Source organism: Microvirga arsenatis (assembly GCF_009910705.1).
Taxonomy (GTDB): Bacteria; Pseudomonadota; Alphaproteobacteria; order Rhizobiales; family Beijerinckiaceae; genus Microvirga; species Microvirga arsenatis.
Window position 1 is genome coordinate 1 of sequence record NZ_JAAAXJ010000016.1, and the last position, 53,571, is coordinate 53,571.

Below are 53,571 nucleotides of genomic sequence, written 5' to 3' on the forward strand. Positions count from 1 at the left end.
GACGGCTGGAAGACGCTGACACAAGCGTCAGCCCCGAAGGAGACGATTGACCTCGCCGCCTGACCCAATACGATGTTCATGCCGGAGATCGCGCCACCCGAATTTCAACACAGCTCGCGACGGCACCTCGAGCAGAACCTCGTCACTGTGGACGCTTTGATTCCTCCACTGTGACACAACAGACACCATTTATGGTCAGCCGTCGCAATGGGAGACTGCCATCTTGTAGTGTCCATGGCACACACGCTGTAGTCGAATGCGCAGAGATCAAGCGGGCATGTAACCGGTCCCCCCGCAAGTCCGAACTCATGGTCAGACGATCCCTGAACTCTCTGGTTAGTCAGGAGTAGACCAATGAGAGCTTGTCGTCATCGCTGCCGCACTCGTTTGCCATCCGCAGCTCGCCGAATCTCTTCGGCGGGATCGCTTCAGATCGGAGCTCGTGTACGAGGCACCGTGCACATTCCCTTGGCCTTCCGCCTCTCGTGCAAAAGTTCCCAAGGTAGACAATTTTATGGAGATTGATCATGTCTGACGAGACCCCGGAAGAGCATAAGGAGGCTGCTCGCTTGGCTTGGAAAAGCCGCCACATCCCGTTCGGCACTCTTGTCATCAGCGTGTTTCTACTGGCCAGTGTGCTATCCGCAATCTTTATGGTTTTCGCCCAAGGACCTTCGAACCCTATTCCTTGACCCAATCCTGCTACCAGCCCGGTACCTTGACCGCGCCCAAGATCCCCCGGCTCTTCTTGTGATGAACGCGCCTGCCCGAGAGTTCAGCGGACCGTGTTTGGCCTGCGACCGTTTGGATTGCACGGCGAACTTGTGAGCCACACATGGATTGCCTTTTATACGCCCCTTGTTCCACGGCACGACGTTAGCACGATTGTGAACTGCCCTCATGGGGTCGTCCGAACCGAAGCGGGCCTACGCTGATCGACAGGGAGGATCCGAATCGGTAGCCATGGTGGGCTTGCACTCAGCAAGTAGCTGACCGATCCACCACAGAGACGAGAATAGAACGCTCTTACAGCAAGGATCTCCGTTCATGCCCTTCAATTCCTCCGCCGTCCACCGCGTTGCGCTCTTGACCGCGCTCGTTCTGCCTTCGGCGGTATGGGCCCAGCCTACTCCGTTCACGCCCGAGCAGCGCGATGCCATCGGCGGGATCATTCGAGAGTATCTCGTCAAGAACCCGGAGGTGCTGCAGGAGGCTTTCACCGAACTCCAGCGGCGCATGCAGGAGGCTGAGCAGGCAGGCCGGGCGGAGGTGCTGACCTCCGAGCGCGCCAAGCTCGAGAACTCGCCCCATGACTTCGTGCTCGGCAACCCGCAGGGCGACGTCACCATGGTCGAGTTCCTCGACTACAACTGTGGCTACTGCAAACGCGCCATGGCCGATGTGAAGGCGCTCATCAAGTCTGACCCCAAGCTGCGGGTGGTGATCAAGGACTTTCCGGTGCTCGGCCCGGGGTCGGTCGAGGCCAGCCGGGTTGCACTAGCGGCCAAGGCCCAGCTCTCCGGCGACAAGCTCTACGAGTTCCACACCAATCTCATGGAGAGACGCGGCCAGGCCAATGGGGAATCCGCTAAGGCTGTCGCCAAGGAGATGGGGCTCGACATGGCGCGCCTGGAAAAGGATCTGCAAAGCAGCGATATCAATGCCACCCTCCAGGAGAACATGGAACTTGGGCAAAAGCTGGGGATCAACGGCACGCCGGGCTTCGTGATCGGGAATGAGGTTATCGCTGGCGCTGTCGGGGCCGAGCCACTGAAGCAGGTCATCGCGAACACGCGGAACTGAAGCAGAACCAGGATGTGAACAGCAGCTCCCGCGCCCGCTGACATCCGCTGCAGTGACTTGCCGCTCTAACCCGTATAGTTGGACTTAGGCCACTGCAACCATCCGACTCCCGGCGCCCTGATTGATGCTATTAAACCTGCGCTCAAGACCGCATGACAATCATTGTACGGGCAGCCAAGTTAGGCATCTGGTCGGCACAGGTTTTGTGTTCTGAGTGTCTGCAAGCATGGTAGAGCGGCATGGTGAGAATTAGGTCTAGTGACCTCCGTTCTTGAACCCAACGTGCCGCTTCCCTGCTGACAGTCGGCGGCACATGTTCAGTCAGTCCGGGGGGCGGGCGCACCCGGTCCAGGTCCGCCCGGACCGCCAAGTGCTAGTTGTTGCGCTTGATCCAGCTGTTGTACTGCTGGGCGTCAACTGCCGCGGCTCCGTTCCGTGCCAACATCTCTTGCAGCGGCGTCGGCCTGTGCCCCGGGGGGAAGCTCCCCTCCGGGAACTGCCCAGTCAGATTGCGGCTGGGTCTTTGCGCACCCGAGTAGGCTTGTCCGGGATCGTTGTAGCCAGAGACGGCAGGGTATCCGGACATGACGGGCTGGGCCTGGACGGCGCCTGAAATGCTCGCCGCAATGGCGAAGGCGAGGGGAAATTGTTTCATGACAATGAGCCTCCTATCTTGTTGGGAGCGCAACCTTGGTGCTCCTGTACTTAAGTTCGGTGGGAACGGCGCTTTGGTTACAGCGTCCCGCGCACGGCCCGCCAGACCTTCTAGCCCGTCCAATGATCGTGACACTGACACCCGTAAGGGCAGCCCGCGATCTCAGCCTCCGGGCACGGCAGCAGGCGCATATGGCGTGTAACCTTCGGCCCACCGACCCCGAATAATAAGAAGAATGCGCCGCCTACCGCGGCACGGAGACAAGGCAATGTATCTCGTATCAGCACTGGGAGCCCTCCTGCTCCTCCTCGCGACCACCGCGTGGTTCCGCGCGCCGACCGTCGCGCTGGCTCCCGTCCGGGCCTGGCGTCCGGGATCCCGGCGGGGGCCCCGCTTGAACACCTGACGCGGTGTCCAGGTCCGGAGGATCCTCCGCAGGAAAAACCCTTCCATAAGCCCCGACATCCTGGACAAGGAACAGCCCATGAATTCGAGCTCCGACGGCGAGCAGACCCGGCCCCGCTCCCCGTCATCACTCGATGGCCGGCAGCTCCCCCTGGTCAATGGCTCTCTGCCTGGGGGCTGGCCTGCTGATCGTGCTGTTCGCCGTTGCCCGGCTTTTCACGTGAGGCTGACCCACCCCCACCACCGCTCGACTGTGCGCCTCCGCGGTACAGGGCCCGCGCCATTAGGGGATCGAAGCCCCACACCGGGCGTTTGTCCGCCGGGCGCAACGGTTCACGCACCTGACCAGCAAGGAAACTTCAGATGACCCACGACCGAGCCAAAGCGAACCCGCGTTGCCACCATGATGCTTCCACCCATGGCCATGTGGATGGCTCGGCCGACGCGCATATGCATCCGGCCGCTTCCGACGCGGAGCTCCACGTGAAGGACCCAGTCTGCGGCATGATGGTCGACCCGCACACCACGCCCCATCGGGCACAGCACGGCGGACGCCCGTTTTATTTCTGCTCGGCCGGATGCCAGGACAAGTTCGAAAAGGATCCGGCCCGCTACCTGTCCCCGCAGGCCGTCAAGCAGACCGACGAGCCCGTCCCGGAGGGCACGATCTACACCTGCCCGATGCATCCCGAGGTCAGGCAGGTCGGGCCAGGGTCCTGCCCCATCTGCGGCATGGCGCTCGAACCCGACATCATCACCGCGGATGCTGGTCCGAACCCGGAACTCGTCGACATGACGCGCCGGTTCTGGATCGGCACGGCCCTGACCGTTCCCGTCGTGCTCCTGTCCATGGGCGGCGATCTGACGGGGCTCACCCACGTGATCGGCCAGCAGGCCTCCAACTGGGTGCAACTCGCCCTCGCCACCCCGGTGGTGCTCTGGACCGGCTGGCCGTTCTTCGTGCGCGGCTGGCAATCCGTGGTGGCGCGCAGCCTCAACATGTTCACCCTGATCGCACTCGGGGTCGGCGCGGCCTGGGGCTACAGCACCGTCGCGACCCTCGCGCCCGGCCTGTTCCCGGCGGCCCTGCGGGGGCCCGACGGCGCCATCCCGGCTTACTTTGAGGCAGCGGCCGTGATCACCGTCCTGGTTCTCCTCGGGCAGGTGCTGGAACTCAAGGCCCGCGACCAGACCTCCGGCGCCATCCGGGCCCTGCTTGACCTCACGCCCAAGACAGCACGGCGCCTCAGTGCGGATGGCGTCGACGAGGAGATCGCCCTTGACGCGGTCGGTGTCGGCGACCGGCTGCGGGTTCGTCCGGGCGAAAAGGTGCCGGTCGACGGCGAGGTCCTGGAAGGACGCTGCTCGGTCGACGAATCCATGGTCACGGGCGAGTCGATGCCCGTCACCAAGGAGCCCGGGTCCAAGGTGACGGCGGGCACCCTCAACCAGACCGGCAGCTTCGTCATGCGCGCCGAGAGGGTCGGGCGCGACACCATGCTCGCGCGCATCGTGCAGATGGTCGCCGACGCCCAGCGCTCCCGCGCCCCGATCCAACGGCTCGTCGATCAGGTCGCCGGATGGTTCGTGCCCGCGGTGATCGTGATCGCGGCGCTCGCCTTCCTCGCGTGGTTCTTCTTCGGCCCCGAGCCGCGGCTCTCCTTCGCCCTCATCGCGGCGGTCGCGGTGCTCATCATCGCGTGCCCGTGCGCGCTCGGCCTTGCAACGCCCATGTCGATCATGGTCGGCGTCGGGCGGGGCGCCCAAGGCGGGGTTCTCATCAGGAACGCCGAGGCGCTGGAGCGGATGGAAAAGGTCGACACCCTCGTGGTCGACAAGACCGGCACCCTCACCGAGGGCAAGCCCGCCGTGACCGCGGTGGTGCCGGCGCCAGGGTTCGGCGAGGACGAGATCCTGCGCCTCGCCGCCAGCGTCGAGCGGGCCAGCGAGCACCCGCTCGCCACGGCCATCGTCGCCGCGGCGACGCAGCGGCGCCTCGCCCTGGCCGACCCGGAGGGGTTCGATTCGCCCACCGGCAAAGGCGCCCTCGGGACGGTGGACGGCAGGGCCGTGGTGCTGGGCAACGCCCGCTTCCTCGCGGAGCGGGGCATCGATGTCGCTCCCCTGTCGCAAGCCGCGGACGAGCTCCGGCGCGAGGGCGCCACGGCGATCTTCGTCGGCATCGACGGACGCGCCGCGGGCACCATCGCCATCGCCGACCCGGTGAAGGCCACGACCCCCGAGGCGCTAGCCGGGCTCAAGGCCGAAGGCATCCGCGTCGTGATGCTCACCGGCGACAACCGGACCACCGCGCAGGCCGTCGCCCGCCGGCTCGGCATCACCGAGGTCGAGGCGGAGGTGCTGCCGGAGGAGAAGAGTGCCGTGGTCAACCGCCACAAGGCCGCGGGCCGGGTGGTTGCCATGGCCGGCGACGGGGTCAACGACGCCCCGGCGCTTGCCGCCGCCGACGTCGGCATTGCCATGGGCACCGGCACCGACGTGGCCATTGAAAGCGCCGGCGTCACGCTGCTCAAGGGCGACCTCAATGGCATCGTGCGGGCACGGCGGCTGTCGCAGGCCACCATGCGCAACATCCGTCAGAACCTGTTCTGGGCCTTCATCTACAACGCCCTCGGGGTGCCCGTGGCGGCCGGCGTGCTCTTCCCGATCCTTGGCGTCCTGCTGTCGCCGATCATCGCCGCCGCGGCCATGGCGCTGTCGTCCGTCAGCGTGATCGCCAACGCGCTGCGGCTCCGCGTCGCCCGGATCTGATGGCCCGGGCGCGGGCATCGGCAGGCGGGAGCCGGCCAGGTTTCACCCTGCTGCCGATGCCGCGGGTAGCGCAATGCGTCTGCCCTGACCTCGGCGCCACCTCAAGCGCGCCGGCCCAGAAAACTTCAAAGTGGAGATCCTAATCGTGAACATGCCTTCGCTCCTCGCTGTCGCCGCCGCTGTCGCGCTCGCCAGCCTGACAGCGGACCCTGGGTCGGCGCACTCGCTCGACAGCCTCCAGGGCGAGATGCACAAAAAGGAGAAGTACTTCGAGGTGAAGGACCGGCCCGCTCCGGAATTCACGCTGCGGGACGCCAAGGGAAACGATCATCGCCTCTCCGCGCTTCGCGGCAAGGTCGTCATCGTCAATTTCATTTACTTGGGCTGCACGGACGTGTGCCCGCTCCACACTGAAAAGATCGCCGAGATCCAGGGCATGGTGAACAGCACGCCGATGCGCGATCAGGTGCAGTTCCTGACCGTCACCACCGACCCGGACCGTGACAAGCCGGAGGTCTTGAGCGCCTTCGGTGCGGAGCGCGGGCTCGATTTGCGGAATTGGGTGTTCCTGACGACCACGCCCGGGATGCCCGAGGATGCGACCCGCAAGCTGGCGGAACAGTTCGGGCACAAATTCACCAAGACTGCCGACGGCCTGCAGATGCATGGTATCGTCACCCACGTCATCGACCGCGAGGGACGCTGGCGCGCGAACTTCCACGGCCTCCAGTTCGAACCCACGAACCTGGTCGTCTACATCAACGCCCTGGTGAACGACCGCGACCGCCACGACGTGGAGCGAAGCCCTTCGTTGTGGGAGCGCCTCCGGTCCTTTTTCTGATCGCGGCTGCCGTGCCACGCCGCACGTGCGGCTAGTGCTGCCGCACGTGGAGGCGCGACAATGCAGCCATCCCCCTCACGCCGAGTGGGCGGTTGCCGTCCCGCCGCACGAATCCTCAACCGGGTCCAAGTGCCGCTTTGCGCAGTCCTCGCAGGCGGGAAAGTCCAAGCCGCGGCACCGCCAGGTCGCCGACGGCCACGCCCGGCGAATAGGAAGCCTCGCTGCCTGGCGCGCGGGCTTACGCCTCCTCGCCTTCGTAGACCGGGACGGTGAAGCGCGAGATCCCTGGCGCTCACGGCACCTCGAAACATGCTGACCTGCTGCTCTAGGGGTTGAGAGGGGCGGCAACTCGGAGAACGCAAATGTCGGTCATGCGCCGCCCATGAGGATCGCCTGCGCAGCATGGCGCTGGTTTCCTGCGCAGTGAGCCCATGGGTCCGATCATACGAACGCTGTTCACGCACTCGTGCCGTTCGCGTTCCGCATTCAGCTGTGGGTTCGCCGCATTAGCATACGCGTGGGATCCGGCCAGCGGGAGCCTTGCACCGCAGCAGGGAGAAGGTCTCCCCCGGGGAGAACAAGGCGCGGCCCTTGGCCGTCGCCGGTCAGGCCAGCGGAAGGGCCGGAGACGTTACTGCGCCTCCGGCGGGACGGCTTATTGTGCCGGGCTGAGCGACTGAACGGTGTAGCTGCCGTCCGTGCCCTTGTTCAGGGTGAACTTCACCTTGGCCCCGGGCTTTACTTGGGTGAGGTCGACGGACGGGGCTGCCGCGAACTCCATCGACATGGCCGGCCAGCCGATGGCCGGGATCGGTTCATGGTTGAGCTTGACCTTGCGCTGCTCGGTGTTGACTGACGCGACAGTGCCGGTTGCCATGGCGCTCGTCGCCGCCGTGGTGTTGCCACTGCCCATGCCAGGCATGTTCTGCATGTTGCCCATGCTGCCGCCGGAACTGCTCTGAGCGTGGGCCGGCAGGGCCAGGGCCGCGGCGGTGAGGCCGCCCAGGACCAAGGCCTTCAGGGCCGGGCCGCGCGTGCGCGGTAAGAGGATGAGGCTCGACATCGGGATCTCCTGTTGTGGTCGAATGCAGCTCTTCACATTGCATGAAGGCTGTGTCGCGGGCGCGAAAAGGCTCGATGGCAAATGCAGCCGGCGCCCGCCCGCGGGTGCGCCAGCCCCGACCGTCGGATCGGGTCGAAACGGATTGAAAGGGCCACACTGCTCACGACGCCACCACGGTCGCATCCGGCTGGGCCCGGTGCGGTTCGGCGGGGGGCTTTTGCCGCAGCAGGCGAAGGGGCTGGCGCCGGCCGCGCAAGGACTGGTCCGGGACAGGGTCCCACAAGGCGCTGTCCACGACCGGCCTGGCTGCCTGCAGGGCGGGTTCGGACACGAGGAGGCGTACGCCGAGCTCACCGGCGAGCTCCTCGATCCGGTTGGCAACATTGACGGTGTCGCCGATGACCGTGAACTCCAGGCGCTCCTCGTCGCCGAGCGTCCCCGCGGTGACCTCGCCGTAGTGGATGCCGATCCCCACCTCGATGGGGGCGAGCCCCGCCGCGGCACGCTCTTCGTTCCAGCGGTCTGTCGCCTCGTGGATCTCCAGGCCACATTGGACGGCGTTGCCGGCGTCCGCCTCGGTCGGATGCGGCACGCCGAACACGGCCATGATCCCATCACCAATGAACTTGTCGATGACCCCGCCCCGCCGCGCCACCGGTGCGGCCATCCGGCGCCGGTACTCAGTGAGGAACAGGGCGAGCTCGCCCGCCGCCATGCGCTCGGCCATCGGGGTGAAGCCACGCACGTCGATGAACATCACGGCGGCCCGCTGCGGCCGGAAGGACGAAGGTCCCGGCTCCGACCTCGCGAGCTGGTCAGCGATGCTCGCGCTGAAGAAGCGCGACAGGTTGGAGCGCAGCCGCGCCTCGCGGATGGCGTCCGCAAGCGCCCGGCGCGTCCGGCTTACCGCCACGAACAGCACGACGGCCGTGAGCGCCACGACAGAGAGGCGGGTGATCTCCCCCGGCAGGACGAAGGCGGCGTCGGGCGCCCACGCCCCGGCCGTGACCCACAGCACCGCCCAGCCCGCCGCGAACAGGCCGGCGGTGTAGAGGACCAGGTAGGGTCGGTGCCGGACTGCGGCAATCGCCAGGAGGAGGAAGATCAGAGAGGCCACTGGAGCGGCCGAGATGCCAGACGCCAGCGTTCCGAACGTGAGGGCCAGAGGACCGATGCAGTGTAGGAGGAGACCGACGTCGAGGGTCGCGAATACCCAGGGCAGCCAAGGCCGAAAAAAGCCGATCCAGGCCAGCACCAAGCTCACAGTCGCGAACACGCCCAGGGCAATGACGGAGAACATGGCCATGTGCGCATGCTCCAGCGCACCTCCCGCCCAGAATACGGCTGTGATGGCGGAGAACACCAGGAGGCGCAGGACGGCGAGGAGGGCCTCGGTCTCCCGCTCGACGCGCGCCAGGCCCCGGTCGATGTGCGACCTCATCGCAGAACTCGCCCGGCCGCGAGGGCGCCGCGGATGGCGCACCGGCACCCGCGGGGCAGGAAACCCTGGCGACTTTGATCCATGACAGCCACTTGCAAGACAGGCACATTCATGGCGCTTACTCGGCCGCCCGCGGCAGCGCATTCCCCAGGCGTGCGGACAGGGGCTCGTGGCTGCCGTCGCGGCTTGGGGCCACGTCCCCCCGCCGCGGCAGCCCGCGCCCCTTCACGAGGGCGTAAATGGCTGGGATGACCACCAGCGTCAGCACGGTCGACGAGACCATGCCGCCGATCATCGGCACGGCAATGCGCTGCATGATCTCGGAGCCGGCACCCGTGCTCCACAGGATCGGGATCAGGCCCGCCATGATCGCCACCACCGTCATCATCTTCGGCCGCACCCGCTCCACCGCGCCGACCATGATCGACTCGTAGAGGTCCTCGCGGCTGAAGGCGCGGCCCTGGCCCGCACGCGCGGCCTGCACCTCCTTCATGGCATGATCCAGGTAGATCAGCATGATGACGCCGGTTTCCGCCGCAACACCAGCAAGCGCGATGAAGCCCACCGCCACGGCCACCGACATGTTGAAGCCGAGCCACCACATCAGCCACAGCCCGCCGACCAGCGCGAAGGGCAGTGACAGCATCACGATCAACGTCTCCGTGAGCCGCTTGAAGTTGAGGTAGAGCAGCAGAAAGATGATCAGCAGCGTGACCGGCACCACGATCTTGAGGCGGGCCTCGGCGCGTTCCAGGTACTCGAACTGCCCGCTCCATTGGACGTAGTAGCCCGGCGGGAACTTGACCTCGTTCGCAACCGCCTGGCGCGCCTCGGCGACATAGCCGCCGAGATCGCGCCCGGTGATGTCGACGAAGATGTAGACCGCAAGCTGGCCGTTCTCCGTGCGGATCGAGGTCGCGCCCCGATTGAGCTTCACCTCCGCGACCTCGCCCAGTGGCACGGCGCCCCCGTTGGGCATCGGCACCTGCACCTCGGTGGCGATGGCCTGCGGGTTCGAGCGCAGCTCGCGCGGATAGCGGATGTTGACGCTGTAGCGCTCGCGGCCCTCGACGGTGTTGGTGATCATCTCGCCGCCGAGCGCCATGGCGATCACATCCTGCACGTCACCCACGGTCAGGCCATAGCGCCCAAGCGCCTCCCGGTTCGGTGTGATGTCAAGGTAGTAGCCGCCAATCACCCGCTCAGCAAATGCACTCGATGTGCCGGGAACCGCCTTGACCACGGCCTCGACCTGGCGCGAGATCTTCTCCATCTCGGCAAGGTCGGTGCCGAACACCTTGATGCCGACAGGGGTGCGGATGCCGGTCGAGAGCATGTCGATGCGCGCCCGGATCGGCATGGTCCAGGCGTTCGACACGCCGGGGAACTGCAGCGCCTTGTCCATCTCGGCCTTGAGGCTGTCGATGGTGACCCCCGGCCGCCACTCGCTCTTTGGCTTCAGGTTGATGATCGTCTCGAACATCTCCGTTGGCGCAGGGTCGGTGGCTGTCGAGGCGCGGCCCGCCTTGCCATAGACCGAGGCAACCTCAGGGAACGACTTGATGATCCGATCCTGGGTTGCCAGAAGCTCGGCCGCCTTGGTGATCGACAGTCCCGGCAAGGTGGTGGGCATGTACATCAGCGTGCCCTCGTTCAGGGTCGGCATGAACTCGGAGCCGATCTGGCGCGCAGGCCAGACGCTGGCGCCGAGCGCCACGAGGGCGACGAGGATCGTGAGCACCTTGGCCTTGAGCACGCCCCGGATGACCGGCCGGTAGATCCAGATCAGAAAGCGGTTCAGCGGGTTCTTGTGCTCCGGAATGATCCGCCCGCGCACAAAGATCACCATCAGGGCCGGGACGAGCGTCACGGACAGGAAGGCGGCGGACGCCATGGCGAAGGTCTTGGTGAAGGCGAGCGGCCCGAAGAGGCGGCCTTCCTGGTTCTCCAGCGTGAAGATCGGCAGGAACGACACCGTGATGATCAGCAGGCTGAAGAACAGGGCCGGGCCAACCTCGCTTGCGGCCTCGATCAGGATCTCGACGCGTGGCTTGTCCTTTGGGGCCCGTTCCAGGTGCTTGTGGGCGTTCTCGATCATGACGATCGCCGCATCGATCATCGCCCCGACCGCAATCGCAATGCCGCCCAGGCTCATGATGTTGGACCCGAGCCCGATCATCTTCATGGCGACGAAGCTGATCAGGATACCAACCGGCAGCATCAGGATGGCAACAAGCGCGCTGCGCAGGTGGAGCAGGAACACAATGCAGACCAGCGCGACGATGACGCTCTCCTCGATCAGCGTGTACTTGAGGGTCTCGATGGCGGCCTCGATCAGCTGCGAGCGGTCATAGACGGGAACAATCTCGGTGCCCGCAGGCAGGCTCGGCAGGACCTCCGCAAGGCGCTGCTTCACGCTCTCGATCACGTTGAGTGCGTTGGCCCCGAAGCGCTGCAGGATGATGCCGCTTGCGACCTCGCCTTCGCCGTTGAGCTCGGTGATGCCGCGCCGCTCGTCAGGCCCCAATTCGACACGGGCGATGTCGCCGAGACGCAGGGGCGTGCCGGCATCGGTCTTGAGCACGATGCTCTCGATGTCCTGAATGTTCTTCAAATAGCCGCGGCCGCGGACCATGAACTCGAACTCGGAGAGCTCGACCGTGCGCCCACCGACGTCCATGTTGCTCCCGCGGATGGCATCGCGGATCATGGTCATCGAGACGCCCTGCGCGCGCAGGCGGCGCGGATCGACCACGACGTTGTACTGCTTGACGAAGCCGCCGACCGCGGCCACCTCGGCGACGCCCTCGGCCTTGGCGGCGGCAAAGCGCACCTTCCAGTCCTGCACCGAGCGCAGCTCCGCCAGGGTGAGGTCCTTAGCCAAGAGGGCATACTGGTAAACCCAACCCACGCCAGTGGCATCGGGGCCGAGGGTCGGCGTCACACCCGCGGGGAGGCGACTTCCTGCGGCATTGAGGAATTCGAGCACCCGCGACCGTGCCCAGTACGGGTCCGTGCCGTCCTCGAAGATGATGTAGACGAACGAGACGCCGAAGAACGAGAAGCCCCGCACCACCTTCGATTGCGGCACCGTCAGCATCGCGGTGGTGAGCGGATAGGTCACCTGGTCCTCGACGACCTGCGGCGCCTGACCCGGGTAATCCGTGTAGACGATGACCTGCACGTCCGAGAGGTCGGGAATGGCATCGAGCGGCAGGCTGCGCAGGGCGTACAGACCCGCCGCGACGGCGAACACAGTCGCGATCAGGACGAGCATCAGGTTGCGGGACGACCAGGCGATGGTACCGGCGATCATTGGGGCTTCTCTTCGGCAGGTGCCGTCATGCCCTGCAGGGCGGCTTTCAGGTTGCTTTCGGCATCAATGAGGAAGTTGGCGGACGTCACCACCTGATCCCCCGCGGCGACGCCCTCGCGGATCTCGACGAAGCCGTTCCCGCGAGCGCCGACCTTGACCTGGCGCGGCTCGAAGCGGCCTTCGCCCTTGTCGACGATCACGATCTGACGGGTACCGGTGTCGATGAGCGCGCTGTCGGGCACGGCCACGACGGGCTTGCCGGAGCCGGTGGCGAACTCCACGTCCGCGTACATGTCCGGCAGCAGGAGCCCGTCCCGGTTGGGGATCTCGATCCGCACCCGGGCCGTGCGGGTCTCTGGGTTCACCTGCGGGTAGATCAGGTCAACGCGGCCCGAGAACGTCTGTCCCGGCAGGCTGCGCACCCGGAGGGTCACAGCCTGGCCCGGCTGGACGGCGCCCAGGTCGTGTTCCGGCACGTCCGCGAGGATCCAGACGGTCGAGATGTCGGCCAGCCGGAACAGCACGTCACCGGGCATGGCCCGCATGCCCTCGATGGCATTGCGCTCCAGGATGATCCCGTCCCGCGGGGCTGACCACGTGATCGCGGTCGGCACCTTGCGGGTGCGTTCGATCTCGGCGATCACCTCCGGGGGCACGTTGAGGTTCTCAAGCCGGCGGCGGGCGCCCTCCAGCACCAGCGGCCGTCCGGCGCCACTGCCTTCGTTCACGACACTGAGGTACTGCGCGCTCGCCGCCGCGATGTCCGGGGAATACAGGCGCAACAGCGGATCGCCCTTGCGCACGCGCTCGCCGGTGGTCACGTCCTCGACCTTGTCGATGAAGCTCTCAGAGCGCAGGGAGATCACGGCGATGCGGCGCTCATCAAGCTTCACGGTGCCGGGGGCGCGGACCGGACGGGTCACAACCCGGCGCTCGACAGCCTCCGAGCGCACGCCGGTGCGCTGCAGCTTGCCTGGCGAGACCGTAACGGTCGAGCCGTCCTCCGCCTCGCCCTCGTAGACCGGGATGTAGTCCATGCCCATCGAGTCTTTCTTCGGCACCGGCGAGGTGTCGGGCAGGCCCATGGGGTTGCGGTAGTACAGGATCTTCTTGCCGCTGGCCTGGTCAGCTGCGCTCTGTCCGGCTGACGCGTCCTTCGGCTTGTCGTCGAAGCTCACGTCCTCACCGACCCGAACAGCGACGTAATCCCGACCGTCCTCCGTCTTCTTCGGCGAGATCGAGTAGGCTGGCTGGCCGTCGGGATGGCGGTAATAGGCGACTGGACCCGCTGCGGCCGGCGCGGGGCCGTTCAGGAACGCCACGGCCGGTGCCGGGAGCCAGCCCGGCAACGGCCAGTTCGTCCGGCCGCCGTGGTACCCCGCCGCGAACCCGCCCGCCAGCGCCGTGGCCGCCAGCGTGGTGAGCGCGAGCCGCTTCAGGGTTCGCCCGTGGCGCGGCGGCGGGGCCCTCTCAGGGGCCGTGTCCGGCTCGAAGTGGTCGCGGCTCGCGAAGGGATCCTGGCGTTCCAGAGAGTTAAGGGGGGAGATCTGGTCCATTACTGCACCGCCTTGAGAATAAGCTTGCCTTGCACGGTGCCGGCCTCGCCGGGCACCTTCGCGGCGAGCGACACTTGCCAGCCGCCCTCCATCGCGAGATTGGTCTTGAACAGGTAGGTGCCGGGCTTGTCGGCCGGCTGCGGCTCCAGAGGCGCCGTCATCATCGCCATGTCCTCGGGGGCCATGTCGATGCGGCGGGCGAAGATCACCGCATCAGGCACGGGCTTGCCGGTCGGCTTATGGACGAGCTCGACAGCGACCAGGGCCTCACCCGAGCGGGCCTGCGGACTAACCAGCCGAAATTCGTAGTCGTTCAGAGCCTCGGTCGAGACCGGGGTGACGGCACGGGCGGGGAGCAGGCCGGCGAGCGCTGCCGTGACCTGTGGCGGCACCCAGGCCGGCAGGGCGAGCTCGCCCCTGCCGACACGGTAGCCGGCCGCGGTGGCCGCGCCGAGCACGACGAGGAACAGGAGCGTGATGACAGCTTTCTTCATGGTTGCAGCCTCGTAGGTTCTCGTGTGGGAAGTCCGGCGCGAAGCATCATGGCACCGCCGTCACGATGAGCTTGCCGCGAACGTAGCCGTCAGCATCCGGCAACTTCGCCATGAGGACGAGCGACCAGTCGCCTTCCATGACGAGGTCGGTCTCGAAGCGGAAGTAGCCCGGCAGCACGTCGGGCACGGGCTCCAGCGGCGCCGTCATCTCACCCATGCTGTCCGGCGACATGTCCAACCGACTGATGAAAACCACCGCGCCGGGGACCACTTTGCCGGTCGCCCGGTGCACCAGCCGCACGGTCAGCACGGCGCCGTAGCCCTGCTTGAGCTCCCGCTCGACGAGATCGAATTGGTAATCGGATGAACCGGCGCCCTGCGCCAGGCTCGGGCCGGCGAGAATAGAAACCGCCATCATGGCCGCGGCGGTGCCCTGGGCAACCGCACGAGCGGCCCGGCCCCAAACGGTACAGGCGGCGCGGCTATGCGGCAGATTTGGCCATGCGACCCTCAAAACTCTCATGGAAAAGCCCCCATTTGCAGGTGAGTTCGCTGCCGCCGCCGAAACGGTTACAGCCTCGAGGCAAAATGGCGGGAGCAGACCGAACAACCTCAGGCCTCACGCATTGGTCAGCGCCGCTCGCCCTCGGGACAGCTGAGCGACGCAAAGCTTTCGGTGGCCGGGCAGAGCCGACCGGATCATCAGAGGCATCGCACCATCTTCTAGGGCAGGGTTGTCGGACGGGGCGCGGGTCACAGCGGGTCGTGCCGGCGGGCAAGTGCGCGGTGTTGATGGTCAAGGCCTGCGCAGAGTTCTCGCGCGGCAGCCGCCGCATAAAATCGAGGCGGGATGTAACCAAGTCGGCAGTTCCGGCGAACTACCTGGGAGAATGGCGGTTGGTTTCCTATAAGCCCGCCGCGCTCGCGACAGGGCGAGTGGCCAACCAACGACGGAGAGTTCGATGCAACCGTATGAGCAAAACCAACACGCCTATGGCACCGGCTTTGCCCGGACGGCGGCTCAGGTCGACCAGGGCCTGCGCGCCTTCATGCTCGGCGTCTACAACAACATGGTCCTGGGCCTTGCTATCTCGGCCCTGGTCGCACTTGGCATCAACATGCTGGCCACCACGAGCGATCCGTCTCTGGCGGTCGCCCGGATCGGCAGCATCGGCCTGACCCAGTTCGGCGCGACCCTGTACGGCTCGCCCCTGATGTGGGTGATTGCCCTGGCGCCTCTGGCCTTTATCTTCTTCTTCACGTTCCGAATGGACCGGATGTCGGCGGCGTCTGCCCGCGGCACCTTCTTCGCTTTTGCTGCGGTGATGGGTGCTTCGCTCTCGACGCTTCTCATCCGCTACACCGGCGCGAGCGTCGTGCAGGTGTTCTTCATCACGGCCGCGGCCTTCGGCTCGCTGTCGCTCTGGGGCTACACCACGAACCGCAGCCTGTCCGGCATGGGCTCGTTCCTGATCATGGGCCTCGTCGGCCTGATGATCGCCTCGATCGTGAACATCTTCGTCGCGTCGAGCGCCCTGCAGTTCGGCATCTCGGTAATCGGCGTGCTGATCTTCGCAGGCCTCACCGCCTACGATACGCAGAAGCTGAAGGAGATGTACCTGTACGGCAACTTCGACTCTGAGGCTGCGGGCAAGGCCTCTGTGTTTGGCGCCCTGACGCTGTACCTGGACTTCATCAACATGTTCCAGTTCCTCCTGGCTCTCGTGGGCAACCGCAACGAGTAAGGGACAGCATCATCGGAGACAGGATCGTGGCCGGTGCGGCAGATTTCGCCAACGCACGAATGCGGCACGGCGCGATGACGAGCGCCTCGGAAGGCAACTGGCGCCGCAGCAGAGTAAAGTTGGTGACGCGGCGTTTACTATGGACGCGGCAAGGATTTTGGCAGCGGCGGACATTCGGACACACCCGCTTTGCGTTGCGACGTGCGGTTGCTATCTTGGACTCGATGGCCTGGGCTTCACTCCACCGCCTGTGCGCGCTCGTGCTGGCCCTCACCCTAGCGGTGGGGCTGGCGACGCATGGGGTCAAGGCGGCGCAGATGAGCGCCCAGATGGCCGCCGCGGCAATGAGCGCGCCGATGCCCGACGGCTGTGACGGATGCGATCAGGGCGGCGACACAATGCCGGCCTGCGCCGCCCTGTGCGCGGCCATGATCGCCGTCCTCCCGCTCCCGCCCGACCTCGTGTCGGTTGCGCAAGCGCCCGCGCATCCTGTTCTGGTCCTTCGGGCGACGGGGCTAAGCGGGCCGCCCGATCCCTTTCCGCCGAAACCCAGCATCCTGAGCTGAGGCGCGCCGCTCGCGGCCGCGCCTGAACCCGCGCGCCGGCGGTCGACGCCGTGCGCCGGGCGCCCGGCGCACGGGCCGCCCCCACACGTTTCAGGATGAAGACCATGTCAGATCGCTCCGGGCCGGCGCTCAGCCGCCGCGCCCTTCTCGCCGGCGGTGCAGGCCTCGCGCTTGCCGCCAGCCTTCCGCCCAGCGCCCGGGCCCATGAGGGCTCCCGTGGCGCAGAGTTCCGGCTGCTCGCCGCACCCGGCGAGGCGGCGCTCGCCGGCGCCTCCCGTCCCGCAACCCCGGTTTGGGCCTATAACGGCGCGGTGCCCGGCCCCGGGATCCGGGTCCGCCAGGGCGAGCGCGTGCGCGTCCTCGTAGAAAATCGGCTGCCCGAGGAGACCACGGTGCACTGGCACGGGCTGCGGGTGCCGAACCCGATGGACGGCGTGCCCCATCTCACCCAGGCGCCCATCCGCCCCGGCGAGAGCTTTACCTATGAGTTTGCCTGCGAGGACGCGGGCACGTTCTGGTACCACCCGCACCAGAGGAGCCATGCCCAGGTCGGGCAGGGGCTCTCCGGCCCGTTCATCGTGGAGGAGCGCGAGCCCTATCCGGTCGACCGCGATGTCACCTGGATGCTGGGCGACTGGCGCCTTCTCAAGGACGGGTCGATCAGCGACGACTTCGGCAACCTGCACGATGTCAGCCACGCCGGCCGCATCGGCAACACGGTAACGGTCAACGGGGCCGTGGCCCAAGCCTTCGAGGTCCGCCGCGGCGAACGCATCCGGCTCCGTCTCGTCAACGCCGCCAACGCCCGCATCTTCGGCCTGGAGTTCGAAGGGCACGCCCCCTGGATCGTGGCTCTCGACGGCCATCCGGTCGAGCCGCACGCGCCCGAAGGTGGGCGGGTGGTGATCGGGCCAGCCATGCGCGTCGACCTGGTGATCGACATGACGGGCCTGCCCGGGGGCCGGTTCAAGATCACGGACGCCTTCTACAAGGGTCTCGAATACCGGCTGCTCGATCTTGCCTATGCCAGCGAGCGCCTGCGCGAGCCTCGGGAGACCGCTGTCCTGCCACTGCGCGCAAACCCGGTGCGGGAGCCGGACCTGTCCTCCGCCCAGCGCCATGACGTGGTTCTCGCTGGCGGCATGATGGGGACGATGGCCGGGGCGATGGTGCACGGCGAGATGACCGACGTCCGCGCCATGCTGCGCCAGGGCCTGGTGTGGGCGATGAACGGCGTCGCCGCCACGGGGCACGTCCACGAGCCGATGGCCACGCTCGCCCACGGCAGCTCCCACATCCTCGCGATCAAAAACGAGACGGAGTGGTGGCACCCGATGCATCTGCATGGCCACACCTTCCGGGTGCTCGGCCGCGACAGCGTGCCCACCCGCCGTCGCGAATGGCAGGACACGGTGCTGGTCGCGCCTCGCGAGCGGGTCGAGATTGCCTTCCTGGCCGACAACCCCGGCGACTGGATGTTCCACTGCCACGTCCTGGAGCACCAGGCGGGTGGAATGATGGGCTCCATCCGCGTCGCCTGACACCACGATCTTCAAGGAGTAATCACATGCGCATCCTCAACACCGCCGCTCTCGCCCTTGCCCTGACCCTCGCTGGTCCCGTCCTTGCGCAGAGCGCAAAGCAGGCCACCCTCTACAAGAACCCGCAATGCAGCTGCTGCGAGGAGTACGTGAAGTACCTTCGCGAGAGCGGCTTCGAGGTGAAGGTCGTAACCACCCACGACCTGCCGCTGGTCAAGAAGGAGCACGGCGTCCCCACCGACCTTGAAGGCTGCCACACCACCCTCGTCGACGACTACGTCGTCGAGGGGCACGTGCCGCTGAAATCCCTCAACAAGCTCCTCACGGAGCGCCCGGCGATCAAGGGCATCTCGCTCCCGGGCATGCCGATGGGCTCCCCCGGGATGGCCGGGCGGAAGATGGAGCCGTTCACGATGTACGAGATCTCGGGTGATCCTACGCCCAAGATCTTCGCGGTCGAGTGAAGGAGCGAACCATGATGCATGACATGATGAGCGGCCCGATGGGCTGGATGATGGAGGGCATGGGCCTCGTCGGGCTCCTGCTTGGCGTCGCACTGGTCCTCGCGATCATCGCACTGGTCAAGGTCATCGTCGGGAGCGGGCGATGATATCGTTTTTCCTCGCCCTCCTCGTCCTCGCGGCGGCGCCTGCCGCCGCGACGGAGCGGCCCGCCTCCTTCGTTCTCCATCGCGAGCCGCGCCCCGTGCCCGATTTGCGCTTCGTCGACGGCGAGGGGGGCACGCGGACCCTTGCGGACTTCCGCGGCAAGGTCGTGCTTCTGAACGTGTGGGCGACCTGGTGCCCGCCGTGCCGCCAGGAGATGCCGGCGCTGGACCGCCTGCAGGCGATGCTTGGCGGCCCGGGTTTCGAGGTGGTCGCCCTGTCCGTCGACCGTGCCGGGGCGGGGCCGGTGCGCCGGTTCTACGGCGAGACCGGGGTCGGCCGCATCGCGGTCTATCTCGACGCGTCGGGGCGGGCCCTGCGCGACCTCAACGCGGTCGGCCTGCCGACCACGCTCCTGCTCGACCGGGAGGGGCGGGAGATCGGCCGGCTGATCGGACCGACGATCTGGGATGCGCCCGAGATGGTCCAGATCCTGCGTGAACGCATAGGTCCCGCTTCGGATGGAGGGGCGCCACGAGAACGCCACCGATCCCGCGCGGGCGCCGTGCATTGATGGATGCGCGGCGGTGTAACCGAACACCCATGTGGCACGAACTAAGGGGTGAACGCTCATGATTGCGAACGAAGCCGAGCTGCGGGCGCTCATGACGGCTGGTCTGAACGGCGATGCGGCGGCCCACCGCGTGCTCCTGGACAGGCTCAGTCGCCACCTGCGGGCTTACTATAAGAACAAGCTCGCGCGGATCGGGCGGAGCGCCGACGAGGCGGAGGATCTGGTGCAGGATGCGCTGATGGCGATCCATACCCGGCGGCACACCTACGACCCGGGCGAGCTCTTCACCCCGTGGGTGCATGCCATCGCGCGCTACAAGCTCATCGACCACCTGCGCCACACGAAGGCCTCCATGGCGGATGGGCCCATCGAGGATGCCGCCGACTTCGAGGCGCAGGACGACCATGCTGGGGCGGAGAGCGCCCTCGACCTCGACCGCCTGCTCGCGCGGCTGCCCGAGAAGATGCGGCGCGCGATCCGGCACGTTAAGATCGATGGCCTGAGCGTCGCCGAGACCGCCGCTCGTTGCGGCATGTCGGAATCGGCGGTCAAGGTGAGCGTGCATCGGGGCCTCAAGGCCATGGCGGCGGCAATCGCCCAGGGAAGGACCACATGAAGACCGACGACCTGATCAACATGCTCAGCACGAACGTCGAGCCGGTGGACCGCGGCCAGCTCAGGCGCAGCCTCGGCCTCGCGGTGGCGCTCGGGACCGGTGGGGCGCTCGTTGCGGCCCTGCTGACGCTCGGGGTCCGTCCGGACCTGCACGAGCCCGGCGCCCTGGCCTTTCTCGGCCTGAAGCTCGCCTTCTCGGCAGGCGTCGTCCTGGTGGCGTCGCTGCTGCTGACGCGCCTCGCCCGCCCGGGCGGAGAGCGCAGGACCCGTCCCGTCCTGGCGCTGCTGCCGTTCGCCGCCATCGTGCTGCTCGCGGGCCTGAGCCTCGCCTATGCACCGAGCACCCATTGGGAGGCGATGATCGTGGGCGACATGTGGCTAGAGTGCCTTGTGTCGATCCCAATCATCGCCATCGTGCCCTTTGCGGTGATTGTCTGGACCGTGCGCCGGCTCGCGGCGCCCACGGACCTGGCGCGGACCGGTGCCTTCGCCGGCCTGGCCGCCGGCGGTGTGAGCGCGATGGGCTATGCGCTGCACTGCATGGACGACTCCCTGCCGTTCATCGCGCTCTGGTATGGCGGCACCATCATCCTGTGCACAGTGGCCGGGGCGCTGCTCGGTCCGCGTCTGCTGCGCTGGTGACCGGAGACACCCGCGGCCAACTGCGCCGTCGGGGTGGTCAGTAGACCTGTAACCCGCCGGCCCAATTGTGTGAAGTCCTGATGACGAATACGCAACGTCCGGCTGGGCACGGGAGCCCTGATGCAAAGCGTTGGGCCGGAGGGCTCCATGGCACGACAATCTGCGGTTCGGTCGCGACGGTCCGACACCATCTGGCACAAGGGCCGGCGTCCGAGGCGGCGCATCCGGTCGAGCTAAGCCAAGGCCGGCGTGCGTGCCTTGCGCAGGCTCGTCTGGCTGATGCTGGGGGGAATGGCCGTGTTCATGGTGCTGTCATTTCAAGGCATCGGCCCCGGCACGCGTCCGGACCCATCCTCGCGGGCTTTCCTGGACCGTGCGCACTCCGTTTTCACGCCCTCAAGATCGCCTGCAGCCGCAGGAGCATCACAGGACCAAAGCTTAGCCGACATATCCGGGGCGCAGATGCCTTGACGATGCCGGGACCGGCCCTTCACGACCGCGTGAGCATGTAACCGATCCGCGGCTGCCTCCGAACTTATGGTCAGAAGTGCATGGAGCACAGCAGCGGAGGTCTCCACATGAACGCAAGCAACGGTTCCGTCGTGACGAAGTCGAGCCGCCTGCCGCAGCCATTCAGCCGTCTTGGACGGGGCGGGCGGCGTACCTGGCTTGCCCTGGCGGCGATCCTGCTGGTCGGCGGCGCCGCATTGAACTGGGGCTGGCTCGTGGCCGCGGGTATTGCGCCGTTGCTGTTGGCCCTGGCGCCGTGCGCGGCCATGTGCGCGCTCGGCCTGTGCATGAAGGGCGGCAACGCCTGCAAGAGCGAGAGCAATGGCGCAGTCCCGGTGCGGGCGGCCAACGCTGGCCAAGGGGGCGCGGAACCGGCCTGACCGCAACTGAACCTACTCACGACATACACTACGACATCCAAGGAGATGCAGACATGAACACCTTCACAAAGACAACTCTCGCCCTCGCCGCGCTCGGTGCGACCGTGGCAATGGCTCCGGCGCTCCACGCCCAGGGTGCCCCCGCCCCAGGCGCATCGCAAGGCCAGGGCATGGGCAACATGGGTGGCATGGGGAACATGGGCGGCATGGGGAACATGGGTGGCAACATGAGCGGCGGTGACATGGGCGGTATGGCCGGCATGATGAAAATGATGGAGGACTGCAATCGCATGATGCAGTCGATGAACAATCAGAATCCGTCGCGCGAGACCCCGCCGGCCACCCCCGAACAGAAGGGGTAGGCGGCGCGACGGGCCGCCGCGTCATGACCTCCCCCTGCGGCGGCCGCATCCCCCATCACAGGCAGGGCCGGAGGCCGGCGAAATCCGTCTTCCGTGGACGGAGAAGGATCGGTCGCCGCCCCCTGCGAGGCGGCAGCAAGCCAAAGGAGTACCATCATGCCCCGCAGTTTCGATGCACTTGAGCGCCAGGTGTTCCTGGCCTTCGAGCAGGCTGTCGCGGACAAGCGCTTGGACGTGGCAGACCATCTGCTTTACGCCCTTGAGGCGCTCGATCCGGAGTTCGAGGGACCCGCGATCCGTCGCGCCTGCCGTTCGATCCTGGAACCAGCCTTGGGGGCGGAGGACGCCGACACCGCTCCCCCGAGCCGACACTGACCCTAGCCGATCACGGGCCCTGGCGGAGCGGTGTCGCGCCGGCCGGGCCCATCAGAAATGAAAGAGCGCTGCGATGAGATCTTCACGAGGACCCTGTTGGCTCGCCCTTGCCGTGATCGGCCCGTTGGCGGTCATCGGCGCGACTTCGTCGAAGGCATCGGAGACCGTGCGCGTGGCGGAGTTGCCGCGCCAGACGCATATCCACGGGCTTGCCGTGGACCGTCAGGACCCGTCGCGGCTCCTGATCGCGACCCATCACGGCCTTTTCCGGGCTGGCCCGGACGGACGCGCGGAGCGGATTTCGGAGGTCCAGGACTTCATGGGGTTCACCCCGCATCCGACAGACCCGAAGACGCTGTTCGCGAGCGGGCACCCCGCTCGCGGAGGCAACCTGGGTTTCATCGCCTCCACTGACGGCGGTGCCACCTGGCGGCAGGTCTCGCCGGGTGTGAAGGGACCCGTCGACTTCCACCAGATGAGCGTGAGCAGCGCGGACCCCGCGACGATCTATGGCGCGTATGGCGGGCTCCAGGTGAGCCGGGACGCCGGCAGGACCTGGACGGTCGTGGGCCCCACCCCGGACAAGCTGATCGACCTCGCCGCTTCCGCCAAGACATCCGACACGCTCTACGCCGCCACGGAGAATGGCCTCCTTGTGAGCAGTGACGGCGGCAAGGGCTGGACGACCGTCCTCGCCGGGGCGCCCGTGAGCCTGGTTGAGGTGACCCCGGACGGTTCGCTCTACGCATACGTCGTCGGGCGTGGCCTCCTGCGCTCCGACGCCGAGTCGCTGGTGTTCGCAACCGTCGGCGACGACTTTGGCGGGGGCGTTCCTCTGCATCTTACGGGAGATCCCGCCAATCCGGCTCGCCTCTTCGTCGCAACGGCGCGCGGCCGCGTGCTCACCAGCACGGACCGGGGACAGACATGGTCTGAGATGGGAGCCGGTGGCTCTTAGATGGCTCCGGGCGCAGACCATCCCAAGGCGCAACGCGCCCTCATCCCGAGGAGCCGGTGCTCCGGCGGGGCTGTCTCGGCACGGGCTTTGGAGAACGGGCACCAACAATCCGAGGAGGCGAATTGACCACCGGCGCAACCCACACGGCCCCGGGCCGCCCTTCTGGGATCGCCCGATCCTGGCACGCGGCACTGCGCTGTTACTTGATTGTCGTAGCCCTGGGCAATCTCGCTTGGGAATTCGCCCACATGCCGCTCTACACGCTCTGGACGACCGGATCCTGGGCTGAAATCGTGTTTGCGGCCGTCCATTGCACGGGCGGGGACATCCTCATTGCCCTTTCCAGTCTGACCATCGCCTTGCTGACCGTCGGCACCGGCGCCTGGCCGGCCGAGCGGTTTCGCACCGTGGCTGCGCTGACCGTTGCCTTTGGGCTTGGCTATACGACCTTCAGCGAGTGGCTCAACATCGTGGTCCGGGCGGCGTGGGCCTATTCCGACCTAATGCCCGTGTTCCCGGTGTTCGGCTTCCACGTCGGGCTGTCCCCGCTGCTGCAGTGGATCGTCGTCCCGCTCGCCGCCTTCGCATGGGCCGCCCGGTCCGGGAATCAACGCCACCCTGTCGAGCCTCTCCGTGCGGTCTGACAGGACGGCCAGGCTGCGCCCCCACCGGTTCTGGCTCGCGGTGGGTGCCGTCACCGTCGCAGGAGCCGCGACGGCTTGGTTTGGTCTTCGTCTCTGGGCCGCGGACCCGAGGGTGGCCCGTGGTCGGCAGCTCTACGACGCCCACTGCGCCTCCTGCCATGGCCTGAAGCTCGAAGGCCAGCCGGACTGGCAGACACCGAAGGTGAACGGCCGCCTGCCGGCACCTCCCCACGACGAGAGCGGGCACACCTGGCATCACAGCGACCGCGAGCTCTTCCTGATCACCAAGAAGGGCATGGGAGCGGTTGTGCCAGGGCACGAAAGCGACATGCCGGCGTTCGAGGGCACGCTGGCCGACCAGGAGATCGAGGCGGTGCTTGCCTACATCCGGAGCACATGGCCGGAGCGGGCTCGCCGCTACCAGGACGAACGCAGCCGGGCGGACGCCGCTCGCCAGAAGTAATGGCGGCATCGTAGAGGCCCGCCGCCACAAGGGAGAAAGGCGAGGAATTATGCACGGCGCCTCGGCTCGGGCGAGAGGATGTCGAGCACCGGGCACTCGGGGGCGGTGCCGCCCTCGCACCGGTCAATGGTCTGCCCGAGCAGCCGCTCAAGTTTCCTGAGGTCGGCGATCTTCGCGCGGATATCGTCCAAGTGTCTTGCGGCAATCTCACGAACGTCGCCGCACGGGGCCCGCTCCGGCCCGCCCAGCGCCAGAAGCGCCTTGATCTCGTCCAGCGTGAACCCGAGCTCGCGGCCGCGTCGGATGAAGGCCAGTACACGTGTATGGTGGTGATCATAGACCCTTCGGCCCCCCTCACTTCGGGGTGGCGCGGGCAGCATCCCGATCCTCTCGTAGTAGCGGATGGTCTCGATGTTCACCCCTGTGAGCCGTGACAGCTCGCCGATGGGGAACGTGTCACCTCGCGAATGCGTGATCGCCTCCATCAAAAATCCTCTTGCTCCTGTAGTCACTACAGGATGCACGGTGGCTCCATCGACGTAAAGGAGATTGTTTGATGCGTTCATTGACCCGTGCAGAGGCACGTGACCTGGAGAGCCGGCCAGCGAGCGAGAGCGCTCCCCGTGACAGCCAAGGTCTGCTGGCGGTGGGAGGCCTTCTGGCCGCGCTCGGAGCCTCGTCCTGCTGCGTCCTGCCACTCGCGCTCTTTGGTTTCGGGGTGGGTGGAGCATGGATTGGCAACCTGACCGCGCTGGCGCCCTACCAGCCTGCCTTCGTGGCCGTGGCGGTGGCCTTCCTGACGTTTGGCTTCTGGCGGATCTATCGTCAGCCCAAGGCTGCCTGTGCGCCGGGAAGCTCCTGTGCGCGGCCGGGATCGAGCCGCATCGCGAAAATCGGCCTCTGGATGGCTGCCGTGCTCGTCCTGGCGGCCGTCACCTTCCCCTACACCGCCCCGCTGTTGATCAACCTGTGAGGAGACCTGAGATGAAGACCCTGTTTCGTATCGCCCTGACCGCCTCCGCCCTGATGCTCGCGGGTGGAGCCATAGCCGCGCCACGGACCGTCACGCTTGAGGTTGAGAACGTGAGCTGCGTGAGCTGCGCCCCGATTGTGAAGAAGGCGCTCTCCCGCGTTCCGGGCGTCAGCCAGGTCACAGTCGTTGAAGCTGACGGCATGGCGACGGCGACCGTCACCTTTGACGATGAAAAGGTCACGCCCGAGGCGCTGACCCAGGCAACGACCAATGCCGGTTTTCCCTCGACCGTGAAAGGCTCTTCGTGAACCACGTCCCGACCGAAACACACGAAAGTTGAGATCATGAGTGACTGCTGCGCCACAGGCGCGAAGAACGGCAACGACCACTACGATCTGGTAGTGGTTGGGGCCGGGTCGGCCGGGTTTTCCGCCGCCATCACGGCTGCCGAGCAGGGAGCGCAGGTCGCCCTCGTCGGCCACGGCACGATGGGAGGCACCTGCGTCAACGTCGGCTGCGTGCCCTCCAAGGCCCTGATGCGGGCCACGGAGGCGGTGCACCACGCCAAGGCGGCCTCGCGCTTTGCCGGGATCGACGGAACCGCGCGGGTCGCCGACTGGCAAGCCCTGGTCGCCCAGAAGGACGACCTCGTCGCGAGTCTGCGCCAGGCCAAGTACGCCGACCTCCTGCCGGCCTACAACAACGTCGCCTACCATAAGGGCCAGGCCCGGCTCATCGAGGGCGGCGTGGAGGCCGGCGGCAAGCGCCTCGTCTCCGACCGCATCATCATCGCGACCGGGACGCGGCCGGCCCTGCCGGCCATCCCGGGCATGGCCGACGTGTCCGCGCTCGACAGCACGGCGGCGCTGTCCCTGACCGAGCTGCCCCGCTCGATGATCGTGGTCGGCGGCGGCTATATCGGAGCCGAGCTCGCGCAGACCTTCGCCCGTGCCGGAGTGGAAGTAACGCTGGTCTTCCGCAGCCGCCTTCTGCCCGAGGCCGAGCCCGAGATCGGGACGGCCCTTGCCGGCTACCTGGCAAACGAGGGCATAACGGTCATGGGCGGCCTGACCTACGACTCAGTTCGCAGGACGGAGGACGGGGTCGCGCTCATCGTCGTCAGGGACGGACGTCCGCAGACGATCACCGCCGAGCGCATCCTGGTCGCGACCGGACGCGCGCCCAATACCGAAGGCCTCGGACTGGCAGAGGCGGGCGTTGCCCAGACCCCTACGGGGGCCATTCTCGTCGACGACCGCATGCGCACCAGCAAGGCCGGCGTCTACGCGGCCGGTGATGTCACGGGTAAAGACCAGTTCGTCTACATGGCGGCCTACGGCGCGAAGCTCGCGGCCAAGAACGCGCTCAATGGCAACAGCCTACGCTACGACAACTCGGCGATGCCCGCGGTGGTCTTCACCGACCCGCAGGTCGGGAGCGTGGGCCTGACCGAGGCGCAGGCCCGCGCCGCCGGCCATGACGTGCGGACCTCGGTACTGTCGCTCGACAACGTGCCCCGGGCGCTGGCCGCCCGCGACACGCGGGGCTTGATCAAGCTCGTGGCGGACCGGGGCACCCGCAAGCTGCTCGGGGCCCACATCCTGGCGCCCGAAGGTGCGGACAGCATCCAGACGGCGGCCATGACGATCCGCGGCGGGCTCACGATTGATGATCTCGCGGAGGCGATCTTCCCGTACCTGACCACCGTCGAAGGGCTCAAGCTCGCCGCCCAGACCTTCGACAAGGACGTCAAGAAGCTGTCCTGCTGCGCAGGATAGCGCCGGCCAGCTCCATGGAGGATTGAGCCATGACCATCACCGTGAACCCCGCACGGGAGCGTGCAGCGGAGATCAGGCCGGGCGTGTTGCGCCCGGACTGGTCGGCCGCGACGACGCCGGCTGTCCTACAGGCCCTCGCCGGACGCGTGACGGCCCGTTCGGGCCTGCTCGACAAGTGGTCGCACGCGCTCGAAGCGAGCGAGGACATCGTCTGGCGGACCGTCCTGCGGCTCTACGCGGCCAAGGGGCGGCCTCCAAACGTCGACGAAATCGCCGTCGCGACGGGGATCGACGGAGGCCGCGTCGGCGCGCTCCTGCGCAAGCTGCAACTGCGGGATCTCGTTGGTCTCGATGCCGGGGCGGAGACCATCTGGCTGGCCTATCCCTTTACGGAGCGGGCGACCGGGCATCGGGTCGAGCTCGACGGCCATGTCCTGAATGCCCTGTGCGCCATCGACGCCCTCGGAGTCGCCGCGATGTACGGCACCGATGTCACCGTCGAGTCGCAATGCCGTTCCTGCGGCGAGACGATCCGCGTCACGACCGCCGATGTAGGCCAGGCGCTGCGGAGCGTGTCCCATCCCGAGGCGGTCGTCTGGTACGACTTTGCGTACACCGACAACGCGGCCTCATCGTGCTGTCCGGCCATCGCGTTCTTCTGCTCCGACGGGCACCTGCAACGCTGGCTCGGCAGCCAGGCAGGCCCGCGCACGGGAGCCCGCCTGAACATGAACGAGGCCCTGGAGGTCGGCCGCGCGATCTTTGGGCCTGTCCTCGCCGCCGCAAGGCAAGACGACGGGTCGGAGGATCTGCCGTGAATGACAAACTGGTCGCGATGCTTGTCACCTTCGTCGTCGTGCTTCCCCTCTACGCCATGTGCTGCCTCGGGCCGGCTGCGGTTGTCGGCTCGGTCGGAGGCCTGCTTGGGTGGCTCAGCGGATCCGTTAGCCTGGGCGTTGTCAGCTTTGCCGCAACCACGGCTCTGCTGGTGTCCTGGCGGATGCACCAGAGAAAGGCTGCTTCCGCCGCCTCTCCGGGTACCTCGCGCGAATTGCCGGGCAGCCCATGTTGCACGACGGAATCCCGTGCCTTGCAGTTTCCCGACCGGGTTGTGGTGAAAGTCGGGATCAGGAGGCAGGATGTCGAAGCGAGACGTTGAGGAGGGCTCCGTCCTGGCGGTGGCGTTCAACGGGGATGGCCTTGTCCCGGCAGTCGCTACGGACGTGGTGACGGGGGAGGTCCTGATGCTGGCGTGGATGAACGCGGAGGCGCTGGCGCGGACCATCGCGACCGGCGAGGCCTGGTACTGGAGCCGGTCCCGCCGGGAGCTCTGGCACAAGGGCGCGACCAGCGGCCAGATCCAGCATGTCCAGGAGCTGCGGGTCGACTGCGACCAGGACACCGTTTGGCTCAAGGTCCGGGTCGACGGCGATGGCGGCTGTTGCCACACCGGACGGACAAGCTGCTTCTACCGCATGGTCGTGAACGGACCGGAGGGGCCAGTTCTCCGCCGGGCGAACCCGCAGCTCCCTCCGCATTCTTGAGGAATCTCGGGCTGGCGCCGGGTCGGCGCAAAGCCATGCAACCGTCACACGCGACCGGGAGAGCCCCATGACCAAGAACTACGACCTCGTTGTCATCGGATCGGGAACCGCCGCGATGGTGGCCAGCCACCGGATGGCCTCCGCCGGCCGGAAGGTCGCGGTGGCCGACTACCGCCCGTTCGGCGGCACCTGCGCGCTGCGCGGCTGCGACCCCAAGAAGATGCTGGTGACGGGCGCGCAGGTGATCGACGACGTGCGGCGCATGACCGGACGCGGGGTGGTGGCCGAGGATGCCCAAATTCTTTGGCGCGACCTCATCGCCTTCAAGCGGACCTTCACCGGCCCGGTCCCGGGAAAGCAGGAACGGCGTTATGCCGACCACGGCATCGATGCGTACCACGCCCAGGCCCGCTTCGTCGGCCCGAACGCGATCGAGCTGGATGGCGGGGACCGGCTCGAAGCGCAGCACATCCTGATTGCCGCCGGAGCGCGGCCGGCGCCGCTCGGCTTCCCGGGCGAGGAGTTCCTCATTACCAACGCGGAATTCCTCGAACTGGAGGAGCTGCCGGAGCGCATCGTCCTGGTCGGCGGCGGATACATCGCCGCCGAGTTCTCGCACATTGCCGCCCGCGCCGGCGCGAAGGTCACGATCCTCCAGCGTGGCGGACACATGCTGCCCCACTTCGACGCCGACCTCGTTGGTTGGCTGATGGAGAAGTTCCGGGAGATCGGCATCGACGTGCGCACCCGGACCTCGGTCGAGGGCGTGGAGAAGACCGACCGAGGCTTCCTGGTCCGGGCGCGGGCGGACGGGGGCCAGCCCGTGACGGTCGAGGCCGACCTGGTGGTTCATGCCGCCGGGCGCATTCCGGATCTCGACTCTCTCGACCTTCAGGCGGCGAGCGTCGAACGCGATGGGAACGGGCACCTAAAGCTCAACGAATTCCTCCAGAGCATCTCCAATCCGGCCGTCTATGCCGCCGGCGATGCCGCCCGAATGGGGCCGCCGCTCACCCCTGTGTCCAGCCACGATGCAAAGGTCGTCGTGCGCAACCTCCTCGACGGCAACCGGCATCGGCCGGACTACCGCGGTGTTCCGAGCGTTGCGTTCACGATCCCGCCGATCACCAGCGTCGGATTGAGCGAGCGGGAGGCACGCGAGAAGGGCCTGAAGTTCCGCATGCAGAGCCAACTCGTGCCGAACTGGTACACGGCGCGGCGGGTCGCCGAGAGAGTCTACGGCTTCAAGGTGCTGGTCGATGACGAGACGGACCTCATCATTGGAGCCCATCTCGTGGGGCCTCACGTCGACGAGGTCATCAACCTCTTCGGCCTTGCAATCCGTCACGGGCTCACCGCCGAGGACCTGAAGATGACGATGTTCGCATACCCGACCGGGGCATCCGACATCGGCTACATGCTGTAGATCCATCGCCCGGAAGCATCGGCCGGCTACTCGGCGGCCTTGACCTAGTGGCTCATGGCTTCTGCCGCGAGGCGCTTGGCTTCCTTCTCGGCTATCTCCTTGCGCTCGCTGTAGCGGTCGGTGAGATAGTCGGAGCGGTCGCGGGTCAGGAGCGTGAACTTCACCAATTCTTCAATCACGTCCACGACCCTGTCGTAGTAGGAGGAGGGCTTCATCCGCCCGGCCTCGTCGAATTCCTGGAACGCCTTGGCTACCGAGGACTGGTTCGGGATCGTCACCATCCGCATCCAGCGCCCGAGCACCCGCAGTTGGTTGACGGCGTTGAAGGATTGGGAGCCGCCGCAGACCTGCATCAAAGCCAGCGTGCGCCCCTGCGTCGGCCGCACCGAACCCGTCGCGAGCGGGATCCAGTCGATCTGCGCCTTCATCACCGCGCTCATCGCCCCGTGCCGCTCCGGGCTGCACCAGACCTGTCCCTCGGACCAGAGCGACAGCTCCCGCAGTTCCTGCACCTTGGGATGGTCGCTGGCAGTCGCGTCCGGCAGCGGCAACCCATGCGGGTCGAACACGCGGGTCTCGGCGGCAAAGTGCCGGAGCAGGCGCTCCGCCTCGAGGGTGAGGAAACGGCTGTACGAGCGCTCCCGCAGGGAACCGTAGAGCAGGAGGATGCGGGGAGGGTGCGTGGACAGCTTCGCCGGCTCCAGCCTGCCGTGGTCGGGTACGTCGAGGACCGAGAAGTCGATGTTGGGAAGATCACTCACCGGGCTGGACTCCCCGCTTGGGGCCAGCCGCAGGCAGCCTGTGACGCACGGCACCGCGCTCGTACCAGCCCTGGCTGCGGTTCACGATCCAGACGACGGACAGCATCACGGGCACCTCGATCAGCACGCCGACGACGGTCGCCAGCGCCGCTCCGGAGTTGAAGCCGAACAGGCTGATGGCCGCTGCCACCGCCAGCTCGAAGAAGTTGGATGCGCCGATCAGGGCGGAGGGGCCGGCAACGCAGTGCTGCTCCCCGGCGACCCGGTTGAGCAGGTAGGCCAGCCCCGAGTTGAAGTAGACCTGGATCAGGATCGGCACCGCCAGCATGGCGATGATGAGCGGTTGCGCCAGAATCTGCTCGCCCTGGAAGCCGAACAGCAACACGAGCGTGGCGAGCAGGGACACCAGCGACAGCGGCTGCAAGACGCGGAGCAATCCAGTCAGGGACGCCTCGCCACCGCTTGCTAACAGGCGCGAGCGCAGGAACTGGGCCAGCACCACGGGGATGACGATGTAGAGCACCACCGAGAGCAGGAGCGTGTCCCATGGCACCGTGATCGCGGACAGCCCGAGCAGCAGGCCGACGATGGGTGCGAAGGCCACCACCATGATCACGTCGTTGAGCGCCACCTGCGACAGGGTAAAGTGCGGCTCACCCTTGGTGAGATGGCTCCACACGAACACCATTGCCGTGCAGGGCGCGGCCGCCAGGATGATCAGGCCGGCGATATAGGAGTTGATCTGGTCGGCGGGCAGGTAGGGCTTGAACAGGTATCCAATGAACAGCCAGCCGAGCGCCGCCATCGAGAACGGCTTCACGGCCCAGTTGATGAACAGGGTCACGCCGATGCCGCGCCAGTGCTCGTGCACCCGCCCGAGCGAGGCGAAGTCGATCTTGATCAGCATCGGGATGATCATGAGCCAGATCAGGGCCGCAACGGGCAGGTTGACCTTGGCGACCTCCAGCGCACCCACGGCCTGGAAAAAGCCGGGGAGGAGATGGCCAAGGGCAATGCCGGCGACAATGCACAGGGCGACCCAGAGAGTCAGGTAGCGTTCGAAGATGGACATGCGAGAATCCTTCAGGTGGTGGCCGCGCGGTGTCCGGAGGCGTCGACGACGATCCCGCCATCTTCCTTGCGGAACTCGCCGATCTGCGGCGGCAGGAGGTCGAGGACCGCCTCGGATGGACGGCAGAGGCGCACGCCTTTGGGGGTGACCACGATGGGGCGGTTGATCAGGATCGGGTGGGCCATCATCGCATCGAGAAGCTGGTCGTCGGTCAGGTCCGGATCATCGAGGCCGAACTCATGGTAGGGGGTGCCCTTCTCGCGGATGATGGCGCGGACCGGAACACCCATCCGGTCGATGAGCTGGCGCAGCTGGAGCCGCGTCGGTGGCGTCTTCAGATACTCGATGACGTGCGGCTCGATGCCGGCATTGCGGGTCATGGCCAGCGTGTTGCGGGACGTGCCGCAGTCTGGGTTGTGGTAGATGACGACATCCATGGGAGGGATCTCTCAGGCCGAGCGGCGGTCGAAGGGGAGAACGGCCTCGGAGGTGGCGCCCTCGAGGCGGCCGATCTCCCGCAGGTGATGGGTCAGCGCAACCTGGTCGAGACTTGCCATCGGCAGAGCCAGGAAGGCGGAGATCCGGTTCTTGAGGTACTTGGCGGCCTGGACGAAGGCGCGTTCCTTCTCGATGTCCGGTCCCTGAACTGCCGCGGGGTCCTCGATGCCCCAGTGGGCGGAAGCCGGATGGCCGGGCCACACCGGGCAGGCCTCGCCCGAGGCGCTGTCGCAGACGGTGAAGATGAAGTCCATCACGGGCGCATCCGGCTTCGCGAACTCGTCCCAGCTCTTCGAGCGGAACCCGTCCGTGGGATAGCCGAGGCTGTCGAGAACCTTCAGGGCGAATGGATTGACGGTGCCCTTCAGCTGGCTGCCGGCCGAGAATGCGTTGAAGCGGCCGGCACCGTCCTTGCGGAGGATGCCCTCGGCCAGGATGGAACGGGCAGTGTTACCCGTGCACAGGAACAGCACGTTGTAGGGACGGTCAGCCATCGAGGGCCTCCTTCGGGGCACAGCAGGGAGCGAGGGCATCGATCAGCGGAGCGCACACGCCGGGATGGCCACCGCAGCAATCCTTGAGCAGGAAAGTCACGACCTCGCGCAGGCGGTCGAGGTCGGCGCGGTAGATGATCGAGCGGCTCCGGCGCTCGGAGCGGACGAGAGCCGCCCGGGAGAGGATGCCGAGGTGCGAGGACATGGTGTTATGCGGGACCGCCAGCTCCCGGGCGATGTCGCCCGCCGGGAGACCCTCCGGCTCATGTTTCACCAGCAGCCGGAACACGTCGAGGCGCGTGGACTGGGCCAAAGCCGCAAGGGCGAGGAGTACGTCATGTGCTTCCATATGTCGAGATATATAGACACGTTGGGCCCTTTGCAAGCCTGCCTCTGCGTCCGTCACATGCAACAGGCGAACGGTCCCCGCGTTCGGATCGCAGTGGGCCGGGCATTGCGGGTCGCCCGACCAACGGGCATGCTGAGCGGCAGAAGAGGATGACGTGCCCTGAGCCGAGGAACTCCGGCTGCCGGGGTGCGTTCGTCGAATGTCAGGTTTTCGGCGCACCCGTGGACATGACCATAAGCAGGGACTATATTTCGCGTATGCCAGTCAGGAACGCCCATAAGGCCGTCGTGCCTGCCGAGTTCCCCGAGCTTGCGATGCTCGCCTGGAACCGCAACCCGGAACGTCCGATTCCGGGGGAGGAGGCGCTTGCCCTGTACGAGCGCAATTGGCGGCACGTCGACAAGGACCACCTGACGCTGCGGGAAGCCGAACTCATCCATGAACTCGCCGAGGAGTTCGGGAACGGCTACCTGCTGGCCTCCTGAACTCCGGCACCTTCCCACACCTGATCGACTTCTTTCCAGGAGCCAGCGAGGAGGTTGCCGTGGCTTTCGTACGCCCCCAGCATAACGTGATCGCTGAGGCGCTCCGGTCGATGGATGCCCCGTTTCTCGAGCGGGCGCGGTGCTACTTCGGCGGCGGAACGGCAATCGTGCTCCAGAACGGCGAATACCGCCTCTCCTTGGACGTCGACTTCCTTTGCGCCGATCCCGATGGGTACCGCGAGCTTCGCATCGCCGCCCTCGAGCGGGGCGCCCAGGCGTTCTTCGGTCCGGATGTTGAGACGGTCAGGCCGTTCATCGCCGACCAGTACGGCATCCGCGGACGCTTCTCGCTTCGTGGCCAGCCCATCAAGTTCGAGGTCGTTCGCGAGGGGCGCGTCACGCTCGAAGGGGCAATCGACCCCGCGCTCGGGGTTCCCATCCTTGCGGTCGCGGATCAGTTCACCGAAAAGCTGCTGGCCAATGCAGACCGCTGTGCGGATCGGTCCGTTGCCTATCGTGATGCCATCGATCTCGGTTATCTCATCCTGTCGAACGGTTCGATCCCACCCGAGGCCGTGCAGAAGGCGGAAAGGGCCTATGGCTCCGACGTTCCCCGAAAAATCGCAGCCGTCCTGGGCTATCTCGCCAGCCCCGAGGAGGCTCGGCGGGCGGCGGAAACGCTTGAGATGTCCTTGGACGCGGTCCATCAGGCCGCCGCACGTCTCCATGGCGCAGCCACCGCGGCCTGGCCGGAGATGTCCTTCGGATCGTTCGTGACGGAAGAGACGACTTCGGCGGAGACGCGATTTCCCGAACCCTGACGCAAGTGGTCACGGCTTGCCCGTGGATTCCGGGAGGGGGTGCGACCGGACGCGAAGGCAGCAAGGATGCTTGCGGTGGAGGTGATCAATTCCATTCGACCCCGGCACTTGGTCTAGTGCTCAAGATGCTGGCACTGCCCGTGGTCCGCGAGGACCTCGATGATCCGGCACTCGGAAATCCGGCGGTGGTCGCAGGTGACCATGGTCTCGAGTTCGTTCCGCAAGGCCGTGAGCCGTGCGATCTTGTCCTTCACCTCGTCGAGATGAGCCTTGGTGATGTCATGCACCTCGCCGCAGGAACGGTCGGGGTCGCCTGCGAGCCCCAGGAGCTGCCGGATCGCCTCAACCTCGAAGCCGAGCTCGCGGGCATGACGGATGAAGTTGAGCCTGCGAACGTCCTCCGGACGATACCGCCGCTGCTGCCCCTCGGTCCGGATCGGCTCGGCGAGAAGGCCGATCTGCTCGTAGTACCGGATGGTCGGGATCTTCACCTGGGTCTGCCGGGACAGCTCGCCGATCGTCAGGGACATCGAAAAAACCTCTTGAACCTCTAGCCACTAGAGGATGTAGGGTCGCCGTGACTCAAAATGCAAGGACCGGACGATGACGGCAAACGTCGCTCCCCAGAAGATCAGGTATCGCGTCCAGGGCATGGATTGCGGGAGCTGCGCCCGCAAGATTGAGACCGCGCTCACCCGCGTGCCCGGCGTCTCCGACATCAACATCACCACTGCCACCGAGACCCTGCGCCTGCGGGTCGACGGCGATGGCACGGGCGAGCGGGTCGAGAAGGTGGTTCGCGACCTCGGCTACGGCATCACCCCGGTGACGGAGGAAACGCGGCACCACCATGATCATGGGGCCGAGGATGGTCCCTGGTGGCGCTCGGCCAAGGGGCGACTGACGCTCTTCTGCGGCATTGCCCTCGCCGCCGCGTGGGGTCTGGCTGCGCTCCTGCCGAGCTACGAGGCGTGGCTCTACACCGTCGCCATGGCCATCGGTCTGGTGCCGATCGCCCGCCGGGCCGCGTCCGCGGCCCTGGCCGGGGCGCCGTTCACCATCGAGACCCTGATGAGCATCGCCGCCGTTGGCGCGGTGATCATCGGCGAGACCGAGGAGGCTGCCATCGTGGTGCTCCTGTTCCTCGTTGGCGAGCTCCTGGAGGGCGTCGCTGCCGGCCGGGCACGGGCCAGTATCCGCTCGCTAACCAGCCTAGTACCGAAGACCGCCTTTATCGAGCGCAACGGCACCCTGCAGGAGGTTCAGGCCGAGATCCTGGCGGTCGGCGACGTGATCGCCGTCCGTCCTGGCGACCGGGTCCCAGCCGATGGTGTCATCGTCTCGGGCGAGAGCGCCATCGACGAGGCGCCCGTCACAGGCGAGAGCACGCCGAAGCGCAAGGGTAAGGGTGAGACCGTCTTCGCCGGCACCATCAACACGGACGGCACCTTACGGGTTCGCGTCACCGCCGAGGCCGAGGATAACACCATCGCCCGGATGGTCCGCCTCGTGGAGGAGGCGCAGGAGGCCAAGGCGCCGACCGAGCGCTTCATCGACCGCTTCTCGCGGTACTACACGCCGGCCGTGCTTATTGTCGGCGCCCTCGTGGCCATCCTGCCGCCGCTGCTGGCGGGCGAGCCCTGGGGTGAGTGGGTCTACAAGGGACTGGCCGTGCTGCTGATCGGCTGCCCGTGCGCCCTCGTCATCTCGACTCCCGCCGCCATCGCAGCCGGCTTGGCGGCGGGCGCCCGCCGCGGGCTCCTGATCAAGGGTGGGGCAGTCCTAGAAACCCTCGGCAAGGTCACGGCGGTTGCCCTCGACAAGACCGGCACCCTGACCGAAGGTCGTCCCAAGGTTACCGACGTCGTTGCGTTGCAGGGCACCGAGCGTGAGATCCTGGAGGATGCGGCCGCCCTCGACGCCACATCGTCCCATCCCATCGCCAAGGCCATCGTGAGCCGGGCGCAGGCCGAAGGCATCGAGGTCGTCCCCGCCGTCGGCGTCATGGCGCTCGGCGGCAAGGGCGTGAAGGGCCGGTTCCGCCGCCGAGGCCTGTATCTGGGCTCGCCCAAGGCGGCGGCTGACATCGCACCTCTCCCGACCGAGGCCGAGGCCCGTATAAGCGCCTTGCAGGAGGAGGGTAAGACCGTGTCGGTCCTCCTCGTGAACGACACGTCCGTCGGGCTGATCGCAGTTCGGGACGAGCCTCGGGAGGACGCCATCGCCGGCTTGCAGGCGCTCAAGGCGCGCGGGATCACGCCGATCATGCTCACCGACGACAATGCCAAGACGGCGGCGGCCATCGCCCATACCTTGGGCGTGGAGGCACGGGCCGACCTGCTGCCGCAGGACAAGCTTCGGATCGTCAACGAGCTCAAGGCGCAGGGGCAGGTTGTCGCCAAGGTCGGCGACGGCATCAATGACGCCCCGGCTCTGGCCGCGGCGGATGTCGGCATCGCGATGGGCGGCGGCACCGACGTGGCGCTGGAGACGGCGGACGGCGCCGTGCTGCATGGACGCGTGCTCGACATCGCTCGCATGATCGCGCTCTCCAAGGCCACGATGGGCAACATCCGCCAGAACATCGTCGTGGCTCTCGGGCTCAAGGCGGTGTTCCTGGTCACCACCATCATCGGCATCACCGGGCTTTGGCCGGCCATCCTGGCCGACACCGGCGCGACGGTGCTGGTGACCGCGAACGCCATGCGCCTGCTCGGCTTCCGCGGCAATGCGTGAGGATGACATGAAATCCACCCCACGCCCATTCGTGCCTGCGCTCGGACTCCACAGCCTGACAGGGTTCTACGATGGCCTGATCGCCCGCTTCCTGGCCGAGGACGCCTGGAAGGCCCGGCTTGTCGCCACCATCGCGCCAAAGCTCGACGACGTCATCGTCGACCTTGGATGCGGCACGGGCACGCTGGGGTTGCTGCTGAAGGCGGCTTGTCCCCAGACCACTGTCATCGGGATCGATCCCGACCCGGCGATGCTGGGCCGTGCCAGGGCCAAGGCCGCCGAAGGAAACCTCGACATCCGGTTCGAGCAGGCTTTCGCAGACGCCCTGCAGCTGGACAGCGGGTCCGCGACCGCAGTCGTATCAAGCCTCGTTCTCCACCACCTGGAGCAGCCCACCAAGCGGGCCGCGTTCGCGGAGGCCTTCAGAGTCCTGCGCCCGGGAGGCCGCATCGTGATCGCGGACTGGGCGAACCCGGACAACCTCCTAATGCGGCTGGCCTATGTCCCCGTGCAAGTCTTCGACGGCTTCCCGAACACGCGCGACAACCTCCATGGGCTCCTGCCCATGCTGATGCGGCATGCGGGGTTCGAGGACGTCCGCGAGGTCTACCGACGCAGGACGATCTTCGGAAACCTAGCCTTCCTGCAAGGGACGAAGCCTGTCGGGAGGGATGCGCCATGAAAACCCGACCGGCTGTCCTTGTCTTCGGGTTGATCGCGCTCACGGCCGCCGCCGATCTCGCCACCAAGTTCCTCGCCTCCATCCACCTGACGGACGCGGTGGAGCCGCTTCTGCCCTTCCTGAGCCTCTCGCTGGCGTTCAACCGCGGCGTCAGCTTCAGCATGTTCTCTGCGGACACGGATACCGGGGTCGCGATCCTGCTCCTCGTGCAGGCGCTGGCGACCGCCGTCGTGACCTGGTTCGCGCTGCGGGCTCCGGATCCGGGCGAGCGCACCGGGTATGGCTTGATCGCCGGAGGCGCGCTGGGGAACCTGATCGACCGGGCGGCGGATGGGGCCGTGACCGATTTCCTCGACCTCCATCCCATGGCCTGGCGGCTTTTCACATTCAACGTCGCCGACATCTTCATCTCCGCAGGTGTCGTCCTGCTCGTGATCGACGCCCTCCTGAAGTCCCGCGGACCGGCGGTCCGTCCCGATACGGCCGTGCACGAAAGGCGCTCCGGATGAGTGACGATGACGACGACAAGATCCAGGATTACTCCCACGTCACCCCAGCCTACCGGCGGGCCCTGTGGACCGTCGTGGTGCTCAACGTCGGCTATGGGTTGGCCGAGATCGTGGCCGGGTTCGTTTCCGGGTCGCAGGCCCTGAAGGCGGACGCCCTCGACTTCCTGGGTGACGGCACCATCACGCTGCTAGGCCTTCTCGCCATCGGGTGGAGCTTAGTCTGGCGGGCGCGGTCCGCGCTCCTGCAGGGCATTTTCCTCGGCCTCCTCGGCCTCGGCATCCTTGTCACGTCCGCGTACCGGGTGTTCGTCCTCCACCAGCCTGAGGCCGAGATCATGGGCCTGTTCGGGGTGATCGCACTGGTCGTCAACGTGGCATCGGCCTGGGTGCTGCTGCCGCATCGGTCAGGAGATGCGAACGTCAGGGCCGTGTGGCTGTTCAGCCGGAACGATGCCATCGGCAACGTGGCGGTGATCATCGCCGCAGGCCTCGTCGCGTGGACCGCGACGCCATGGCCAGACCTTGTCGTTGCCGTTGTCATCGCTGGGCTATTCCTCCAGTCGTCATGGGCCATCATCAAGGATGCCCGTCGCGACCTCAGAACCGTCCAAGCCTCGGCCTGACCGCCGCGTCGTTCGGGCAAGGCGTCAGAGGGGCCTCAGGCATCCTGTGGATCATGGGTAACGGGAGCCGGACGCCTCAATCCTGCCGGACTTGAAGGCAACCTTTCATGCCGGTTGGCCGGCTTCCGCAGGTTCCTGTGCCTGCGGCAAGACAGCGTTAAAGCCAATCCCTTAGAAAAACGGGGAACCGTCCGGGATCAACCCCGGGCACACAGAATGCGGGGATTCCCACGATGAAGCGTATCGCATTGGCTGCGGGCCTCGTGCTCGCGCTCGCCGCCTGCCAAGGCCAGGACATGTCCACGCGCCACCTGGCGCCGATCCCCGCCGCCACCATGGCGCTGATGGAAACGAAGGGCATGTCGAAGAACGACCCGATCCTGATGCGCTCCTACAAGAAGGAATCCGAGATCGAGGTCTGGAAGCGCGGCCGCGACGGCCGCTACGCGCTCCTCAAGACCTACCCGATGTGCCGCTGGTCGGGGCAGCTCGGGCCGAAGATCCGCGAGGGCGACCGCCAGGCCCCGGAGGGCTTCTACACGGTCACCCCGGCACAGATGAACCCGAACTCGCAGCTCTACCTCTCGTTCAACCTCGGCTACCCGAACGAGTACGACCGCGCGCATGGCCGGACGGGGTCGCACCTGATGGTGCACGGTTCGTGCTCGTCGCAAGGGTGCTTCGCCATGACCGACGAGGCCATCTCAGAGGTCTATGCACTCGCCCGCGAGGCCTTCGCCAGCGGCCAGCGCGGCTTCCAGTTCCAGTCCTATCCGTTCCGGATGACGGCCGAGAACCTGGCCAAGCACCGGCTGGACCCGAACATCGCGTTTTGGCGGAACCTCAAGGAGGGCTCCGACTACTTCGAGATCGCCAGGGACGAGCCGCGCGTGTCCGTCGCCAATCAGCAGTATGCCTTCAGCGGCGACGCCTCGGTCATGACGTCCGTCGCGCAGAAGCGGCAGAGCGACGATCAGCAGGTGGGTGCGTTGGCCGCCAATGGCGTGCAGCCGGTCAAGGTGGTCTACGCCGACGGTGGGCAGCACGAGAGCTTCCGGCAGGCCTTGTACGGCGATGCAGGGCAGGGCGGATCGCTTGCCGTCGACGCCAACGCGCGCAAGCGCCTTGGGGACGTCAGCCGCCCTGAGGCGCTGGCCGCCGGGCCGCAGGAGGTCGTCCTCGCTGCCAACGGCAAGCCAAGGCAGGAGACGTCGTCCAGGCTTGCCTATGCCTCGCAGGGACCGGCGGGCCAGGGACGCGCCGCCGGGGCCGTCCAGCCGTCCGCACCGGCTCCGGTCGCGACGTCTGCGCCGACCGTCCAGGCGGGGAGCGAGGGACGCTCGGTGCTTGATCGCTTCCGGGGATTGTTCGGCGGCTGAACGTCGCCAGGATCGTCCTAGGGCGCTGTCTTGGAGGGCGCCACGGCATGGGCTTGCGGGTCCTCCCTGTGGCGCAAATCCTCGCGCTCGCGGGTCTTCACGTAGGAGACGGCGTAGAGGATGATGGTCAGGGCCACGAGTGCGAGGGCCAGCGCAAGGTTCCTGCGGCCTCGCCGTTTCCGCCAATCATCCATTCCTGCAGCCCTCCGCGAGATCGAGGCTGCCGACCTAGCACCTCAAGCTGCTAGAGGTTCAAGCCTAAATCTGCACTTAAGAGGAAGGATACGCTCACGAAGCCGAAGTCGAGGGCGCTCTATCCCTCGGCGCATGGCCGGATTCCGTGATGAAGCGCGCCAGCACGGCGAGGGCTGCGGCGAAGTAGACGCCGCCCATCGGGATCCACATGATCAGCCCGGCGAGCCTCTGGTCATCGAGGGGCAGCAGGCCCCAGGCCGCGCCCCGGGCGGCCATCAGGGGGTACCAGACCTGTGGCGACAGGGCGAGCAGAAGGCCGAGCACCGCCGTGTGCAGGAAGGTGAAGAAGAGCAGCATCGCGGCCAGTCCGCTGGCTCCTCCCGGGGTGCGGTAGGTCTCCAGCACCGAATGCCAGAACATCAGGCTGACAAGCAGGAACAGCGCATACATGACGAGGTGCAGACTGACGTCGAGGAGCGCCCCCTGGTAGAGCGCGGGGATATGCCAGAACCAGATGTTCAGGCCGTAGAGAACGAAGCTGACGAGCAGATAGGCGTATGGCCGCGACGCTGGCGTTTCCGCTCGCCTCCAGCTACCAGCCGTCATGCGCAGACGGGCCGGCAGACCCGCCAGCAGGACGTTGCCCGGCCGGCTCAGGGCGAGGAACAACGGGGCTCCGGTGACGAGCAGGACGTGCTGAACCATGTGCGCCCAGGCCAGCGTCGATGCCATCCGGCACAGCGGTGAGACCAGCGCCACGACCAGGCAGGCTATGCCGGCGGTGAAAAGAAGATGCTGGGCGAAGGTCGGACAGCGTGCTCCACCATCCTGGAACCACGAACGTAGAGGAAGCCGGCAACGATCAACGCAGCACGACCACGGGCGTGAGGCTCCAGGACGACCAGACCTGCCCGGGTGTCGTTTCCGGAAGGGACGCAAGGCAGAGAGTCAGAAGATCGGGAAGGACGGGTTCGGCGGCTGTGACCGAGCGCGCGGCCAGGAGGAACAGGGCGATGACCAGAGGAAGGCGGAAGCGCTTCTTCGTCGAGACCGAGCTGCCGCACATGAGACCCTCCTCAACAAGCTCCGCAGCGTCAACACCGGGTAGGCGGCTTTGTTCGTACAAACGGCTCGTCACCGTACCAATGACGGGACCAGGGATGCCGGAACAGTCTCCCGATCCTCCCGTTTCGATCAGAGGAATTCTGTCAGTGCAGCCAACATTTCCCAGAGCTCGCAGGTCGGCCAGCAGGTGAAGGAGACCATGGGACACTCACACGGGCAGGCCCACTCTCACGGCAGCAAAGGCTCCGAAGATCGATCTCCCAAGCGCGGGCGGCGCCTGCTGATCGCGCTCGCGCTCAACCTGGGCATCACCGCCGCCGAGGTTGTCGGAGGCGTGATCTCCGGTTCGCTCGCGCTCCTGGCCGATGCCGCGCACAACTTCTCCGATGCGGCCTCCGTGCTCGTGTCATACATCGCCTGGCGGATCTCCCAGCGCGAGGCAGACCGCCGCCGCACCTTCGGCTATGCCCGCGCCGAGACGATTGGTGCCCTGATCAATCTCACGACACTGTTCGTGATCGGACTATATCTCGTCTATGAGGCGGCGACCCGGCTCTTCAACCCGGTGGAGGTCGCCGGCACCACGATGCTGGTCGTCGGCGTCATCGCGCTTGTCGAGGATCTCGCGGCGGCCTGGGTGCTGCGAAAGGAGATCGGCAGCCTCAACGTCAAAAGCACCTACCTGCACATGATCGCGGACGCCATGGCGACGGTCGGCGTCATCGTGGGCGCCGTCGCGATCATGACATGGGGCATCACCTGGATCGACCCGGTGATCACGGCGCTCATCGCCGTCTACATCTTCCGGCATGCCTACAAGGAGATCAGGGAGGCCATCGCCGTCCTCATGGACAGCGCCCCGAAGGACTTCGATTACGATGGGCTGTTGGCTGAGCTGAAGGCGATCCCGTCCGTCGAGGACGTGCATCACCTGCACGTGTGGCAGCCCGACGAGGGCAGGACCGCGCTGGAAGGGCATATCGCGGTGTCGGAGCAGGATCTCGCCGCCGTGACGGACCTCAAGGGACGCATCAAGGCGCGGCTCAAGGAGCGGTTCGGCATCGACCATGCCACCCTGGAGTTCGAGCTGGCGTCGCACGTCCGTCACAGCCGCGAACTCCTCCAGGACAGGTGAGGGCCCATGGATTTCCTCCAGGTCCTCGCCTTGGCCCTCCTGCCTGCCGCGGGCAATTTCGCGGGCGGCGTGCTTGCCGAACTCATCCCGACCTCACGGCGGACTCTGAGCCGCGCGTTGCACGTGGCGGCCGGGATCGTCGTCGCGGTCGTCGACGTCGAGCTGATGCCGGAGGCCCTGGAGGGAGCTGCCCCCTGGCTGGTGGTTCTCGGGTTCTGCCTGGGCGGCGGCACCTTCATCCTGCTGGATGCCGCCATGGAGCGGTTCAGCGGCGGCGAGAAGGCCGCCGGCCCATGGCTGGTCTATGCCGCGGTGTTCATCGACCTCTTCAGCGACGGACTGATGATCGGGGTCGGCTCGGTCGTTTCCTTCAGCCTCGCCCTCGTGCTTGCCGTCGGCCAGGTCACCGCTGACGTCCCTGAGGGCTTTGCCGCCATTGCCAACTTCCGGGACAAGGGCGTGGCCCGCTTCAAGCGGCTCATGCTCTCGGCATCCTTCGTGGCCGCCACCCTCCTGGGGGCTAGCGTCGGCTACTGGCTATTGCGGGACCAGGCCAGAGCGATCCAACTCACAGCCCTTGCGTTCACCGCGGGCCTTCTGATCCTCGCCGCGGTCGAGGAGATGCTGGGCGAGGCGCACGAGGCGGCCGAGGACAGCCGGGCCACGGCAGCGTTCTTCGTGGGCGGGTTCGCCCTGTTCACGCTCGTTGCGTCCTACTTCGAGGCATAGGGTGCGAAGCAGGCTTGCTGGTCTGCTTCCGGTGTGCGGCTCCAGCTTACTGGTTGGCTGTCATGGTCGGCGACGTCCGACCACCGAGCGAGGCCCAGGTCGAGCCCTGGTCGCCTTCGCGCTTGATGTACACGTAGCCCGTCTTGTGCCAGGGCAGGATGGCGTTGCGCTTGTTGTCCAGGATGAGGTCGCCCCGGTTGGTGCGAACCATCATCACCGCGTGTCCCGCGCCTTCCTCGTCGATGACAACGGTCATGCGCAGTGCCCGGCGAGGGAAGCCGGCTTCGACCAGGCGCCTGCGCTTGACGAGCTGATAGTCCTCGCAGTCACCGTAACCGTCCTCGGCGAAGTCCCAGCGGTCCTCGACGCCCCAGTGATCCTTATCCGTTTTGGCCCTGATGTCAGCGTTGACCTGCTGGTTGATTCGGACAAGGGTCTGCCAGTCCTTGGCCGTGAGCTCGATGGTGGCAGGCTCGGAGGCATCGACTGCGCATTCGCCCGGGTTCTGCTCACAGAACCGGATCCAACCCAGGATCGGCTTCGCTGTGCCGATCATCCCAACGGGTTGGGAGGCAGTCGGCAACCCTGCAACAGTCTGCGCCTGCGCCCCACTGCCGATCACGGTGAGTCCCATCGTGAAGGCTGCGAGACGAAGCGTGTTCCGGAGAGAAAGTCGAGTGCTCAAGGACTCGAGGAGAGACTGCCGCATTGCCCCCGCCATGCTGTTAAGGTTTTGTTCATCAAACCTGACACAGCGGGCCGGTGGCGCTCAAGGCAAAAGTTAAACGAGAGTTAACAGGTCGCACCCCATTTCGTTCCAAACATTTCGTTATCCATGTCCCGCGCGCAATGTCGCAGCCGTGATCTCCAGGCGCCCGCTCATGTCGTCGAACGAGAGGGCGTAGTGGACGTCCGCGCTGTCCCGGTGCGCCTCGCCCACGCTCAACGCGGCATCACCCAGTTCGAGCAGGAGTTCGCCACGGCGCTCCGCCGCCATTCTTGGATCGTAGACAACCATCGTCGCACCGAGCACGGTCAGCGTATCGTCGATGAGCTTCGTCGCCGCCGCATCGTCTCCTTGGCGGAACGTCGCCGCGATCCTGATCCGCTCGGTGACGGGACGATCCGGCGGGCCAACCACTTCGATGTCGACCTGACGCGCGGCGTAACGACAGCGACTGCTGACCACACAGGAGGTTTGCCGGACGCGAAGATCAGCGCCGAACTGTCCCAGCACCGGATTGATCATTTCTGCATAATTCGGCGGCGGGGCATCAAACGGATCGGCCGTCGCCTGGGAGGCAAGGGCGAGCGTTCCTATGAAAAAGGCAAAGACTGGTCGCATGGCCCCTCCGAATGTTGCCAATATGCCGCCTGAGCATCGTGGCACGCACATGACCCACCATTCATTTCCGATGTCGTTTTCCCCGTAAAAATGGAGCATGGCCGACAGGGCTGCCAACCTCCCGGTTGTAATGCGTCGCTTTACTTCTCCAGCGGACACAAGCTCTTGATTGTGCCGCGCTTCACACTTCAGGGGGCATGTGAGAGGTTCGCGGCATGAAGCCATGGCTTGCCATCACGCGTCTGCTCCCGCTCCTTGCGGTCCTTGCACTCGTGCTTGCCCCGTTTGCCGCCCCCGCTGCGGCTCGCGGGATGATCGCGCCCGTGGCGGCCGACGCCGGAATGGCTCGGGCCTCCGCAGCCTATGCCATGGTGATGGCCGAGGTGCAGTGCTGCGCGCCCGCCCGCTCATCCAAGCCCGAAGCGCCCAAGGCCTGCCCGCTTGCGGCCTTGTGCCATGCGAAAGTTCTCCAGGACGGTTCGACCGCCAGAGCGGTGGTGCGCTGGTTCAGCCCCGCACAGGCTCTGGTGCCCCGGGATGACGCCACACCGGAGACGCTGGCCCAGGCTCCACCTGCTCGGCCTCCCCAAGCCTGAGGATCTTGCCGGCGCAAGCGCCGGACGCCGCGTGGTCCTCACCGCGCCAAGGCCGACCCGTTGGGTCATGACTGCCGTCGATCCTGGGATAATCCAGTAAAGCCGTCTCTCTGGGCACGCCCTCTCGGCGGCGCTCCTCCGCGCAATTCCAGGACGGACCCGACACCTAAGCACAGATGTGATGATGCACCCCGTCGAGGGGCGAAAGACACCAAAATGACGAAGCGATCTCTCGTTGCTCTCCTATCGACCCTGGCCATCGGCGGCATGCCGTCTGCGATGGCCCAGGCCCCTGGAACCTTCCGCGCCGGCGCCATCGTGGTGGAGGCGCCCTGGTCCCGCGCCACGCCCGGCGGCGCCAAGGTGGGCAGCGGCTACATGCGGATCAAGAACACCGGGTCGGAGCCCGACCGTCTGGTCGGCGGCTCCACCGTGGTCGCGGAACGCTTCGAGGTGCACCGCTCCACGGTTGTCGAGGGCGTCGCCCGCATGGAGCCCGTCGCCGGAGGCCTGGAGATCGGCCCGGGTCAGACCGTGGAGCTGAAGCCGGGCGCGCTGCATGCCATGCTCGTCAACCTGCGGCAGGGATTGAACCCAGGCGACACGGTGAAGGGCATGCTCGTGTTCGAGAAGGCGGGCGTGCTCAAGATCGAATACCGGGTCGGCGGCATCGGGGCACAGGCCGCCCCGGCGGCTGCCAACGTCCACCAGGGCCACTAAGGCGGTGCAATGTCATCCACTCTCAAGATCATTCGCTGGGTCGCATTTGCGCTCATCGCGGTCCTGCTGCTCCAGATCGGTTTCTTCGCTTGGCACTGGTACCGCGGGGAGACGTCCGGCTCTCGGTTCGCTCAACCCGTCATCACGACGACCGGAGTTGCAGACGTTGGTGGTCCATTCTCGCTGGTGAACCATCGGGGTGAGCGGGTCACGCAGGACACCTTCAAGGGCAAGCCGACGGTGTATTTCTTCGGCTTCACCCACTGCCCGGAGGTGTGCCCGACGACACTTTTCGAAATGAGCCAGCACCTCAAGGACCTCGGCCCCGACGCCGACCGCCTCAACGTCGTCTTCGTAACGGTCGACCCCGAGCGGGACACCCCCGAGTTGCTGAAGACCTACATGGAAAGCTTCGATCCCCGGATCGTCGCGCTCACCGGCTCGCCGGAGGAAGTGACGGCGGCGGCGAAGGCCTTCCGCGTCGCCTACCGCAAGGTGCCGACGGAGGGCGGCAACTACACGATGGAACACTCCGCGTCGGTGACCGTGACCGATGCACAGGGCGGCTTCGTCAGCCTGATCGACTACCACGAGGACAAGGCAACGGCGCTCGCGAAACTCAAACGGGCGATCCGGGGATAGGACATGAGCCAACCCGCCACCACTCGTCACGTGACCATGCCCGATGGGCTGCTCACAACCGCAGGCCGTCACACGTGGGCGTACCTGTTCACCGCCTGGATCATAGCGCTCGCCGCGACCGCCGGAGCCCTGTTCATCGGGGAGGTCATGGGGCAGACGCCCTGTAACCTATGTTGGCACCAGCGGGTCTTCATGTTCCCGCTTGCCGTCATCCTGGCCGTGGCGACCTTCCGCGAGGATACCGGCATCTGGCGCTACGCCTTGCCTATCGCAGGGCTCGGGTGGCTCATCGCCGCCTTCCACTCGCTGCTCTACGCCGGGATCACCCCCGAGGCGATCAAGCCCTGCGGACAGGGGCCGTCCTGCTCCAGCGCCGACATGACCGTTCTTGGCCTGCCGCTCCCCTACCTGTCGCTCGCGGCCTTCACCGCCATCGCCGTTCTTCTCATTCCTGCCAGTCGAAAGAAATCCAATGTCTAAGCGCCTCCTTGTCATCCTGACCGCCCTGATCGTGGTCGCCGCCTTCGCCGGTGGTGCCTTCCTGTATGACCGCTCCGGCAAGGGCGCCGAGCCTGCTTCCGCGGCTACCGCCGCCAACGGCACCCTGGTCCGGCCGCACTCGCCGGTCATCGGCCCACCGGAGGCCCCAGTCACCATCGTGGAGTTCTTCGATCCGATGTGCGAGGCCTGCCGGGCCTTCTATCCCATCGTCAAGCAGATCATGGCGGACTTCCCGAAGGACGTGCGCCTGGTCCTGCGGTACACCCCCTTTCACGAGGGGGCCGACACCGCGGTTCGGATCCTGGAGACGGCGCGCGCCCAGGGACGGTTCGAGCCGGTTCTCGAAGCTCTGATGGCCACCCAGCCGGAGTGGGCCGCTCATGGCGCCCCCGATCTGGACAAGGCCTGGGGTTATGCCAAGGTCGCCGGCCTCCTGGTGCAACGCGCCCAGTCCGAGGCTTCCTCGCCCGAGATCACCCGCGTCCTGGAGCAGGATATTGCCGACGTGAAGGCCAACAATGTGCAGCAGACGCCGACCTTCTTCGTCAACGGCAAGGCGCTGACCAATTTCGGCCCGCAGCAGCTCCGCGACCTGGTGCAACGCGAGGTCGACCAAGTGCGGAAGGGGTCATAATCGCCCCGACTGGTCTTCGGTCCCAATGGGATCCGGCCAAAGGTCGGATCCCCGGCAGCCTGAACTGTGGTAGTTCTCGGAGGCTCCCTTGAAACCCTGGCCATCCGCTGATCTCATGCCCGCCCGAGTCAAACGATCCTCCCGACGTCCGCTCACGAAGTCGGGGGGCACCCCTTGGGTCAGGGTCCTCACCGTCGCCTTCGGCCTTGCCCTTGGACTTTCGGCCGCCGGCGCCGCGGAGGCGCCGCCGCGTCTGATCGTGCATGAGACGCCGCGCCCCATTCCGGAGCTTTCCTTCAAGGACGACGGCGGGCGGCAAGTTTCCCTCGCCGATCTGTGCGGCAGGATCGTCGTTCTGAACATTTGGGCGACCTGGTGTTCCCCATGTCGTGAGGAAATGCCCGCCCTTGATCGCCTCCAGGCCCAGTTCGACCGAAAGGATGTCGAGGTCGTCGCCTTGTCGATTGACCGGAAGGGGCTCGATCCGGTGCGAAAGTTCCTCACCTCGGTCGATGTCAGGCATCTGGCGCAGTACATCGACGAGAGCGGCGGTGCGTCGCGCAAGCTTGGCCTTGTCGGCCTGCCGGGCACCCTGGTGATCGACCGGGACGGGCGGGAGATCGGCCGCTTGCTCGGCGCCGCGGAGTGGGACAGCCCGGAAACCGTGGAATTCCTGAAGGCACGCGTCGAGCAGGGGAAGACCGCCCCAGCCCGGGAGCCAGCATTGTGATGCTGGCCCGGTACCGGCACGTGCCTTGGACGAACATTTTGGCCGCCCGGGCCTCGTGCCGCGCCGGCAGGATGGAGTGAAGAACCCATGCTCAGCGTCTCCCTCCCTGCCGCCATGCTCGGCGGGCTCATCAGTTTCTTGAGCCCCTGCGTCCTGCCGCTGGTGCCGCCGTATCTGTCCTTCTTGGCGGGCACGACGTTTGATCGCCTGAGCGCGGGCGACGATCGCGCTGTCCGACAGCGGGCCGTCCTGGCGGCGCTGCTGTTCGTGGCGGGCTTCTCCACCGTCTTCGTGCTGCTGGGGGCTACCGCTTCGGCCCTTGGCCAGGTGATCCGACAGTACCTCGATGTGCTGAGCACCCTCGCTGGAGTCTCTATCATCGTAATGGGGCTGCATTTCCTCGGCGTGTTCCGCATCGGGCTGTTCTACCGCGAGGCGCGATTCAGTGTGCCCAAACCCACTGGGCTCTGGGGCGCCTATGTGATGGGTCTGGCCTTCGCGTTTGGTTGGACGCCCTGCATCGGGCCAGTGTTGGCCGCGATCCTCACCGTGGCGGGCTCGGAGGACAGCGTGTCTCAGGGTGCGCTGCTGCTTGCCGCCTATTCGGCGGGTCTTGGCGTTCCCTTCTTGCTCGCCGCCTTCGCCATGAAGCCGTTCGCGGCTCTCCTCAAACGCATGCGCTCCCGCTTCGTGCTGATCGAGAAGGCCATGGGCGGCCTCCTCGTGCTGACCGGCATCGCCTTTCTGACTGGTTGGATCACCAACATGTCCTTCTGGCTCCTTGAGACGTTTCCCGCTCTGGCGACGCTCGGCTGACGTCCGGTGGAGACCATCTGATGGTCGACAGCCCCGCTCAAGTTTGCCAAAAAGGGTGCCGGTTTCCCAATGGTCAGGAACCCATTCCCCCAGCCGTTGCCTGATCGATTGATCTTGTGACCTGGTCCCGCGCCGACCCGATGCAGGACACCACGCCGTTGACGATCATCTCGGGCGTGTAGATCTGACCCGCCTTGCGGGCTTTCGCATATCCCTTCTGCCGTAGGGTGAAGAGCGTGGCCGCCAGCGTATCCTTCCAGCCGAGATAATCCCAGTAGTTCACGGGCAGGGTCAGCACGACGAGGCTGGGATCCCGTTGCCACTCCATCATGAGCTCGTCCGCGGGCCGGCAGGCCGAGCAGCTTTGGCTGACGAAGAGTTCGAGAACCGTGCGCGGCTCCGGCGAGGCGGCAGCCTGGCCCACAACGAGGGTGGAGACAGCAGACAGAAGGCCAGTCCAGGTTCTCAAAGGGTATCGCATGCCTCTAACTCAGCACGCCGTCCGGATGGCATGGAAGTCACGTTCCCTTGATCTCGGCCCGCCCGGGGACGTTAGGCCGGCTGCCGTGATCGACAGCGGGAATCCGAATCGGTAGCCATGGTGGGCTTGCACTCAGCAAGTGGCTGACCCGTCCGGCGCGGAGCCGCGAACAGGACGGTCTGAACGCAAGGATCTCTGTGATGCCCTTCAACGCCCCCGCCGTGCGCCGTGTCGCGCTCCTCGCCGCGCTCGTCCTGCCGTCGGTGGTGCTGGCCCAGCCCGCTTCGTTCACGCCGGAGCAGCGCGAGGCCATCGGCGGGATCGTCCGGGAGTATCTCGTCAAGAACCCCGAGGTGCTGCAGGAGGCGTTCACCGAGCTCCAGCGGCGGCAGCAGGTGGCCGAGCAGGCGGGCCGGGCGGAGGTCCTGACCGCTGAGCGCGGCAAGCTCGAGAACTCGCCCCATGACTTCGTGCTCGGCAACCCGCAGGGCGACGTCACCATGGTCGAGTTCCTCGATTACAACTGCGGCTACTGCAAACGCGCCGTGGCCGACGTGAAGGCGCTCATCAAGTCCGACCCCAAGCTGTGGGTGGTGATCAAGGATTTTCCGGTGCTTGGGCCAGGGTCCATCGAGGCCAGCCGCGTCGCGCTGGCAGCCAAGTCCCAGCTCACCGGCGACAAGCTCTACGAGTTCCACACCAAGCTCATGGAGAGACGCGGCCCGGCCAACGGGGAGTCCGCCAAGGCTGTGGCCAAGGAGATGGGGCTCGACATGGCCCGCCTGGAAAAGGATCTGCACAGCGATGGGATCGACGCCACGCTCAAGGAGAACATGAAGCCTGGCGAAAGGTTGGGCATCAACGGCACGCCCGGGTTCGTCATCGGGAATGAGGTTATTGCTGGAGCAGTCGGAGCCGAGCCGCTGAGACAGGTCATCGCGAACACGCGAAAGTAAGGCACGAGCAGGATGTGAAGCAGCATCCGGAACTCCACTTCCGCCTCAGATCTTCGGCCAACGCTCTACGTTCCCGGTCTGCCGCGGGCCTGCTGGTATTCGCGCTCGGTTTTTGGCCAAATGCTTTTGCCGAAGGCGAGGATCGCCCGGATTTCGGCGTCCGATAGTGAGCTCTCAAACGCGGGCATGTCACTTTCATACCCGGGCACGACCGCGGCCAAACCTTCTTCGTGATCGTGAACAGCTCCTCGTCGCTGTGATGCCATGTGTGCCCGCTGGCATCATGCGGTGGTGCTGGCATGCGGCCGCTCGACAAGGCCTCCTGCCAGTTGGGCTGGCCTTCAAGCCTTGCTCCGTGGCACGAGGCACAGCGCTCGGCATAGAGTTTGGCGCCGAGCGTAACTTAGGCCGCGTTGCCTTGGCCCAGGGAGCGTTCGAGACCAAGCCACCCAATGGTGGCCGCAGCACCGAAGATTGCCAGGAGGGCACCCCAAGCTAGCACCCTGCCCATGTCACGACCTGCCGCGGAGATACTTGAGCAGCGCCGCCGCTGCGAGCACGAGGACGATGACGGTCAGGAGCCACGCCACCCCCATTCCCGCCATCATCCAGCCCATCCCGTCCATCATGCCTGCCATCGGAGCCTCGCCTCATGAGTGGGGCTGACCAAGCGCGGTCCAGGTGCGTCCCTGGTCTGCGCTGCTCAGAAGCTTCCCGCCGTTTGTGACGGCGAACACCCGTTGCGGGTTCGTGGGATCCGCAGCGAGATGAAGGAGGTAGCCTTCCCCGAATCCGCTACTGATGGTTGCGAGCCCGACCGGCGGCTCACCCGCCCTCACCAGACCCCGCCCGAGCACGAAGGCGTAGAGGGTGCCCTCGGGCGTCACCTCGACCAGGCTCACCGGCCCTCCCTGCACGAGAGGTTGCCAAGACCTGCCCGCATCCGTGCTGACCAGCAGGCCCGACTGGGTCGCCGCATAGAGCGTGTCCGGGCTTTTTGCCGAGGCGGCGAGATCGATCAGTCCCTCAGGCCCCGGGCCGATAATCGTCCACGTCTTGCCCGCATCCCGGCTGATCTGGAGCCCCCGGTGGGTGCCATAGATCGTCTGCGGGTCGGCTGGGCTCACGGTCATCTGGTGGAAGTCCACCGGACCGTTCGCGCCTGGGGAAACCTGGGACCAGGTTCGGCCGCGGTCGTCCGAGGCAACGAAGCCGAGATTGCCACCCTGCGCCGGGTGTCCGCTCGCATAAAGCCTGTTTGGGTCGGATGGGTGCGGGGTGAAGCCCATAAAGTCCTGAACCGGAGAGATCCGCTCTGCCTTCCCGTCCGCACCGGTCCTGAAGAGACCATGGTGGGTCGCGATCAGGAGGCGCGAAGGATCCTGGCGGTCGACGGCCAAGCCGTGGATGTGGGTTTGTGTCGTCAGGTGCGAAACAGCAACGGTCTCAGCTGCATTCGTGCGGATCGCAAAGGTGGCCAGTGTGATCGCCAGTGCTGCCGCTCCGGCGGGGAGAAGCTTGCCGCGCATTTTCTTGTTCATCTCTTTCATTGTGGAAATTCCTGCTGGGTTGTTGCCTTGGAAATCGAGGGGAGCTGGAAGGGAGATCACATCGGCAGCATCGTTCCTGCCTTTCATTCTGCCGCCCGCGGCAGCGCGTTTCCGAGGCGTGCGGACAGGGGCTCGTGGCTGCCGTCGCGGCTTGGGGCCACGTCCCCCCGCCGCGGCAGCCCGCGCCCCTTCACGAGGGCGTAAATGGCTGGGATGACCACCAGCGTCAGCACGGTCGACGAGACCATGCCGCCGATCATCGGCACGGCAATGCGCTGCATGATCTCGGAGCCGGCACCCGTGCTCCACAGGATCGGGATCAGGCCCGCCATGATCGCCACCACCGTCATCATCTTCGGCCGCACCCGCTCCACCGCGCCGACCATGATCGACTCGTAGAGGTCCTCGCGGCTGAAGGCGCGGCCCTGGCCCGCACGCGCGGCCTGCACCTCCTTCATGGCATGATCCAGGTAGATCAGCATGATGACGCCGGTTTCCGCCGCAACACCAGCAAGCGCGATGAAGCCCACCGCCACGGCCACCGACATGTTGAAGCCGAGCCACCACATCAGCCACAGCCCGCCGACCAGCGCGAAGGGCAGTGACAGCATCACGATCAACGTCTCCGTGAGCCGCTTGAAGTTGAGGTAGAGCAGCAGAAAGATGATCAGCAGCGTGACCGGCACCACGATCTTGAGGCGGGCCTCGGCGCGTTCCAGGTACTCGAACTGCCCGCTCCATTGGACGTAGTAGCCCGGCGGGAACTTGACCTCGTTCGCAACCGCCTGGCGCGCCTCGGCGACATAGCCGCCGAGATCGCGCCCGGTGATGTCGACGAAGATGTAGACCGCAAGCTGGCCGTTCTCCGTGCGGATCGAGGTCGCGCCCCGATTGAGCTTCACCTCCGCGACCTCGCCCAGTGGCACGGCGCCCCCGTTGGGCATCGGCACCTGCACCTCGGTGGCGATGGCCTGCGGGTTCGAGCGCAGCTCGCGCGGATAGCGGATGTTGACGCTGTAG

At 66.4% G+C, this 53,571-nt stretch carries 65 protein-coding genes and 1 pseudogene (1 of these 66 only partly in view); 42 read left to right on the plus strand and 24 right to left on the minus strand.

Going from position 1 to position 53,571, the window contains the following annotated elements; translation table 11 throughout:
• Positions 1-527 precede the first annotated feature (527 nt).
• The gene (locus GR303_RS19820; RefSeq protein ID WP_161725177.1) at positions 528-692 is read left to right on the plus strand and encodes a hypothetical protein; all 165 of its coding nucleotides are present in this window, start codon (positions 528-530) and stop codon (positions 690-692) included.
• A gap of 355 nt (positions 693-1,047) precedes the next feature.
• Positions 1,048-1,803 (plus strand): DsbA family protein, encoded by a 756-nt coding sequence (locus tag GR303_RS19825; RefSeq protein WP_161725178.1) that lies wholly within the window; start codon positions 1,048-1,050, stop codon positions 1,801-1,803.
• 373 nt (positions 1,804-2,176) lie between these two features.
• On the opposite strand, the gene GR303_RS19830 is transcribed toward GR303_RS19825, so the two are convergent.
• Positions 2,177-2,458 carry a hypothetical protein gene (locus GR303_RS19830; RefSeq protein ID WP_161725180.1) on the minus strand — a complete coding sequence of 94 codons (282 nt, stop codon included), beginning with the start codon at positions 2,456-2,458 and terminating at the stop codon, positions 2,177-2,179.
• Positions 2,459-3,226: 768 nt separating this feature from the next.
• Between GR303_RS19830 and GR303_RS19835 the strand changes: the two genes are divergently transcribed.
• Both GR303_RS19835 and GR303_RS19840 read left to right on the plus strand, forming a co-directional pair.
• A complete protein-coding gene (locus GR303_RS19835) occupies positions 3,227-5,635 on the plus strand; it encodes a heavy metal translocating P-type ATPase (protein ID WP_161725181.1) in 2,409 nt (802 codons plus the stop codon).
• Between the two features lie 151 nt (positions 5,636-5,786).
• Entirely contained in the window at positions 5,787-6,476 is a 690-nt protein-coding gene (locus GR303_RS19840) for an SCO family protein (RefSeq protein ID WP_161725270.1), read from the plus strand.
• Positions 6,477-7,131: 655 nt separating this feature from the next.
• Here the strand turns inward: GR303_RS19840 and GR303_RS19845 are convergent.
• From GR303_RS19845 to GR303_RS19870, 6 genes are all read right to left on the minus strand, one after another.
• Positions 7,132-7,539: a copper-binding protein gene (locus GR303_RS19845; protein ID WP_246205702.1), complete on the minus strand. Its 408-nt coding sequence runs from the start codon at positions 7,537-7,539 to the stop codon at positions 7,132-7,134.
• A 160-nt stretch (positions 7,540-7,699) separates the two neighbouring features.
• Positions 7,700-8,980 (minus strand): adenylate/guanylate cyclase domain-containing protein, encoded by a 1,281-nt coding sequence (locus tag GR303_RS19850; RefSeq protein ID WP_161725182.1) that lies wholly within the window; start codon positions 8,978-8,980, stop codon positions 7,700-7,702.
• Positions 8,981-9,098: 118 nt separating this feature from the next.
• A complete protein-coding gene (locus GR303_RS19855; RefSeq protein WP_161725184.1) occupies positions 9,099-12,296 on the minus strand; it encodes an efflux RND transporter permease subunit in 3,198 nt (1,065 codons plus the stop codon).
• Positions 12,293-13,852, minus strand: coding sequence for an efflux RND transporter periplasmic adaptor subunit (locus GR303_RS19860; protein ID WP_161725185.1), 1,560 nt, complete (start codon positions 13,850-13,852; stop codon positions 12,293-12,295). The genes GR303_RS19855 and GR303_RS19860 overlap by 4 nt, the downstream gene beginning before the upstream one ends.
• Positions 13,852-14,346 carry a FixH family protein gene (locus GR303_RS19865; protein ID WP_161725187.1) on the minus strand — a complete coding sequence of 165 codons (495 nt, stop codon included), beginning with the start codon at positions 14,344-14,346 and terminating at the stop codon, positions 13,852-13,854. The genes GR303_RS19860 and GR303_RS19865 overlap by 1 nt, the downstream gene beginning before the upstream one ends.
• Positions 14,347-14,392: 46 nt before the next feature.
• Positions 14,393-14,869, minus strand: coding sequence for a FixH family protein (locus GR303_RS19870; protein WP_246726465.1), 477 nt, complete (start codon positions 14,867-14,869; stop codon positions 14,393-14,395).
• A gap of 439 nt (positions 14,870-15,308) precedes the next feature.
• Here GR303_RS19870 and GR303_RS19875 point away from each other — a divergent pair, with 439 nt between their 5' ends.
• The 14 genes from GR303_RS19875 (at position 15,309) to GR303_RS19935 (ending at position 24,326) form a co-directional block, all read left to right on the plus strand.
• Positions 15,309-16,091, plus strand: coding sequence for a Bax inhibitor-1/YccA family protein (locus GR303_RS19875; protein WP_161725188.1), 783 nt, complete (start codon positions 15,309-15,311; stop codon positions 16,089-16,091).
• Positions 16,092-16,117: 26 nt separating this feature from the next.
• Entirely contained in the window at positions 16,118-16,657 is a 540-nt protein-coding gene (locus GR303_RS19880) for a hypothetical protein (protein ID WP_161725189.1), read from the plus strand.
• A gap of 104 nt (positions 16,658-16,761) precedes the next feature.
• Positions 16,762-18,198 carry a multicopper oxidase family protein gene (locus GR303_RS19885; protein WP_161725191.1) on the plus strand — a complete coding sequence of 479 codons (1,437 nt, stop codon included), beginning with the start codon at positions 16,762-16,764 and terminating at the stop codon, positions 18,196-18,198.
• Positions 18,199-18,224: 26 nt separating this feature from the next.
• Positions 18,225-18,662 carry a DUF411 domain-containing protein gene (locus GR303_RS19890; RefSeq protein WP_161725192.1) on the plus strand — a complete coding sequence of 146 codons (438 nt, stop codon included), beginning with the start codon at positions 18,225-18,227 and terminating at the stop codon, positions 18,660-18,662.
• 11 nt (positions 18,663-18,673) lie between these two features.
• Positions 18,674-18,808, plus strand: a complete 135-nt coding sequence (locus tag GR303_RS25230) for a hypothetical protein (RefSeq protein WP_262031996.1) — start codon at positions 18,674-18,676, stop codon at positions 18,806-18,808.
• Positions 18,805-19,377: a TlpA family protein disulfide reductase gene (locus tag GR303_RS19895; protein WP_161725194.1), complete on the plus strand. Its 573-nt coding sequence runs from the start codon at positions 18,805-18,807 to the stop codon at positions 19,375-19,377. Before GR303_RS25230 ends, GR303_RS19895 begins: the two co-directional genes overlap by 4 nt.
• A gap of 58 nt (positions 19,378-19,435) precedes the next feature.
• Complete coding sequence (locus GR303_RS19900; protein WP_161725195.1) at positions 19,436-19,993, plus strand: sigma-70 family RNA polymerase sigma factor; 558 nt, start codon at positions 19,436-19,438, stop codon at positions 19,991-19,993.
• Positions 19,990-20,634, plus strand: a complete 645-nt coding sequence (locus GR303_RS19905) for an NrsF family protein (RefSeq protein WP_161725196.1) — start codon at positions 19,990-19,992, stop codon at positions 20,632-20,634. Before GR303_RS19900 ends, GR303_RS19905 begins: the two co-directional genes overlap by 4 nt.
• Before the next feature lie 578 nt (positions 20,635-21,212).
• The gene (locus GR303_RS19910; RefSeq protein WP_161725197.1) at positions 21,213-21,524 is read left to right on the plus strand and encodes a hypothetical protein; all 312 of its coding nucleotides are present in this window, start codon (positions 21,213-21,215) and stop codon (positions 21,522-21,524) included.
• 53 nt (positions 21,525-21,577) lie between these two features.
• Positions 21,578-21,886 (plus strand): hypothetical protein, encoded by a 309-nt coding sequence (locus tag GR303_RS19915; protein ID WP_161725199.1) that lies wholly within the window; start codon positions 21,578-21,580, stop codon positions 21,884-21,886.
• A gap of 156 nt (positions 21,887-22,042) precedes the next feature.
• Positions 22,043-22,261: a hypothetical protein gene (locus GR303_RS19920; RefSeq protein ID WP_161725200.1), complete on the plus strand. Its 219-nt coding sequence runs from the start codon at positions 22,043-22,045 to the stop codon at positions 22,259-22,261.
• Positions 22,262-22,334: 73 nt separating this feature from the next.
• On the plus strand, positions 22,335-23,219 hold the full coding sequence (locus GR303_RS19925; RefSeq protein WP_161725201.1) for a F510_1955 family glycosylhydrolase: 885 nt from the start codon (positions 22,335-22,337) through the stop codon (positions 23,217-23,219).
• Between the two features lie 203 nt (positions 23,220-23,422).
• Positions 23,423-23,863: a hypothetical protein gene (locus GR303_RS19930; RefSeq protein WP_201752157.1), complete on the plus strand. Its 441-nt coding sequence runs from the start codon at positions 23,423-23,425 to the stop codon at positions 23,861-23,863.
• Positions 23,853-24,326, plus strand: coding sequence for a c-type cytochrome (locus GR303_RS19935; RefSeq protein ID WP_343038475.1), 474 nt, complete (start codon positions 23,853-23,855; stop codon positions 24,324-24,326). The genes GR303_RS19930 and GR303_RS19935 overlap by 11 nt, the downstream gene beginning before the upstream one ends.
• Before the next feature lie 47 nt (positions 24,327-24,373).
• On the opposite strand, the gene GR303_RS19940 is transcribed toward GR303_RS19935, so the two are convergent.
• Positions 24,374-24,811, minus strand: a complete 438-nt coding sequence (locus GR303_RS19940; RefSeq protein WP_161725203.1) for a MerR family transcriptional regulator — start codon at positions 24,809-24,811, stop codon at positions 24,374-24,376.
• A gap of 71 nt (positions 24,812-24,882) precedes the next feature.
• Here GR303_RS19940 and GR303_RS19945 point away from each other — a divergent pair, with 71 nt between their 5' ends.
• The 7 genes from GR303_RS19945 (at position 24,883) to GR303_RS19975 (ending at position 30,047) form a co-directional block, all read left to right on the plus strand.
• Positions 24,883-25,299 carry a mercuric transporter MerT family protein gene (locus tag GR303_RS19945; RefSeq protein WP_161725204.1) on the plus strand — a complete coding sequence of 139 codons (417 nt, stop codon included), beginning with the start codon at positions 24,883-24,885 and terminating at the stop codon, positions 25,297-25,299.
• Positions 25,300-25,310: 11 nt separating this feature from the next.
• A complete protein-coding gene (locus GR303_RS19950) occupies positions 25,311-25,607 on the plus strand; it encodes a cation transporter (RefSeq protein WP_161725205.1) in 297 nt (98 codons plus the stop codon).
• A 36-nt stretch (positions 25,608-25,643) separates the two neighbouring features.
• Positions 25,644-27,077: a mercury(II) reductase gene (merA, locus tag GR303_RS19955; RefSeq protein ID WP_161725206.1), complete on the plus strand. Its 1,434-nt coding sequence runs from the start codon at positions 25,644-25,646 to the stop codon at positions 27,075-27,077.
• Positions 27,078-27,106: 29 nt separating this feature from the next.
• Positions 27,107-27,895, plus strand: coding sequence for an alkylmercury lyase family protein (locus GR303_RS19960; RefSeq protein WP_161725208.1), 789 nt, complete (start codon positions 27,107-27,109; stop codon positions 27,893-27,895).
• Complete coding sequence (locus tag GR303_RS19965; RefSeq protein WP_161725209.1) at positions 27,892-28,236, plus strand: hypothetical protein; 345 nt, start codon at positions 27,892-27,894, stop codon at positions 28,234-28,236. Before GR303_RS19960 ends, GR303_RS19965 begins: the two co-directional genes overlap by 4 nt.
• Positions 28,217-28,621 (plus strand): phosphoribosyl-AMP cyclohydrolase, encoded by a 405-nt coding sequence (gene hisI, locus GR303_RS19970; RefSeq protein WP_161725211.1) that lies wholly within the window; start codon positions 28,217-28,219, stop codon positions 28,619-28,621. Before GR303_RS19965 ends, hisI begins: the two co-directional genes overlap by 20 nt.
• 67 nt (positions 28,622-28,688) lie before the next feature.
• Positions 28,689-30,047, plus strand: a complete 1,359-nt coding sequence (locus tag GR303_RS19975; RefSeq protein WP_161725212.1) for a dihydrolipoyl dehydrogenase family protein — start codon at positions 28,689-28,691, stop codon at positions 30,045-30,047.
• Between the two features lie 44 nt (positions 30,048-30,091).
• Here the strand turns inward: GR303_RS19975 and arsH are convergent, their stop codons facing one another.
• The 5 genes from arsH to GR303_RS20000 are packed head-to-tail and all read right to left on the minus strand — an operon-like array spanning position 30,092 to position 33,221.
• A complete protein-coding gene (arsH, locus tag GR303_RS19980) occupies positions 30,092-30,808 on the minus strand; it encodes an arsenical resistance protein ArsH (RefSeq protein WP_161725213.1) in 717 nt (238 codons plus the stop codon).
• Positions 30,801-31,880, minus strand: coding sequence for an ACR3 family arsenite efflux transporter (arsB, locus tag GR303_RS19985; protein ID WP_161725215.1), 1,080 nt, complete (start codon positions 31,878-31,880; stop codon positions 30,801-30,803). Before arsB ends, arsH begins: the two co-directional genes overlap by 8 nt.
• Before the next feature lie 11 nt (positions 31,881-31,891).
• Positions 31,892-32,317 carry an arsenate reductase (glutaredoxin) gene (gene arsC / locus GR303_RS19990; RefSeq protein ID WP_161725217.1) on the minus strand — a complete coding sequence of 142 codons (426 nt, stop codon included), beginning with the start codon at positions 32,315-32,317 and terminating at the stop codon, positions 31,892-31,894.
• 12 nt (positions 32,318-32,329) lie between these two features.
• Entirely contained in the window at positions 32,330-32,872 is a 543-nt protein-coding gene (locus GR303_RS19995) for an arsenate reductase ArsC (RefSeq protein ID WP_161725218.1), read from the minus strand.
• The gene (locus GR303_RS20000; RefSeq protein WP_161725219.1) at positions 32,865-33,221 is read right to left on the minus strand and encodes an ArsR/SmtB family transcription factor; all 357 of its coding nucleotides are present in this window, start codon (positions 33,219-33,221) and stop codon (positions 32,865-32,867) included. The genes GR303_RS19995 and GR303_RS20000 overlap by 8 nt, the downstream gene beginning before the upstream one ends.
• Positions 33,222-33,478: 257 nt before the next feature.
• Here GR303_RS20000 and GR303_RS20005 point away from each other — a divergent pair, with 257 nt between their 5' ends.
• Together GR303_RS20005 and GR303_RS20010 are read left to right on the plus strand one after the other, a co-directional pair.
• The gene (locus tag GR303_RS20005) at positions 33,479-33,706 is read left to right on the plus strand and encodes a hypothetical protein (protein ID WP_161725221.1); all 228 of its coding nucleotides are present in this window, start codon (positions 33,479-33,481) and stop codon (positions 33,704-33,706) included.
• 59 nt (positions 33,707-33,765) lie between these two features.
• Positions 33,766-34,527, plus strand: coding sequence for a nucleotidyl transferase AbiEii/AbiGii toxin family protein (locus GR303_RS20010; RefSeq protein ID WP_161725223.1), 762 nt, complete (start codon positions 33,766-33,768; stop codon positions 34,525-34,527).
• Between the two features lie 113 nt (positions 34,528-34,640).
• Here the strand turns inward: GR303_RS20010 and GR303_RS20015 are convergent, their stop codons facing one another.
• On the minus strand, positions 34,641-35,057 hold the full coding sequence (locus tag GR303_RS20015) for a MerR family transcriptional regulator (protein ID WP_161725224.1): 417 nt from the start codon (positions 35,055-35,057) through the stop codon (positions 34,641-34,643).
• 73 nt (positions 35,058-35,130) lie between these two features.
• On the opposite strand from GR303_RS20015, the gene GR303_RS20020 reads away from it, so the two are divergent.
• The 5 genes from GR303_RS20020 (at position 35,131) to GR303_RS20040 (ending at position 40,456) form a co-directional block, all read left to right on the plus strand.
• Complete coding sequence (locus GR303_RS20020) at positions 35,131-37,263, plus strand: heavy metal translocating P-type ATPase (protein WP_161725226.1); 2,133 nt, start codon at positions 35,131-35,133, stop codon at positions 37,261-37,263.
• Between the two features lie 7 nt (positions 37,264-37,270).
• Positions 37,271-37,945, plus strand: coding sequence for a class I SAM-dependent methyltransferase (locus tag GR303_RS20025; protein WP_161725227.1), 675 nt, complete (start codon positions 37,271-37,273; stop codon positions 37,943-37,945).
• A complete protein-coding gene (gene lspA, locus GR303_RS20030) occupies positions 37,942-38,454 on the plus strand; it encodes a signal peptidase II (RefSeq protein WP_161725228.1) in 513 nt (170 codons plus the stop codon). Before GR303_RS20025 ends, lspA begins: the two co-directional genes overlap by 4 nt.
• Positions 38,451-39,077, plus strand: a complete 627-nt coding sequence (locus tag GR303_RS20035) for a cation diffusion facilitator family transporter (protein ID WP_161725230.1) — start codon at positions 38,451-38,453, stop codon at positions 39,075-39,077. Before lspA ends, GR303_RS20035 begins: the two co-directional genes overlap by 4 nt.
• A gap of 233 nt (positions 39,078-39,310) precedes the next feature.
• Positions 39,311-40,456 carry a L,D-transpeptidase family protein gene (locus GR303_RS20040; protein WP_161725231.1) on the plus strand — a complete coding sequence of 382 codons (1,146 nt, stop codon included), beginning with the start codon at positions 39,311-39,313 and terminating at the stop codon, positions 40,454-40,456.
• A gap of 17 nt (positions 40,457-40,473) precedes the next feature.
• Here GR303_RS20040 and GR303_RS20045 read toward each other — a convergent pair whose 3' ends face one another.
• The 3 genes from GR303_RS20045 to GR303_RS20055 all read right to left on the minus strand — a co-directional run bounded on the left by GR303_RS20045 (position 40,474) and on the right by GR303_RS20055 (position 41,717).
• A complete protein-coding gene (locus GR303_RS20045) occupies positions 40,474-40,650 on the minus strand; it encodes a hypothetical protein (RefSeq protein ID WP_161725233.1) in 177 nt (58 codons plus the stop codon).
• A 94-nt stretch (positions 40,651-40,744) separates the two neighbouring features.
• Positions 40,745-41,590 (minus strand): cytochrome c oxidase assembly protein, encoded by an 846-nt coding sequence (locus GR303_RS20050; protein WP_161725234.1) that lies wholly within the window; start codon positions 41,588-41,590, stop codon positions 40,745-40,747.
• Positions 41,514-41,717 carry a hypothetical protein gene (locus GR303_RS20055; RefSeq protein WP_161725236.1) on the minus strand — a complete coding sequence of 68 codons (204 nt, stop codon included), beginning with the start codon at positions 41,715-41,717 and terminating at the stop codon, positions 41,514-41,516. Before GR303_RS20055 ends, GR303_RS20050 begins: the two co-directional genes overlap by 77 nt.
• 198 nt (positions 41,718-41,915) lie before the next feature.
• Between GR303_RS20055 and GR303_RS20060 the strand changes: the two genes are divergently transcribed.
• Both GR303_RS20060 and GR303_RS20065 read left to right on the plus strand, forming a co-directional pair.
• Positions 41,916-42,851, plus strand: coding sequence for a cation diffusion facilitator family transporter (locus tag GR303_RS20060; RefSeq protein ID WP_161725237.1), 936 nt, complete (start codon positions 41,916-41,918; stop codon positions 42,849-42,851).
• 6 nt (positions 42,852-42,857) lie between these two features.
• The gene (locus tag GR303_RS20065; RefSeq protein WP_161725239.1) at positions 42,858-43,580 is read left to right on the plus strand and encodes a ZIP family metal transporter; all 723 of its coding nucleotides are present in this window, start codon (positions 42,858-42,860) and stop codon (positions 43,578-43,580) included.
• A gap of 46 nt (positions 43,581-43,626) precedes the next feature.
• Here the strand turns inward: GR303_RS20065 and GR303_RS20070 are convergent, their stop codons facing one another.
• Positions 43,627-44,289 carry a transglutaminase-like cysteine peptidase gene (locus GR303_RS20070; RefSeq protein ID WP_161725240.1) on the minus strand — a complete coding sequence of 221 codons (663 nt, stop codon included), beginning with the start codon at positions 44,287-44,289 and terminating at the stop codon, positions 43,627-43,629.
• 120 nt (positions 44,290-44,409) lie between these two features.
• Positions 44,410-44,925 carry a hypothetical protein gene (locus tag GR303_RS20075; RefSeq protein ID WP_161725241.1) on the minus strand — a complete coding sequence of 172 codons (516 nt, stop codon included), beginning with the start codon at positions 44,923-44,925 and terminating at the stop codon, positions 44,410-44,412.
• A gap of 215 nt (positions 44,926-45,140) precedes the next feature.
• Here GR303_RS20075 and GR303_RS20080 point away from each other — a divergent pair, with 215 nt between their 5' ends.
• The 7 genes from GR303_RS20080 to GR303_RS20110 all read left to right on the plus strand — a co-directional run bounded on the left by GR303_RS20080 (position 45,141) and on the right by GR303_RS20110 (position 49,564).
• On the plus strand, positions 45,141-45,521 hold the full coding sequence (locus GR303_RS20080; protein WP_161725242.1) for a hypothetical protein: 381 nt from the start codon (positions 45,141-45,143) through the stop codon (positions 45,519-45,521).
• Between the two features lie 216 nt (positions 45,522-45,737).
• On the plus strand, positions 45,738-46,241 hold the full coding sequence (locus tag GR303_RS20085; RefSeq protein WP_161725244.1) for a copper chaperone PCu(A)C: 504 nt from the start codon (positions 45,738-45,740) through the stop codon (positions 46,239-46,241).
• 9 nt (positions 46,242-46,250) lie between these two features.
• Positions 46,251-46,883, plus strand: coding sequence for an SCO family protein (locus tag GR303_RS20090; protein WP_161725245.1), 633 nt, complete (start codon positions 46,251-46,253; stop codon positions 46,881-46,883).
• A 3-nt stretch (positions 46,884-46,886) separates the two neighbouring features.
• The gene (locus GR303_RS20095; protein ID WP_246205705.1) at positions 46,887-47,363 is read left to right on the plus strand and encodes a disulfide bond formation protein B; all 477 of its coding nucleotides are present in this window, start codon (positions 46,887-46,889) and stop codon (positions 47,361-47,363) included.
• Entirely contained in the window at positions 47,356-48,018 is a 663-nt protein-coding gene (locus GR303_RS20100) for a DsbA family protein (protein ID WP_161725247.1), read from the plus strand. Before GR303_RS20095 ends, GR303_RS20100 begins: the two co-directional genes overlap by 8 nt.
• Before the next feature lie 88 nt (positions 48,019-48,106).
• Positions 48,107-48,748, plus strand: a complete 642-nt coding sequence (locus GR303_RS20105; protein ID WP_246205707.1) for a TlpA family protein disulfide reductase — start codon at positions 48,107-48,109, stop codon at positions 48,746-48,748.
• Positions 48,749-48,835: 87 nt separating this feature from the next.
• Positions 48,836-49,564 carry a cytochrome c biogenesis CcdA family protein gene (locus tag GR303_RS20110; RefSeq protein WP_161725248.1) on the plus strand — a complete coding sequence of 243 codons (729 nt, stop codon included), beginning with the start codon at positions 48,836-48,838 and terminating at the stop codon, positions 49,562-49,564.
• A gap of 73 nt (positions 49,565-49,637) precedes the next feature.
• Here GR303_RS20110 and GR303_RS20115 read toward each other — a convergent pair whose 3' ends face one another.
• Positions 49,638-50,033 carry a DUF1223 domain-containing protein gene (locus GR303_RS20115; protein WP_161725250.1) on the minus strand — a complete coding sequence of 132 codons (396 nt, stop codon included), beginning with the start codon at positions 50,031-50,033 and terminating at the stop codon, positions 49,638-49,640.
• A gap of 212 nt (positions 50,034-50,245) precedes the next feature.
• Here GR303_RS20115 and GR303_RS20120 point away from each other — a divergent pair, with 212 nt between their 5' ends.
• Positions 50,246-51,001: a DsbA family protein gene (locus GR303_RS20120; protein ID WP_161725252.1), complete on the plus strand. Its 756-nt coding sequence runs from the start codon at positions 50,246-50,248 to the stop codon at positions 50,999-51,001.
• On the opposite strand, the pseudogene GR303_RS24895 reads toward GR303_RS20120, so the two are convergent.
• From GR303_RS24895 to GR303_RS20130, 4 genes and pseudogenes are all read right to left on the minus strand, one after another.
• Positions 50,979-51,365: pseudogene (locus GR303_RS24895) on the minus strand (hypothetical protein); the annotation flags it as partial. The gene GR303_RS20120 and the pseudogene GR303_RS24895 overlap by 23 nt on opposite strands.
• A 148-nt stretch (positions 51,366-51,513) precedes the next feature.
• Entirely contained in the window at positions 51,514-51,639 is a 126-nt protein-coding gene (locus tag GR303_RS25235) for a hypothetical protein (protein WP_281351515.1), read from the minus strand.
• 12 nt (positions 51,640-51,651) lie between these two features.
• Positions 51,652-52,551: a F510_1955 family glycosylhydrolase gene (locus tag GR303_RS20125; protein WP_161725254.1), complete on the minus strand. Its 900-nt coding sequence runs from the start codon at positions 52,549-52,551 to the stop codon at positions 51,652-51,654.
• An 83-nt stretch (positions 52,552-52,634) separates the two neighbouring features.
• A protein-coding gene (locus GR303_RS20130; protein WP_161725184.1) for an efflux RND transporter permease subunit crosses the window boundary here: on the minus strand, positions 52,635-53,571 show its 3' end. 2,261 nt of this gene lie beyond the right edge of the window; the window shows 937 of its 3,198 coding nt (coding positions 2,262-3,198); its start codon lies off the right edge, out of view; it ends in the stop codon at positions 52,635-52,637.

Coding starts and splice junctions, on each gene's coding strand:
- GR303_RS20060 (WP_161725237.1), top strand. CDS start 41,916: ATGGGACACTCACACGGGCAGGCCCACTCTCACGGCAGCAAAGGCTCC.
- GR303_RS19845 (WP_246205702.1), bottom strand. CDS start 7,539: ATGTCGAGCCTCATCCTCTTACCGCGCACGCGCGGCCCGGCCCTGAAG.
- GR303_RS19950 (WP_161725205.1), top strand. CDS start 25,311: ATGAAGACCCTGTTTCGTATCGCCCTGACCGCCTCCGCCCTGATGCTC.
- GR303_RS20085 (WP_161725244.1), top strand. CDS start 45,738: ATGACGAAGCGATCTCTCGTTGCTCTCCTATCGACCCTGGCCATCGGC.
- GR303_RS20000 (WP_161725219.1), bottom strand. CDS start 33,221: ATGGAAGCACATGACGTACTCCTCGCCCTTGCGGCTTTGGCCCAGTCC.
- GR303_RS19870 (WP_246726465.1), bottom strand. CDS start 14,869: ATGAGAGTTTTGAGGGTCGCATGGCCAAATCTGCCGCATAGCCGCGCC.
- GR303_RS19825 (WP_161725178.1), top strand. CDS start 1,048: ATGCCCTTCAATTCCTCCGCCGTCCACCGCGTTGCGCTCTTGACCGCG.
- GR303_RS19905 (WP_161725196.1), top strand. CDS start 19,990: ATGAAGACCGACGACCTGATCAACATGCTCAGCACGAACGTCGAGCCG.
- GR303_RS19865 (WP_161725187.1), bottom strand. CDS start 14,346: ATGAAGAAAGCTGTCATCACGCTCCTGTTCCTCGTCGTGCTCGGCGCG.
- GR303_RS19915 (WP_161725199.1), top strand. CDS start 21,578: ATGAACACCTTCACAAAGACAACTCTCGCCCTCGCCGCGCTCGGTGCG.
- GR303_RS25235 (WP_281351515.1), bottom strand. CDS start 51,639: ATGGCAGGCATGATGGACGGGATGGGCTGGATGATGGCGGGAATGGGG.
- GR303_RS20035 (WP_161725230.1), top strand. CDS start 38,451: ATGAGTGACGATGACGACGACAAGATCCAGGATTACTCCCACGTCACC.
- GR303_RS19860 (WP_161725185.1), bottom strand. CDS start 13,852: ATGGACCAGATCTCCCCCCTTAACTCTCTGGAACGCCAGGATCCCTTC.
- lspA (WP_161725228.1), top strand. CDS start 37,942: ATGAAAACCCGACCGGCTGTCCTTGTCTTCGGGTTGATCGCGCTCACG.
- GR303_RS19875 (WP_161725188.1), top strand. CDS start 15,309: ATGCAACCGTATGAGCAAAACCAACACGCCTATGGCACCGGCTTTGCC.
- GR303_RS19850 (WP_161725182.1), bottom strand. CDS start 8,980: ATGAGGTCGCACATCGACCGGGGCCTGGCGCGCGTCGAGCGGGAGACC.
- hisI (WP_161725211.1), top strand. CDS start 28,217: ATGTCGAAGCGAGACGTTGAGGAGGGCTCCGTCCTGGCGGTGGCGTTC.
- GR303_RS20120 (WP_161725252.1), top strand. CDS start 50,246: ATGCCCTTCAACGCCCCCGCCGTGCGCCGTGTCGCGCTCCTCGCCGCG.
- GR303_RS20100 (WP_161725247.1), top strand. CDS start 47,356: ATGTCTAAGCGCCTCCTTGTCATCCTGACCGCCCTGATCGTGGTCGCC.
- GR303_RS20110 (WP_161725248.1), top strand. CDS start 48,836: ATGCTCAGCGTCTCCCTCCCTGCCGCCATGCTCGGCGGGCTCATCAGT.
- GR303_RS19940 (WP_161725203.1), bottom strand. CDS start 24,811: ATGGAGGCGATCACGCATTCGCGAGGTGACACGTTCCCCATCGGCGAG.
- GR303_RS19820 (WP_161725177.1), top strand. CDS start 528: ATGTCTGACGAGACCCCGGAAGAGCATAAGGAGGCTGCTCGCTTGGCT.
- GR303_RS20025 (WP_161725227.1), top strand. CDS start 37,271: ATGAAATCCACCCCACGCCCATTCGTGCCTGCGCTCGGACTCCACAGC.
- GR303_RS25230 (WP_262031996.1), top strand. CDS start 18,674: ATGATGCATGACATGATGAGCGGCCCGATGGGCTGGATGATGGAGGGC.
- GR303_RS20090 (WP_161725245.1), top strand. CDS start 46,251: ATGTCATCCACTCTCAAGATCATTCGCTGGGTCGCATTTGCGCTCATC.
- GR303_RS20055 (WP_161725236.1), bottom strand. CDS start 41,717: ATGTGCGGCAGCTCGGTCTCGACGAAGAAGCGCTTCCGCCTTCCTCTG.
- GR303_RS19830 (WP_161725180.1), bottom strand. CDS start 2,458: ATGAAACAATTTCCCCTCGCCTTCGCCATTGCGGCGAGCATTTCAGGC.
- GR303_RS19885 (WP_161725191.1), top strand. CDS start 16,762: ATGTCAGATCGCTCCGGGCCGGCGCTCAGCCGCCGCGCCCTTCTCGCC.
- GR303_RS20040 (WP_161725231.1), top strand. CDS start 39,311: ATGAAGCGTATCGCATTGGCTGCGGGCCTCGTGCTCGCGCTCGCCGCC.
- GR303_RS19995 (WP_161725218.1), bottom strand. CDS start 32,872: ATGGCTGACCGTCCCTACAACGTGCTGTTCCTGTGCACGGGTAACACT.
- GR303_RS19900 (WP_161725195.1), top strand. CDS start 19,436: ATGATTGCGAACGAAGCCGAGCTGCGGGCGCTCATGACGGCTGGTCTG.
- GR303_RS20015 (WP_161725224.1), bottom strand. CDS start 35,057: ATGTCCCTGACGATCGGCGAGCTGTCCCGGCAGACCCAGGTGAAGATC.
- GR303_RS19895 (WP_161725194.1), top strand. CDS start 18,805: ATGATATCGTTTTTCCTCGCCCTCCTCGTCCTCGCGGCGGCGCCTGCC.
- arsB (WP_161725215.1), bottom strand. CDS start 31,880: ATGTCCATCTTCGAACGCTACCTGACTCTCTGGGTCGCCCTGTGCATT.
- GR303_RS19960 (WP_161725208.1), top strand. CDS start 27,107: ATGACCATCACCGTGAACCCCGCACGGGAGCGTGCAGCGGAGATCAGG.
- GR303_RS19910 (WP_161725197.1), top strand. CDS start 21,213: ATGAACGCAAGCAACGGTTCCGTCGTGACGAAGTCGAGCCGCCTGCCG.
- GR303_RS20095 (WP_246205705.1), top strand. CDS start 46,887: ATGAGCCAACCCGCCACCACTCGTCACGTGACCATGCCCGATGGGCTG.
- GR303_RS20005 (WP_161725221.1), top strand. CDS start 33,479: ATGCCAGTCAGGAACGCCCATAAGGCCGTCGTGCCTGCCGAGTTCCCC.
- GR303_RS20075 (WP_161725241.1), bottom strand. CDS start 44,925: ATGCGACCAGTCTTTGCCTTTTTCATAGGAACGCTCGCCCTTGCCTCC.
- merA (WP_161725206.1), top strand. CDS start 25,644: ATGAGTGACTGCTGCGCCACAGGCGCGAAGAACGGCAACGACCACTAC.
- GR303_RS20070 (WP_161725240.1), bottom strand. CDS start 44,289: ATGCGGCAGTCTCTCCTCGAGTCCTTGAGCACTCGACTTTCTCTCCGG.
- GR303_RS19890 (WP_161725192.1), top strand. CDS start 18,225: ATGCGCATCCTCAACACCGCCGCTCTCGCCCTTGCCCTGACCCTCGCT.
- GR303_RS19855 (WP_161725184.1), bottom strand. CDS start 12,296: ATGATCGCCGGTACCATCGCCTGGTCGTCCCGCAACCTGATGCTCGTC.
- arsC (WP_161725217.1), bottom strand. CDS start 32,317: ATGGATGTCGTCATCTACCACAACCCAGACTGCGGCACGTCCCGCAAC.
- GR303_RS19835 (WP_161725181.1), top strand. CDS start 3,227: ATGACCCACGACCGAGCCAAAGCGAACCCGCGTTGCCACCATGATGCT.
- GR303_RS20020 (WP_161725226.1), top strand. CDS start 35,131: ATGACGGCAAACGTCGCTCCCCAGAAGATCAGGTATCGCGTCCAGGGC.
- GR303_RS19840 (WP_161725270.1), top strand. CDS start 5,787: ATGCCTTCGCTCCTCGCTGTCGCCGCCGCTGTCGCGCTCGCCAGCCTG.
- GR303_RS19945 (WP_161725204.1), top strand. CDS start 24,883: ATGCGTTCATTGACCCGTGCAGAGGCACGTGACCTGGAGAGCCGGCCA.
- GR303_RS20045 (WP_161725233.1), bottom strand. CDS start 40,650: ATGGATGATTGGCGGAAACGGCGAGGCCGCAGGAACCTTGCGCTGGCC.
- GR303_RS19920 (WP_161725200.1), top strand. CDS start 22,043: ATGCCCCGCAGTTTCGATGCACTTGAGCGCCAGGTGTTCCTGGCCTTC.
- GR303_RS19925 (WP_161725201.1), top strand. CDS start 22,335: ATGAGATCTTCACGAGGACCCTGTTGGCTCGCCCTTGCCGTGATCGGC.
- GR303_RS19975 (WP_161725212.1), top strand. CDS start 28,689: ATGACCAAGAACTACGACCTCGTTGTCATCGGATCGGGAACCGCCGCG.
- GR303_RS20065 (WP_161725239.1), top strand. CDS start 42,858: ATGGATTTCCTCCAGGTCCTCGCCTTGGCCCTCCTGCCTGCCGCGGGC.
- GR303_RS20080 (WP_161725242.1), top strand. CDS start 45,141: ATGAAGCCATGGCTTGCCATCACGCGTCTGCTCCCGCTCCTTGCGGTC.
- GR303_RS20125 (WP_161725254.1), bottom strand. CDS start 52,551: ATGAAAGAGATGAACAAGAAAATGCGCGGCAAGCTTCTCCCCGCCGGA.